Below are 55,507 nucleotides of genomic sequence, written 5' to 3'. Positions count from 1 at the left end.
GGATGGCGAGCATAACCGCCTCATTGACCACCGCACCAAGATCTGCGCCTGAGAACTTGTCTGTCCTCTTGGCAATATCATCCAGGTCGATGTCATCCGCCAGGGGCTTTTTCGAGGTGTGGATCTTCAAGATCTCCCTTCTGGCCTCCTCATCCGGTAAGCTGATCTCGATCAGCCGGTCGAACCTTCCGGGACGGAGCAGAGCGGCATCGATGATATCCGGCCGGTTGGTGGCCGCGATCACCATCACGTCGTTCAGGGACTCCAGGCCATCCAGTTCAGTCAGGATCTGAGAGATCACCCTCTCGGTGACATGAGAGTCACTGCTCATCCCTCCACGGGAGGGAGCGATGGAGTCGATCTCATCCAGGAAGACCACCGAGGGTGCAGCCTGCCTGGCCTTGCGGAACGTCTCTCTCACTGCCTTCTCCGACTCGCCCACCCACTTGCTCAGGAACTCCGGGCCTTTGATGCTGATGAAGTTGGCCTGGCTCTCCGTGGCTACCGCTTTGGCGAGCATGGTCTTGCCCGTTCCAGGCGGGCCGTAGAGCAGGATTCCTCTGGGCGGCTTGGCGTCCATGTGCTCGAAGAGCCTGGCATAGGTAAGGGGCCACTCCACAGACTCTATCAGCTGCTGCTTGACCTCAGCCAGTCCGCCGATCTCATCCCAATGCACATTGGGGGACTCGACCATCACCTCACGCATGGCCGAAGGCTCCATCTCCCGCAGGGCTGCCAGGAAGTCCTCGTTGTTGACCTCGATCTTATTGAGCGTCTCCACCGGTATGGACTCGACCTCCAGGTCGATCTCCGGCAGCACCCGGCGGATGGCGCGCATAGCCGCCTCCCTGGCCAGAGCAGCGAGATCCGCTCCCACGAATCCGTGGGTTACATCAGCGAACTTCTCCTGGTTCACGTCCTTGGCCAGGGGCATTCCTCTGGTGTGGATCTGCAGTACCTCCAGGCGCGACTGCCTGTTGGGAACCCCGATCTCAATCTCCCGGTCGAACCTTCCCGGCCTGCGCAGGGCTGGATCGATGGAGTCCGGCCGGTTGGTAGCAGCGATGACCACCACTTTTCCGCGCGTCTCCATGCCGTCCATCAGAGCCAGAAGCTGAGCTACCACCCGGCGCTCCACCTCGCCCGTTACCTCTTCTCTCTTGGGGGCGATGGAGTCGATCTCATCGATGAGGATGATCGAAGGTGCCTGCTCTTCTGCCGTCTTGAACAGCTGGCGGAGCTTCTCCTCCGACTCGCCATAGTACTTGGACATGATCTCCGGGCCGCTCAGGGTCTCGAAGTGGGCATTGGTCTCTGAGGCCAGTGCTTTTGCCAGCAGAGTCTTGCCCGTGCCAGGCGGACCATAGAGCAGAACGCCTTTGGGAGCCTCAACCCCCAGCCGCTCGAAGAGCTCAGGGTGCTTCATGGGAAGCTCAATCATCTCCCTGACCTTCTTGATCTCTGCAGAGAGGCCGCCGATGTCCTCATAGGTGACCCGCGGTCCGACCTTCTCCTCCTTGGCCGGCTTATCGGTGATATCGATCCTCGTCCGCTCGCCAATCACCGTTCCTTCCTTGGGGGGAGCGACCCGGGTGGCCATGAGCTCTATCTTTCTGCCCATCACAGAGATCTCAATTATGTCCCCACGGGTGATGACCCGCCCTTCCATATACCTCTTAAGATACTCCTCCCCGCCGGTGATCCGAAGGGGAACGGTGGGAGCGAAAAGCACAACCTCTGCGGGAGTGGCCTGAGCGATCTTCAGGGGTACTTTGTCGTCGATGCTAACTCCAGCATTTCGGCGGGTGTTTCCATCCAGGCGCACGACGCCATGGCCAGTGTCCTCAGGGTATCCAGGCCAGACCAAAGCCGCAGTCTTCTTCTTTCCCTGAATGCTGACTACATCGCCTGCCTGCCAGCCCATATCGTTCAATACCTGCGGGTCAACCCGGGCGATGCCCCTTCCCACATCAGTGGGACGGGCTTCAATTACCTTAAGCGTGATATCTCCTGCCATCAGAATCCTCCATTTCTTTTTTTGTATTCTCTTGCTTTGTCGTCACCTGAATGATTTTTATCTTTGCTGCTATTCTGATCATGTGGGGCGCTCATTCCTCTGTAAAAGGTTGATCTCCCCAGAGGGCGATTCGCCATCAATTCATCCTTTGAGGCCTGCATTCCCTGGGCCACATCAATTCTCGAATCATCATTCTTGATACCTGATATTACTAACTTCTAGTTAGTGTATAAATTGCTATTTAAACTTTTCGGCTTTGTGGACCTGGGCATCCAGTGCCCAACTGAGTGAATGGCAAATATTGGCCACTTTATCAATAAAATCGATATCATTAAAGCCAAAATAAACCGCCGTCTCACGCGAGTGAGACATTCCGCCGCGAGGAAGAAATGAGGGATAGTGAGATGGTTGGATGCAATGACCCATAGCAATGCGATCAGCGCAATCAAGCGCATCAGCTATTCTTCCACATTGCCTATCCTATCCTTTACCAGCCGATGCTTGGCAGAGGTCGCCGAAAAGAGCTGGCGGAACATCTCCGGCGATAGGGCCTCGATCACTTTTGCGCCCTCCTCAGTTATCCCTCCCCTGGTCGCCACCATCGCAATCAGATCATCAAAGCTCTCATCCTCCAAGAGAGCCGCAGTCCCAATCAGTGTCTTTTTGATCAACTGCTCAGCCAGATCTTTATCCACCCCTGCACCCCGCATAGAGGCTTCCAGGGCGAACTCCCTGAGGATGGCAGATATATACGCGGGCCCGCTGCTGGTGAGATCGGATAGCACCTCCAGCTGCTCCTCTGCCACCTCCACCGGCCAGCCAATGGACCCGAAGAGCCGAAAGACTAGAGATCTATCATCCTCTGAGGCACCGCTTCCCAGGACGAGAAGGGTGACTCCCAGTCCTTTACCGCTGGCGACGCTGGGAATGGCCCGGGCCGCCCTGGCCCGGCATAGGCTCTCCAGCTGCCGGAGGGAAAAGTCCACTGCCACCGATACGATCAGCTTTTCCGGGGTGAGCAGCTCACTAGTCTCAGCTATTACCCCTTTGAGGTCCACAGGCCGCACGCACAGGAATAGAACATCCGACCTTTCCGCCACCTTCAGGTTATCTGCAGCTCGCACTCCCAGCTTTCTTGCCAGTTTTTGGGCCTTCTCTTGGCTGCGATTGCTCACCCAGAGCTCCTCTCTATTGATCGCTCCCCTGCGAATAAATTCTTCTGCCAGCATGCTTCCCATGTGGCCGGTGCCAATGATGCCGTATGCGGTCATCTTCCGCCATCCTCCGGCCATTTTCCCCCGCCTTCCACTGAGTGGAGGAACTGATCGAGAATCCAGTTAAACTCGTCAGGCTGGTCCATCTGCAGCCAGTGTCCGGTGCCTGATATTTTTATGAAAGGAAGATCAGAAACAAGATTATGAAGGCTGTAGGGGGCATCATTCAGGTGGCTTATAACAGAGAGCTTTGGCCCTGAATAACGCTGGAGCATGGAGACCGGATCGAATAAGAGGCTATCCCTGAAGGCACCTGCAACCACGTCTTTCGGGGTGGCATACAGATCGTTCATAACCCTCTCTGCAACCACCTGGCTGGACCCAACCAGCAACGTCTGCCAGTAATCCCTGATAGTGCGCAGATAATCATCGGACTGCAGCGCAGCTAGAAACGGCTCTATTATCTCGTTGGGCAACATTCTTCCATCACCGGATGGATCGACAAGCAATAAGCCTCTGACTCTATGGGGATTCTCACCTGCATAGGCAATTGAAGCCGAGCCACCAAGGCTGTGCCCTACCAGGACGAACCGCTCCAGATCCAGGGACCGTGCCACAATACCGATATCCTTGGCCAGAGTCTCCACCCAGTAGTCGCCATCGGATGACGGATCGGACAGGCCATGCCCCCGCATGTCAAAGGCCACCGCCCTTCGCTCCTTCCGGAGGTGATCGAGCTGCATGGACCATTGGGATGCATTTCCAGCAAGGGAATGGACAAATACCACCGGCAATCCACCCCTTCCACCGTCATCGATGTTGATCCTGGCGTCCATAGCCTCTGGATAAAGAGCCATCCTAGTCATCCCTAAATGTCATGCTATGCCGGGTTTATGCGCCGCATCCTTCCCCGGTTTCATAGACCTCGCGAATCCTGTCTGCCACATCGCTCGATAGCCTCTGCCCGGCAATGGTGGAGAAGACCTCGGCATAATCAGGCTCCAGACAGCTCAGTCCTTCCATCCCCTGGAGAATCATGTCCGTGAGGTATTGCATATCATCGACTGATAGTTTTTTCAGCCTCTGCTCGAAGTCTGCCAGCCCGCGGGAGAGATGGTTCGCCAATGGAGGGAGAATGTTCATGTACTCGATCTGGTAGCCATGCCGCTCCATCTCCACGATCTCTGGTGCCAGCTTTCTCAGAATCTCTATATCGCGCTCATTCAGATCTCGGGCCATAGAGAGCCTTATGCACTGCAAAAATATATCATTATCCTCTCAAGAATATCATTATCTTATCACTAGTATCATTATGCTAGCTGGAGCCGTCTACAGATTGCGATATCCAGTCAAGATATGGCTGATAGCCGTCGATTATCGGGAGGACGATGATCTCGGGAAGCTCATAGCTGTGCAGCTCTCTGATCCTCGATATCATCTCTTTAATCCTGGTCTGCTCCGTCTTTATGATCAATAGAGCCTCGCGATCCAGGTTGAGCTTGCCCTCCCATAAATAGCAAGAATTGACACTTGAGATGTTAACGCAAGCTGCCAGATGCTCTTTTATCAGCGATTTTGCTATCATCTCGCCATTATCGGGAGAAGCGGTGCAGAGCACCACTCTGTGGCCATTACCCAGTGTTTTGTCTTGATTCCCTTTATTGCCCATAATCTGATCGTTAGCCCTGTCCCACCCATCGCTCGACATTCTCTCCGATCTCCTTCTTCCAGATAGAGGCTCTCTTTTTCAGCTCATCGATGATGTATCTGCACCCATCGAAAGCCTCAGCTCTATGAGCTGCAGTGCAGACTATGGCTACGATGCTCTCCCCTACCGCCAGCCTGCCGGTGCGGTGGGCGATCTGCACCGATGTGAGGCCGAATCGTTCAATGGCCTCAAGGCGTATCTGCTCAAGCTCGGCTTCAGCCGCCTCAGTGAACGCCTCTACCTCCATCATCTGGATGCCGTCGTCCCTGACCGTTCCCAGGAATGCGACCGTGGCACCGGAATCCTCCCTCTTCGCCCTCTGGATCATCTCCTCTATAGAGATCTCCTCTGCAGTGATCTTGAACAATTCTATTCAACCTCCTGCGACCGGCGGTAATATGGCCAGCTCATCGCCATCGTTCAGAGGAATGGAAAGATCATTCAATGGATCAATCCTCTTCCTATTGATCATTAAAAGGATATAGTCATTGGGCCCCCCAGAGCCAGAAAAGGCCTGCTCCCTGAAGGCAGGAGAGGATGCTCCAATGCTCCTCAGCAGGGAAAGAACAGTCGAGCCCTCCGGGATATTCATATCCATCTCCTTTCCCAGGATCTCTCGAAATTGGGCGAATGCCCTGACCTTTACCAGCATTTGCTGTCGATCCTCTTCCCGATGACTTTGTTCACCGTTCATTTATTTTTATAGACATCACCATAGCTGATGATAGATGTTTTTGTATCTGCCTCTGTCCTGTCCTTTTCTGAACCTTGCTTCTGACCTTCTTTCAGCGTCTTCTTGATCTTCTTCTCCTCTTTCTCCCTCAGCCGGGCGATCTCCTCAGAAGAATCTACACCCATAACGAATGTGCCGTGGCAGGGTTTGACATAGGTGAAGAGAACCTCATCCCCCCTTATCCCCAATGCCACCGGCGGCACGCCAATTATGAAATAGTCCTTGAAGATCCTGTATCCTGGCTCGACGTAGTAGACCTCCTCAGAGTTCTTCTCTATAAACTCCCGCGCCTCTTTAAATGAGGTCCTCTCCAGGTACAGCTTGTACTTCATCTGCTCAATGCAGCTCAAATGATCACCTTGTCTATCTTGCTCTTCAGAGGCCCAGGATTATGGGTCGCCTTGGCCACGATCTTCTCCGTCGGATAATCTATGCTCTCACCAAGCGCCTCTGCATTCTTGCCGAAGACGACCGCATAATGCACGGCTTTGGATATGGCGCTGAAAGTGGCCCCATATGCCATGCCGGCATCGCTGTGCATGAAAGCAAAGCAGGCGTCGAAGTCCATCTTCTTCTCCACGATCTCCTGTATGATCCAGTCCAGGTCCGCCGTCTTCTGCACATAATAGCCCTCAGGATCTGCTGTCTTGAGCAGCTTGATTGGGGCATTTGTTCCCGCCACAGTGACATCCCAGCCCTCTTTCTTTAGCTTATGGGCGAGATAGATCACAATGCTGATCTGCACCGGCACCTCCGGGCAGCCCATCACCAACAGCGCCTTCTTGCCTTCGGTCATACGCTCATCCCTTGATCTTGATAATCCTGATTCGATTCAGATATCCTCAGTCGAGCTTAATAGATTATTCCATGCGGCGGGACTGCTGCTCTCAATCCCCTAGATGGATCCGCATTCCATGCAGCTCATGCTCTTCTCACAGGAAACCTCCTCCAGGGTGGAAGAGAGACCGTCCCAGAGGAGAAGGCGGTTTTTCAGAAGCTCGCCTCTGCCAAGGGCGAACTTTATGGCTTCATTAACCTGAATGGAGCCGATGACCCCGCAGGTCGAGCCCAGGGCAGGAGACTCCTGTGCCGGCGGAGCGCGGGGAAAGATGCAGCGCAGACAGGCAGTCCTCCCTGGCAATATTGTCGTTGCCTGCCCCTGAAATCCGCTGATGGCGCCGTGAAAGAGGGGAATCCTTCTCTCTAAAGCGGCATGGTTCAGCAGATACCTGGCCGGAAAGTTGTCCATTGCGTCCATGATCATGTCACAGCCCTGCACCAGTGCATTGATGTTCTCCGCGGAGATTTTCTCCTGCAGGGCTTCGATCTCTCCCTCCGGGTTGATATCGCTCAGAGTCTCCAGAGCTGACTGGGCCTTGCTCCGGCCCAGGTCCAGGCTGCCATGAAGGATCTGTCGGTTGAGGTTGCTCAGGTCAACTGAATCACAGTCCGCTATGCGAATCCTGCCAAAGCCCGAGGCCGCCATGTATAATGAGATGACAGAGCCCAGACCACCTGCTCCTGCTATGAAGACTCTCTTTTTCTTCAGCCTCTCCTGGCCCTCCTCAGCAAAGAGGCGGATCTGACGGGAGTACCTCTCCCTTTCGGCATCGCTCAGCATCTGATCACCCGGATTGGAATTGCACTGATCTATTAAGGATTTTGCAGAGGATTTAATGGGGATTTGATCTATCCGCCATGCACTATTCTAAATATCTTCAACTCATCTGAGCCGCCAGCAGTCTCCTCTTCCGCCACTATTCTGCCGTTCAAAGTCACTATTACTTCCTCAGAGTTTATCTTCAGCTCCTTTAATATTTCCTCAATGAGACGGTCTTTCGCTGCCAATTCCACTCTGCTCCCATCCGGCATATAGATCTGCATTTCCACTCCACTTCCACCCTCGGGGCGCATGGCTCAATTCCCCTCATCGGGCGGCATCTATTCCTGCTTTGTATTCTGCTTGAGCCCTTCTGGTGCAAATGGCTTCTGGTAGAATAGATATGATGTCCCGAGATTTTTACGAAAACATTCTTAACCCATTCCTGCCTAAATCGATGCCCAGAAGGCAGGGTTAAGATGAGAGAGGTATTGCTGGAATCCCGAGAAGACAGAGCGCAGTTTTATCTGCCGGACAGGTGCATCGGCTGCGGAACCTGCGTTCAGGTCTGCCCCAAAGGGGAGCTGATCATTGGATCGGTTGGAGCTGTGGTCCGCGGCCTGATCGACAAGGACTTCATTGAGAAGAGAATGAGCGGGGCCTGTGCCTTCTGTGCGCTATGCTCCCGGGTCTGTCCCACTGGCGCCCTGGAGTTCAGAAAGAATGGCATTGCAGAGATGGATAATTCCTATCTCAGCGTCGCGATCAAGTCCACCGTCGTCGACAGCGAGAAGTGCGTTCACTGCGGCCTGTGCTGCGATGTCTGCCCCCAGGCCTGCATTGAGCTAGAGGACAGGCATCTGGCAGAGGACGGCAGCCTCAAGGTCGGCGGCCGGACGATAATTGACCTGGAGCGCTGTGTGCATTGCGGCTGGTGCGCCTCGGTCTGCCCGACGGGGGCTATATCCTTTGAAAAACCCTTCGCCGGGACCTTCAGCCGTGACGATAACGTCTGCCAGGCCTGCAAGACATGCGTTCACACCTGTCCTGCCAATGCCCTGTTCAACCGGGAATGGAAGGCGGGGGAGAGGGGAGAGAAGGTCAGCCACCGGCCTGATGCCTGCATATACTGCGGAGCATGTGCCCAGGCCTGTCCGGTGCGAGCGATTGTGGTTTCCAAGACCGCTATCATCCCGGAGATGAAGGGCAAAGGAGCCTTTGAGAAGAAGCTCGCCCTTCCTCTTCCCAGGCCCACTCTCACCTCTTGCCTGGAGACGGATGAGATTGCGTGTTTGGGCTGCGGAAACTGCGTCATCGCCTGCCCGGTCAATGCCCTTTCCGATCCATATCTTGCCGCCGGCCATCTGAACGAGCTGGAAATAAAACCCCTCCTGGAGGTCAGAGATGGCACAGTCAAGGTGGTCGATCAGGAAGTCTGCGGCTCATGCGCCACCTGCAGCATGATCTGCCCGGCAGATGCGATCCGGTTGGTTCCCAGAGAGGTGGTCTGATGGCAGCAAATTCTACCAAGACGATGATCATCAAGAATGGATATCTCTTCGATCCTCTGAATGCAATTGATGGAGAGGTAAAAGACATTTTCATAAGAGAGGGCAAGGTGGTCTCCTCCCTCTCCGGCCCGGAGGCTAAAGATGCCACAGTAATCGATGCCCGGGGAAAGACAGTTATGCCTGGAGGGGTTGACGCCCATTCCCATGTGGCAGGAACCAAGGTCAACGCCGGCCGGCTCATGCGCCCCGAGGATCACTACAAATCCGTCCGCAAGAAGACGGATATCACCCACTCGGGCAGCGGCTACACCGTCCCATCCGTATACAAGCAAGGGTACGACTATGCTGCTATGGGCTATACCACCGTCTTCGAGGCGGCCATGCCACCACTGGAGGCCCGCCATACCCATGAGGAGATGAGGGCCACCCCCATCCTGGATATGGGCGCCTACATGGTCTTTGGCAACAACTGGTTTGTCATGCGCTACCTGAAGGATGGCGACATCGAGAAGGCAGCGGCCTATGTGGCCTGGATGATGAGAACTCACAAGGCCTACGGCATAAAATGCGTCAATCCCGCGGGGGTTGAGAACTGGGGCTGGGCCAAGAACGTGAAAGGCTTGGATGAGCCCAACATCCATTTCGAGGTCACCTCCAGGGAGATCATCCGGGGCCTGGCTGAGGTCAACGAATTGCTGGGCCTTCCCATGTCACTTCACCTGCATGCCAACAACCTGGGCCATCCTGGCAACTGGGAGACAGCCCGAGATTCGCTGATGATCACCTCCTCTCTGGAACCGAACAGCAAGACGGAATTGGAATGGGCCCAGACACGTGAGAGCGCCAAAAGAAAACAGACCGTCTACCTGGCTCATGCTCAGTTCAACAGCTATGGAGGATCTTCATGGAGGGACTTCTGCTCCGGCGCTCCCGATCTGGCCAAATACATCAACCAGACGGAGAACGTGGTCATAGACAGCGGCTCAGTCCCCTTTGGCCCGGCTACCACCATGACCGGCGACGGCCCGGCCCAGCATGACCTCTACATGTTGACCGGCCAGAAGTGGTCCAACTGCGACATAGAGATGGAATGCGGCTCCGGAGTCCTCTCCTTGATGTACCTCAAGAGCAGCCCGGTCCATGCCACCATGTGGGCCATAGGCCTGGAGGTGCTCCTGCTGATCGATGATCCCTGGAAGACGATCATGACCACCGACCATCCCAACGGAGGCCTGTTCAGCCAGTATCCTCAGGTGATCGCCTGGCTCATGTCCAGGAAAGCTAGGGACGATACCGCCAAGGAGTGCCACAAATGGGCTTATGATAAGTCCAGCCTGGGCGGGGTGGACCGGGAGATGAGCCTTTATGATATTGCCATCCTCACCAGAGCCAACTCTGCCCGAACCATAGGCATGGCCCACCGCAAAGGCCACCTGGGAGTGGGCGCAGACGGCGATGTGACCATCTATGATATCGATCCTGGGGATCTGAATGTCAACGATCCATCGTATATCGTCTCCCGGTTCAGTCGGCCTGATCTCACCATTAAGGATGGCCAGATCGTCGCCCGGAAGGGAGAGATCGTCTATGTGCCCGAGGGCCGGAGATATTACTGCCAGCCCCATATGGACGAAGATGTGGAAAAAGAGATGATGAGGGATGTTCGGGACTGGTTCAAATACTATACAGTTGGCTTTGCCAACTATCCCGTCCCCGATAAGTACCTGAAAAACCCGGTCCCAATACCGGTCAACATGCCCATGGAGGCAGTGGTGAGGAGGTAGGAAGATGGCAGAAATAAAGCTCGTTCCCAGGGGCAAGATTGGCATTACTGTAGAGGCTGAGGTCATCCGTCCCGACCTTTTTGCCGGAAAGACAAAAGAGCAGATAGAGGAGCTTTTGGTCTGGCAAGGACCTAAAGAGCTGCCCTTGAGCCAGTTCTTTGAGGTGGATATTCAGGGGAATGGCTCTCCAGAGGAGACGAAGATCATAATCGATGGGGATGTATCCCGGGTAAAGCGCATCGGCCAGGGGATGAACTCCGGCATGATCGAGATTTTGGGACCGGCGGGAATGTACACCGGAGCAGAGATGACAGGGGGCAAGATCCTGGTCCGAGGCGATGCCGGCTCCTGGTCAGGCATGGAATTGAAAGGAGGCCTGCTGCAGATATCCGGGAACGCGGGAGATCATGTGGGCTCTGCTTACCGAGGCAGCTGGCGGGGGATGACCGGCGGCCAGATCATAATCCAGGGAGATGCGAGGAGCCAGCTGGGCGGCGGCCTGGCGGGAGGATCGATAACTGTGGAGGGCAACGTTGAGAACTTCTGCGCCATCCGCCAGGCAGGAGGCCTGCTAATCATCAAGGGCAATGCGGTTCGAGGTCTGGGAGCGGAGATGAGCGGTGGCACGGTGGTGATTTTAGGGGAGGTGAAGAACTTCTCCCCAGGCTTTGTCCATCAGGGAATCGAGATCAATCCCAAGATCGGCGAGATCGAGCTGGAGGGGAGGTTTGCTCGTTTCATGGGCGACTATGCCGTCGGCAAGAATCCCAAGGGGATGCTTTACTCCAGAATGGCCCAGGAGGTGGGAGAATGACGGGAGTGTTTCTGCTGAACACCGGCAGCACAATCGAGGAGGGCAGACTGGCCAAAGGGGGAAGCAAGCTCACCGATGACTATACCCGGGAATGCGCCGTCTGCGAGATGAACCTGGCGGACTTCCTGGCCATGGGTTCACCTGATAGAGTTAAAGTAACCAGCAGGGACGGCCACTCGGTTGTAGTTTATGCTTATGGAGCGGAGAAGCTCTCTTCTGGCCAGGTCTTCATGCCCAGAGCCATCTGGTCCAATGTGGTGGTGGACCCGGAGACCTTCTCTTCCGGCTCACCCCTTTACAAGGGCTCGCCGGTGAAAGTTGAGCCCTCAAATGATATGGTCCTCTCGGCGGAGGAGCTAACAGCAAAGCTATACAAGCTGCAAAAGCGGGGTTAGATGATGGTAACAAAAAATATTGTCTGTCCAGTCTGCGGGGCCTCCTGTGATGATATTCAGGTGGAGCTGGAGGGTCAGGGTCTTACGGTCAGGAATGCCTGCAAGATGGGCAATGCCAAGTTCCAGGAGGTCGTAAGCCCTCACAGAATTAAGGAGCCGCTTGTAAGAGTGGATGGAGATCTGAGACGGGCGAGCTGGGATGAGGCCATTGAGATGACAGCGAGGATCCTGGCAAACTCGGAGCGTCCCCTGCTTTTCATGGGCAGCGAGACCTCTACTGAGGCAATGGAGGTGGGAATCCATATGGCAGAGTTCCTGGGGGGCATAGCCGACTCGAACTCCACCGTCTGTCACGGGCCCACCACCATGGGCATTCAGGAGGCTGGACGGGTGGGGGCTACCGCCGGACAGAGCAAGTCGAGGGCGGACCTGACGGTCTACTGGGGCTCCAATCCCCTGGAGTCCATGCCCAGGCACATGTCCCGTTATGCCGTCTATCCCCGGGGCTACTGGACCCAAAGGGGGAGGTTTGACCGGACGGTCATCTGCGTCGACCCCAGGAGAAGCATCACCGCTGAGAATGCGGACCTGCACATTCAGCTCAATCCCAATACCGACTATGAGCTGCTCAGTGCCCTTCTCACCCTCCTGCACGGCAAAAGGCCGCACCAAACGGTTGAAGAGGTGACGGGCGTCTCCATCTCCGAGATGGAAAGGATGCTGGAGATGATGAAGAGCTGCAACTACGGGGCCATTTATGTGGGCCTGGGCATCGCTTCCTCATACGGAAAGCACCGCAATGCAGAGCTGGCCTTCAACCTGGTAAAGGAGCTGAACAGCCACACCAAGTTCGTGATCGGGGCGCTCAGAGGGCACTGCAATGTGGCCGGATTCAACCAGATAGCATCATATCTTTACGGTTTCCCCTTCGGTCTGGATTTCGCTCGCGGCTATCCCCGCTACAATCCGGGAGAGTACACAGCAGTGGATGTCCTCAGGGATCGGGATGTAGATGCCGCTTTCATCCTATCGGCGGATCTGGTCTCCCACTTTCCCGCTGCGTGCTCGGAGTATCTGGCCCAAATTCCCGTGGCCTGCATAGATATCGCTCCCTGTCCGACCACCATGATCTCTGATGTGGTCCTGCCGGGAGTGATCGATGCCATGGAGTGCGACGGCACCTTCTACCGTCTGGACGATGTGCCCATCTACTTCCAGCCGTTCACCAGCTCGCCCTTCTCCTTTACAGAGAGCAATGTCGATACCATGAACCAGATATTCAAGCGGGTGAAAAGGATAAAGGGAAAGTAAAGGGGGTCGAGAGATCGGAATGGACTGAGGTTGGGGAAAAAATGATCGTATCCCCTTTTCCTCATTCCTATGAGCGAATTTTTGCATTGTAATGCCAATTGTTTTAAATAATCTGATAGCCTAATGAAAAAGGAGGAGGTGAAGGCGGCATGTGTACTGTCGGTGGCGGACCGGACATAGGCGAGGTTGAGACTCTGGTTGCCAAGGATTATGAGTGCCTGGACTGCAATAACAAGTTCCAGGGCATGGGAAGAAGGCCCATGTGCCCTTCCTGCAAGTCAAGGAATGTAAAGGCAGTCTGAACTGGAATCCGAATCCATACAAGTCCATTGGAAGTCTATTGGTTCATTCATAGGTCATGCATATACTCTTGAATGAGGAAGAGATCGCCTATATCGAGGGCGAGAATGGCACCATAGCTATGGCTAAGACCAAAGGGCACTTTTTCTATCTGGAGACGGAGCAAAAGGAGATCGTTCTATTCACTGAGCCAGAGGAATTGATGGTAGCCTCTTCCTTTGGCCGGGGAGAGAAGATCAGGCGGGGTCTGCATTGCACCCTCTTTCAGCTCAGGGAGTTGGAAGCGCCCTTGATCGTCCTCCCCAAGGGCCATCCTGCCTCCCCCCGGCTGAAGACGGTGGTATCCATAGGCCCCTCCACCCGTCTGAGCTGCATGATTCTGCCGGGAACCCATCCCGAGCAGAATGTGCTCTGCGGATCGGAGGAGTTTCACGGCCTGGAGATCATCGCCGAATCAGGAGGAGCAGAGGTCAGGGGCTGGCCGGCGGGCGGGCAGATAGCATCGGTGACGGTGGAAAGGTTCTAGACCGATGAAATGCATGGATTTTCTGCCGGCAGCAAGAATGCTGGCTGCTGAAAGACTATAGCTGAACTGGCATTGGATGCTGGATTACTTGAATGGGGATATAGGGAAAGCAGAGGCGAATTGGTGATGGCAGAGATAAGAGAGGACAGTCTGGTCAGGTACATGGGCACCGGCACCATTGGAAAGGTAAAGGTGCTGAAGACAGAGGATGATGGAACCGTCTGGGCCTATCTGGATAGCACTGGGCTCTACTACAAGCTTGATACACTGGAGCTTATTGAGAAGCCACCGGAGAGAAAGGAGCTTGAGGGCATGACGCTCGAGCAGATCCAGGAGAGGTTCAAGCAGACGCAAGAGATGATGGATGCTGCCAAGATGCAGGATGAAAACCTGGAGACTGGCGGATAAGTCAGCCTTTTGGGATAGATGAGTCACCGGCGGAAGGGTGGGCGAAAAGCCCGGCAAGGATTGACCCCATCCGCCCGGAATAGGCTTGGGTTTTGGCTGTGCGTAATAATGTGGCATGTCAAGAATAGTTGAGGCTATTGGGAAGCTAGAGGCAATTCTAGACGGCAATGTATGCTTTTCTCGAAGAGAAGGGCTCCAGGAAGTTCTCAATCTACTTAAGGAAGAACAAGCATCCTCTAAGGGCTTCCATATTGAGAAAATGATCCCCCCATCCAGCAAGAGAATCGGGGTGGTAGTACACGGTCCGGAGATAATAGACTCAGGCGGAGCTGTGCAGCTGATAAATCACCTGAAGCAGATGGGAAGGGTGAACGCCGTTCTGGGAGGGACCATGGGCAGGGTGGCGGTCATTGATGCGGATCTGGAGGGGGTCATAACCATCAACACCAGAAGGCGGCCGAGCATTTCCATCCGGGATATGGCAGCGGATTCGGATATTGTCATCATTCTCAACCAGGCCAAGAGCCGGGAGACCGGCCTGGCCTTCGGGACAATGGTGGCAAGGCTTGCCGGAATCGATAAACCCCTGATCCAGATCGATTGCGGCGGGAGGTTTGTGGCCGATCTCACCCTCAGCCATTTCGCTTCAGATTCTGAAGACATCAATGAAGAGGGTCTGGCAGTCGCCGCCAGGCTGGCAGCAGATCTGGGGCTGGATCTGCTGCGGCCCAGGCCCAGGGATTGCACCCTGATCCAAGGGGATACTGTACGGCGCATTATGACCGGGGTGATTCCCGGAGAGCTGATATCCGTTAACGGTACGGTCATCGGCCGGGCAATCGGAGCAGAGGTGGAGATCAAGGCCAAAGGGGGAAAGATAATTGACCTGAAAGGAGCCGAGCCGAAAATGCACGGCCTGGAAAAGCTGCATCGGGTAGATCTGGAAAAGGCTATCATCCGCAGCGGCTCCATCAGGCGGAGCACTGTCAGGCCAAGGATAGGAGAGAATCGGGGAGAGGGTGCAGCATTCATCGACCATTGTGCAGAAGATGCCTTCGAGGCGGCAGGAGGAGCAGCCGTGGCCCTGACGGTGGGAGACGACACCACGGCCATTGCCGGCGATATTCTCGCCCGCCTGGGAATTGCTGTGGTCGGGATCGTGGACGGGGACATCGATCGCCTCGCCGGGAGCCTGACCATCTTGCCGGGCAGCATCATCATCAGGGTTCGGCCGGGCTACGATGATATCGTGGGAGGGCGGGCAAGAGAAGAGATCTTCCGGGGTGAGGATAGGATCTCTATCAGCGCCCCTGATCTGGCGGATAGGGTGAAAGAATTGGCGGGCGAGCTTCTTTTAGAGAGAAAAGAGATCAGATCCGATCTCGCTTGATCGCCTGCAGCTCCTGGTAGAAGGTGGCGGCAGTAGCGGTATCACCCAGGCCCACGGTGATGCGCGGCTCTCTAGCCAGAAGGGAAGGCATCAAGGATACCACCAGCCCATCTCTTTTGTGAAAAGCTCCCCGTCCCACTCCTGCAGCCTCTGCCCCCAGTCGACAGAATTCCCTTTGGGCCTCCAGACCCCTGGGATTGACCTCATTTGGCGGCATTCCCTTTGCCGAGCCGGTAGCAGCCAGAGCGGCCGCAGCATCTGCGCCTTTTTGCAGAGAGAGAAGCTCTTCTTTTGCAGTGATCTTTCCCTCTTCCATAATGCTCAGAATGTAGTCTCTGGTATGGACTGAGACCCTGAAGATGCCCAGATGTTCTCTCAGTCCCGCCGCTTTTTGCATCCTCTCCTGCCACTGGCTCATTTTTGGCCTGGCGGTCGATAAAACAGTCGATAAAACAGTCGATGAACCAATCGCGGAATATTCTGCTGTCGCCGTCTCCAGCTCATCCTCGTTCAGGCCCAGGCTGTCTGCCTTTTCGAGGAGCCGGAGAAAGTGCCTGGCGATCCCCGGGCTTTGAAATGAGCCCATCTCCACATGGATGTAGATATTGGGGTTCGCCTCTTTCCAGCTCCTGATCTGCTCGATCCTGGGGGGGAAGATCTCTCGGTACCGGTCCAGGGGAGCGAGGTGAAAGCCGGATAGTATGGCACCTTCGATTTCCTGGATATGATCCTGACAGTAGGCGTCGAAGTCCTGGTTCGATACCATTCTGGTGTTCACCGGATCGTAGGTGGCTATGAAGCGATTGTCTTTGGCTGCAGATATCGGCCCTTGAGGTGAGGGGATGCGATCGCTTTCTTTGAACTGGAAGACGAAATGCAGCACCTCTGAGCTTAGATCCGGCCTTTCCGCCGCCAGGGATGGCTCGATAAGGCGTCCAGAGACTGGAATTCCCACACCGGGATGAAGTAGCGCTCCCAGCCTGGGTTCGAGGGCTGGTGCATTCAGAATCGGCCTGGCCCCCAGTTCGGCCAGTAGGTTGGCCATGATTCCGGCGTTACCCCCCAGGCGGAAGCTCCAGGGAAAGGAGGCCTCAATCTCTTCTGCCAGCTGCAGGCTCTCGACCAGGATCTCCGCACCCGATCCCTGCTGGATGCAGTATAGGAGTGAGGATATGAGATCCTCCCGGCTCCTGATCGATCCCTTCATCTCGCTTTTTATCCCTGAAGGATCGGCTGATTGGATGAAACGGGATATCCTCTCTTCACCGAGGTCGTATAACGCATCGAGATTTACCGGGTAGGCGCAGATGATTTTCATACCGGGAATCACCATTGAGATTTGCCTTTATAATTATCCTTTGAGGCACAATTCTGCTGCTTTTAGTTCCACATCCCAAACCGTATATATCTGTGCATACATACACAGATGCATGGCATCCAAGACCATTTCCATTAGAGACGATGTATATAAACTGCTTAAAGATGCAAAGAGAGAAGAAGAGAGCTTTAGCGATGCAATAGAAAGGTTGCTCAAGAAGGATAAAGTCAATCTATCTGAATACTTTGGAGCTCTTAAGGAAGATCCGATTTTAGACCGGCTGGAAGCAGATTCTAAGAGGATAAGAGAGATGGCGAGGTCGAGAGTTTGATCGTCCTGGATACCAGCGCTCTTATTGACCTGTTTCGAGGTGGCGAGGAGGTTAAAGGTGTGATAGGTGGTGATGTCACAACTACTATAATAAATTATTATGAAATATTTGTTGGCATAAGACGTTATAGATCAAAAACTGAGGAGAAATTCTTTCGAAGATTCTTTTCCGATATTAGAATATTGGATTTTAATTTAACCGCTGCGGAAAGGTCGAGCGAGATCATGGCCAGGCTCATGGATCTGGGGATTTCCATCAATGCCTTCGATATACTCATCTCCGGCATTGCAGTGGCAAGCGGTGGTGAGACCTTGATGACGAAGGATAGAGATTTCCTGTCCATTGCCAAAGTGACTGAGCTGAACATTAAGGTTTACTGAAGAACGATTATCACCCGTCCTCGAGCACGATCCAGTACAGGCCGCAAGGCTTATATTCGACTTATGTCGTATCTACGTTGAATGCCGTAATAGCGGCAGAGAAGGTAGAGGAGTGGGGGCTTCTCTCTCTTCCTTTTCAAGCCATCGTGTCAGGCTATATCATGGCACTCATTTCTTATACATCCTCATTCATCTCCCGTTCATGATCGCCTCAGTCGAGTGCTCTGCTGTATCCGGCGAGGTCTATGCCCCTCCCTCGAAGAGCTACACCCACCGCGCTATTCTGATCACCTCTCTTGGCCCGGGAGGGAGAGTCCTGCGGCCGTTGCTCTCTGCCGATACCCTGGCCACGATATCTGCCAGCGAGGCCTTCGGGGCCAAGATAGGGAAAGAAGAGAAAAAGGACGACCTCTTTATAGATGGGGTGGGAGATCTGCCCCAGACCCCAGAGAATGTGATAGACGTGCTGAACTCAGGCACCACGCTGCGCTTCTGCTCGGCGGTGGCAGCGCTCACCGATGGGGCAGTGCTGACAGGTGACTCCTCCATTCGCACCCGGCCCAATGGACCGTTGCTTGACTCCCTCAGAGAGCTGGGAGCGGATGCCTTCTCCATTAAGAATAACGGCAAAGCCCCCCTGGTCATCAGAGGGAAGATGTTGGGCGGCACAGCGCACCTGCAAGGTGGGCTGAGCAGCCAGTTTCTCTCTGCTCTCTTCATTGCCTCTCCCCTGGCGGAAAGGGAGACGAGGATTCGGATTGTGGGAGAGCTGAAGTCCCGCCCCTATGCAGAGATCACACTGGATATGCTCCATGATGCAGGGATAACGATAGAGGAAGGGGAGCAGGAGTTCATTGTACCTGGAGGCCAGAGCTTCGACCTGGAAAGGTATACCATCCCTGGCGACTTCTCCTCTGCCTCTTACCCCCTGGCCGCCGCTGCGGTCACCGGATCGGAGGTGATGGTGAAAGGGATCCTGCCCTCCAGACAGGGGGATTCGGCCATCATCGATATCCTGACCCTCATGGGGGCCCAGGTTTCCTGGAACAGGGAATCAGGGGATCTGAGGATCAAAGGAGGAGAGCTGGAGGGAATAGAGATCGATGCTGGCAGAACGCCGGATCTGGTTCCTACCATCGCCGTCCTGGGTGCAGTGGCAAAGGGCACGACGACGGTTGTGAATGCGGAGCACGTCCGCCACAAGGAGACGGACAGGCTTCATGCCATGGCCGTCGAGCTGACGAAGATGGGGGCGAAGGTCAAAGAGCGGCCGGACGGCCTGGAGATCACGGGCGGAAAGCTGCACGGGGCGAGCGTTCACGGCTATCACGACCACAGGATCGTCATGGCGCTGACAGTGGCGGGCCTTGTGGCCGGTGAGACGAGGATCGATACCGCTGAGGCAGTGGATGTGAGCTATCCGGGATTCTTCAGGGAGATGGAGAGGCTGGGGGCAAGGGTGAGGGTGGAGTGAGAATATTGAAAGCTTTCAAAGAATCTCGGCCACGAATCTCTCTGTGATTCCATCTACCTCAAAGCATCCCGACCAAAAGCCTCGAATTTTTTTCACACCTTCATCTTCTCCCGCACTGGTGCCAGGATCTCGATCATGCACTCTGCGCAAGACTTTTTCAGGTCCATGGGATGCATGGCCCCGCTGACAAAATCCGCCTCCAGCTGCTCATAGCTGGCATAATGCACATCACCGCCGAACTTCTCCGGCCTGCTGATGGTCATCCCCACTTCCATCCGGGGGAAGACGTGATACTTGCATATTGCCAGCACCGGATTGTTCTCTACCACTTTTGCCGGGCAGAAGGCGCTCTTGATCTTTTTCTCCACATCTTGAGCCGGCTCGTCCACCGCGATATTATTCCCCTTAGAGGAGGACATCTTCTCCCCGTTCAGTCCTGGAATCAGGGGCGTATGCAGACATACGGGCGCGGGCAGTCCCAGGCGGGGCAGCTCCTCGCGGGCCAGCATGTGGATCTTCCGCTGGTCTATGCCTCCCACCGCCAGATCGATCTTCAGGTCGGCGATGTCGACCGCCTGCATCAGGGGATATATCATCTGAGAAACCATGGGGTTCTCTGCATTCCGGCTGACCTCGTCCATGCTGCGCCTGGCCCGGTTGAGAGAGGTATTTCTGGCCATCTGCAGGATCTTGAGCATGAAATCCGGCTGGAGCTGATAATCTGTGCCATAGACGAACTCCGTCCTCTCCGGGTCGAGGCCCAAAGCCATAAAGCAGTCCCGGTTGTAGTCGGCGATCTGGCGCACCTCCTCAAGAGTTCCCTTCTCATTGAGAAAGGCATGCAGATCGGCTAAAAGAACGACCACATCGAAGCCCGCCCTCTGCAGGTCGAGAAGCTTGTTGGCGGTCAGCATGTGGCCCAAATGGACCTTGCCGCTGGTCTCATAGCCCACATAAGCCCGCGGGCGGCTGGGCTTCTCCAGCAGTCCTTTCAATTCATCTACGGTCACGATCTCTTCTGTATTCCTCATCACCAGCTCGAGCTTGTCCAAATCAAATTCACCAGCCCAGGAAAGGAATAAGGATGTATAATGCTTTTGGTTCTGAGGTTGAGCTTGGGAAAAATGATTAATACTAATTCCGACGATGACCTTTCATGCCAAGGCGGATGTACAAACTTCAGCAGCCATCAATGAGCCGCGAGAAGAATCTAGTGCTGATACTGCTGGCCGTCATAGTGGCCCTAATCCTCTGGAACAGCTTCTGGTCTCTGGCTAAATTAGCACTCTTCATAGCGATAGTCTACATGATCTATTACGCTCTGAAGCGGTATTTCTAAATTAATCAGCCTTTTTTGCCTTTCTCCTGCCATAGAGCTCTTGCCTTTTCCAGATCCTCTCTGGTATTGAGGTTGAAAAAAGAGAGAAGCTCGGGGTCCATCGGCAGCAGAAGCTCTTTTGAGACCCGATTGACGACCAGCTCCTGCAGGGGAACATGAATCCTTCTCTCCCCGCTCTCCAAAGCCCTCTGGCAAGATGCTTGCATCTTCTCCCTCTCATAGACGGAATGGAGGGGCTCGAAATATCCATTAGGCTGCACAGGAACAGCCGCCTCATAGCCCCTTCCTGGGTCCGCCAGCTCAAAAAGCCTCTGGATTACCATCCCGTTCAGAAAAGGAAGATCGCATGCTGCCGCAAAGGCGAACCTGCCCCTGGCCATCCCCAATCCCGCTTCAAGCCCCGCCACCGGCCCGAATCCGCTGACTCTGTCCCAGGTGAAATGAATCCGGACTCGATCTGAATGGGTCTGATCCAAGAGAGTTCTGTCCGATACGATCTCTGCTAGCCTCTTCGCATGCTTTTGATCTCTGGCCACCACCACAAGCTCATCGGCAGCAGAGAGGAGAGTCTTGGCCATCCAGCAGATGAGCGGCCTTCCACCAAACTCCAAGAGCGCCTTCTCCACACCCAGGCGATGGCTGTTTCCTCCTGCCAGGATTATAGCGGATCGCATAGCTTCCAGCCATTCTCCTGGCAGTCCTCCTCCAGGGCTTTCTCCAGAGCCTTTTGGGGGTTGGAGAGCATCCTCTCGCTCTTCAATATCACATGCTCCTGGCTGACAGAAGCCGTTCTCTCTGCTGCCTCCTGGAAGATCTTCCGGATCAGAGCCTCATCCACCCGGCCGTCGGCCTGAACGACAATAGATACAGCAATCTGCTGGGTGAACCGATTTCCATAAATGATGCATCCCATAGCTCCGCGATCTCGGATCCTGACCTCCTTCCCGGTGATGTCGACCTGCAGCTGGCTCCCAGGGGCGAGGTAGATCCTTCTGCGCCTCTCCAGCTGGGGGGTGATCTCTGTTACCTCCCCCACCAAAAGGTCGCCCCGCCTCCAGACCTTGTCCCTGCCGTCTGTTACCTGCAGAATGGCCCCAATCTCCATAGCTTTGGCCAAAAGAGCCTCATCATCCGAGATCCGGCCACAATAGAGCTCCTCCTCGAGCTCGGGCCAGCTGCCCAGGAAGGTGATGGAACGCCTGTCGCCTCCTATCACCGCTTCCTTGCTCTTAGTCAGGGCGACTACCAGGGACATCTTCTGATCCTTTCCTAAGCCTTTTCTCTATGCCCATTATTTTTGATCCTATTCCGTTACTGTTGGTCCTTTGTCTGATCCTCTGTGGCATTCAGGGTCTGCCGAAGGAGCATGGCCACGGTGAGCGGCCCAACCCCGCCTGGAACCGGTGTTATCGCTCCCGCGATCTGGGATACCTCCTCATAGTCCACATCTCCCACCGTCTTGTCTCCTACCCGGTTTATGCCCACATCAAAAATATAGGCTCCAGGCCGGACCATCTCCTTTTTGATGAGGCCTGGAACTCCGGCGGCCACCACCAGTATATCTGCATCGCGAGTGTGCTCGGCCAGGTCGCGGGTAAAGACATGGCATACCTGCACCGTAGCATTGCGGTTGAGCATCATGGCCGCCAGGGGCTTGCCCACCACATTGCTGTGGCCGACAATGACAACCTCCGTCCCCTCCAGCTTCTTATCAAGCCTCTCTAAGGCATAGATGATCCCCAGAGGAGTGCAGGGCACCAGCCTCTCCGCTCCCAAAAGCAATGCCCCCATATTCCGGGGATGAAATCCATCCACATCCTTCTCGGGGAGAATGCTCATCATCGCCCTCTGAGGATTCAGTCCCCCAGGGAGGGGCAGCTGAAGCAGTATGCCGTTGATATCCTCCCGAAGGTTAAGCTCCTCTATTTTGGCGATGATCTCCTCTTCTGTGCTGCTTTCCGGCAAAAGCACGTTCTCGGATCTTATTCCTGCCCGGGAGCAGGCGGAGTGCTTGAGACGGATGTACATCTGCGAGGCCGGGTTCTCTCCCACTAAAACTGTAGCCAGGCCGGGAACTATAGCCTTATTAGCAAGCTTTTTCGCCCTCTCGAGCGTCTCCGCCTCCACCTCACCGGCAAGAGCCTTTCCATCTATTATAGTTGTCAGTTCGATCACACCATATCTGGATACAGGGGGAACTGGTCGCAGAGGGCCTTGGCCTCAGAGCGAACCCTAGCTATGGTCTTCTCATTGTTGATGTCGCGGAGCACCATGGTGATCATATCGGCGATCTGGGCCATCTGCTTCTCTTGCATGCCTCTGGTGGTCATGGCCGGGGTGCCAATCCGAATGCCGCTGGTGACGAATGGCGTGGCCGGGTCGAAGGGTATCATGTTCTTGTTCAGGGTGATTCCCGCTCTCTCTAAAGTCTCATCAGCCACCTTTCCGGTGATCCCCTCTTTCAGCAGCTTGACCAGGAGCAAATGGTTATCCGTCCCACCGCTGACCAGATCGAAGTCGTTCTTCAGCAGACGCTCAGCCAAAGCCCGGGCATTCCTGATCACCTGGAACTGATATTCCTTGAACTCCGGGGTCAAGGCCTCCTTGAATGCCACCGCTTTTGCTGCTATGGAGTTCATGAACGGCCCCCCCTGGGTCCCGGGAAAAACAGAGCGGTCAATGGCCGATGCAAGCTCCTCTTTGCAGAGGATTATTGCACCCCTCGGTCCCCGCAGGGTCTTATGAGTGGTGGTGGTGACGATATCCGCATAGGGCACGGGAGAGGGATGAGCGCCCACCGCACACATGCCGGCGATATGGGCGATATCCGCCATAACCAGAGCCCCCACATCATCGGCGATCTCCCTCACCGCCTTGAAGTCGATGGTCCGGGGATAGCTGGATGCGCCCACCACAATGAGCTGGGGGCGGGACTTTCGGGCGATGTCTGCCATCTCGGAGTAGTCGAGCATCTCCGTCTCTCGGGAGACATTATAAGGGACGATCTTGTACATCTTGCCTGAGAAGTTGACCGGACTGCCGTGGGAGAGGTGGCCGCCGTGAGCGAGGTTCATGCCCATGATGGTATCGCCCGCGTTGAGTACGGCGAAGTAGGCAGCCATGTTGGCCTGGGTGCCGCTATGGGGCTGGACGTTAACATGCTCTGCGCCAAAGAGCTTAATGCAGCGCTCTCTTGCCAGATTCTCGGCCAGGTCCACGCAGCCTGTGCCGCGATAGTAGCGTTTGCCGGGATAGCCTTCGGCATACTTATTGGTCATGACACAGCTCTGCGCCTCCATGACCGCTCTACTGGTGAAGTTCTCTGATGCAATCAGGATGATATTATTTCGCTGCCTCTCCAGCTCAGACTGGATCGCGGCTGCGATTTCGGGATCTACAATATCTAGGGATTTCAAATCGAATCACCGGTGCTAATTAGCGAGATGGGTGGTGTTTACTGAGGAGGGCAAAATAGATTATGGTATGAGCCCGAGATATGAAGCTCTGGCACTGGCACCATAACTCTTTTATTGCCTCCTGCAAAGGTAATCTGGATGCTTATAAGAGCGAGGACTATCGCTGACTACCAATTTGGCAGGGGCTCGGGCAGTGCCCTCTTTCCCGATGGCACGACATACAGCCTCTCCAAGACTCGCCGGCTGAGATATCTCTACTGGGAAGAGGAGAGGGTGGCCACTGTCCGAGCAAGGGACAACCTCCTGACCCTGAGCATGATCGGCGCAAAGAGGCTGCATGATCTGTTCTGCAGCCCTAGGCTTCGAGTGGTGGCCTCGGATGATGCTGCGCCATTCATCGCCAAAGGTGGCAATCTATTCGCCAGGCACGTCATTGCCGTCGACCCGGAGATTCGATCCGGTGAGGAGGTTTTGGTTGTTGACTCGCAGGATCGGCTTTTAGCCACGGGCACAGCCGTCCTCGCGCCTGAGGAGATGATGCAGATTAAAAGGGGGCTGGCGGTCCAGGCGAGAAAGGCGGCAGAGAATTGATTTTCACTGCACTTTTATCTGGGCTGATCTGCTGCCGGAGATGCTGCAATAGGCCGTTGCCTTAAGGATGTCTCCTGCAGTGGCATTAATCTGATAGTAATAGCTGAAGGTGTTGGCAGCAGTCTGGTTAGCGTATTCTTTTCTCAGGACATCATCGCCATTTTTCTGCACTACAACCTCCCGGACGTAGTGGCTGGGATTTGTTGAGGTATGGGTTACGGTCGCATTCAATGTCTGATTCGTATTATCATAAGCGAGGAGGACCTGGGAAGGAGAGTGAGCGAGGACTGGAATTGACAGAATGAGAAGCAGCATGATTGCAGCGAGACATTTGATTGCTGGGGTCAGGAAAGGCGACACATCTCTGTTCGTGTCTATAGATATCTTATCATTATTGGACATATCAAAAACACCTATTAACAAATGCTGTCAATCTTATTAAAAGCTTATCTGGAATAAGGCATGTGATGAGTTTCATGATGGCATTATTTATGATCGAAAGCATGATGGGCATGCAACAAATAGCGATCTGGCGGAATTGATCCGGCTTGGGGCAGGAATGCCAGAGCGGAGGGTATAAGCGAGGGAATTATAGAGAAACGGCAAAATGGTCGCTGCAAATTATTTTATCGCCCTCTTGATCCTGATCACGGGCATTTTTTGCACCTTCTTTTCCAAAACTGCATCCTCGATGGTGAATGGATTGAATCCATACAGAAATGCCCAGACTCCACTGCTCTTCAATATCTGCCGGATGGCATAGGCAGCCTCTTTTGGATCGCTCACCTCTTCTGCAATTCCTTTCAGAGTGCCGCTTGGCAGGAGAACCTCTACATCAGGATTCGCCAGAACATTCAGATACCATTGGCCCTTTAGATGCTTGCCCTGGTAGCAGTAAATGCTCTCGCCGATCAGAGCGTGGTACACAGGGGTGAAGCGAGTCTTCCCGGTCTTCCTGCCTCTCGTTTTGATGACCATGATATTGCCTATAATGGGATTTGAAATGTATTTGCCAAGGTTCCTCTGAAAAGCGGGCACAATTATATAGCTATTGAATATTCTGAATAAAGCTCTTTGAATTGATTTAAGCATGCACACCTGGCTTTCGACAGCAAAATTAATATAGGTTGTGCTGAGACTGAATAACATGTCGAAGCTCAGCAGTTCCATTTTTAGTAGGGAGCACGGCAGCGATGCGTCCTTAGATGCATCTATAAGTAAACCGGGACTGTAAGACCCAATCCTGTTTGATCTGGGTTGGGTGTTGAATGTTCGATCGCTGCATAGCGTTATCGAATTGGATGGAATAGACTTATAAAAACAACCTGAATTGGAAGGATGGGCCGCATAAGAGATTGCCGGTCTCTTAATGATATTGGCCGCGTTGGAGTCCCTGCTTCTCCATCGATGGAGAATCGAATATTCTGACGGATTGAAGGCTAAAAGCGCGGCGTCAAATCCTTTCGGGAAGTAGAAAATGATCGGAAGAGATGAAATAAGCAAAAACTATAGGCCTAATGAGCATTATGAGTTCTCTGGAATTGGGGCCAGGCTGTTTGGCCCTAAAGCAGGCTACGTGAGAGCTCAGGCAGACAGCATCCGGCAAGCAGATGAGATCTTATTCGCACTGGCCTTGACTGTATTGATATTTGGATCCGTCCTCTCCATGGATATAATGGCCAGAATGGGGGCATTCCAATGAAGAGATACTTTAGGGACCTTTATGATGTCCTTGTCAACCAGAATTATGGATCGAAAAATACCCATCTGGTTGAGATATTCCTCAGCCTGGGAGCATTCATCGGCATAGGTCTTGCGGCTGTTATGCTAAGGGCTGGATGGTAGGACGGGAAAAATGGAAGCAAATGGCCGGAAAAAAGCATCATACTCGCTGCTGTTTCAGAAGAATAAGCTGATGGCCGAGCGCCGCTTTCTGCTGATGAAGCTGGCGGAATGCGCCAATCAGATTAAAAAAATAGATGAGCAGCTCAAATCGATTTGAAGCAAATCATCCCTGGAAAATGATAGCAGGCGGGATTTGATCCTGCATATCCGGCTGGCTATTACCAGTCAGGGTAATAAAACCTCTTCCAGCGGCCTTCTGGGCGTGTGCTTGCTCGGCTCTGCATAACCCATGCGGATGAGCAGCTGAGGATATTTCACCTTCAATATCCTTGCCATATCCTCCCTAAGCTCGGGAATGGCTATGGGCTGGCTGAATAGATCAAACCTGACATCCATCTCCGTGGCCTTAAGAAACAGGATCTCAAAGAGGAATCCTGCTTTAAGCCAGGTCATCATATCGTCCTGATCGGTTGATAGAACTCCTACCGCTGGCGAGGCCTTCATATAAGCGGTCTCAACCCTCGCCCGGGATGTAGACATATCAAAGGTCCCGAAGACGAATGCTCCGAAGTAGGACTGGAAATCCGAATAGCCAAACGAATAGCCTGGCAGACCGTCCTTTTCTCCTCCCGTATTGGACCTCACCCAGCTTGCCAGCTCCTTTCTGAAGGCTTTATTCCCCAGCTGGATCTTATGAGACTGGGCGAGGATCTCGGACATCGCCGACTTGCCGGCTTCATCGATCAGGATATTCAGATCAAATCCATCCCTTTTCACGCAGGCCTTCAATTCCCTGAGCTTTGCATCCTCTATTGCTCTCTTCTCAAACTCCTTTCTGTTTGTATGACGTCTGGTTATCTGACTGAACAGATCGGGAAGCTTTTTTTTGCCGGCCGATCCTTTCAGCTTTATAGCCGCGGTCCTCTCGCCTGAAGGGCCATCAGGAAGGCATGAAACATCATATCCAAAGCCGAAGTGTTCCGCTGCCATGAGGATATTAGCCAGAAGGCAGCCGTGGCTGAGATAAAGAGTCCTGTTGGAGGGGTCAACGTTGGGCAAAGCACGGTCAAAGTCCGCAATTACTGATACCTCGTTTCCATCAATTGCCAGCTTCCAGGGCTGAGTGTTGGGCCCGGATGGAGCTAAAACAGCATACTTGAGCAGGCCCTTTATCTGATCGCAGAGGTCGCCATTCACGGGGAAGTCCTCTTCTCTAACGTTCCAGGCTGCTAATACATCGGTCACTTAAGCCATCTCCTTGTTTTTCTTAACTAATATCGCTCTTTTAAACATGCATTCCGAATCCAAGTTTCCCATGGAAAACCAAAAAAAATCAAATGCAAGAGGCTAGCTATCCACCTCCATCAGATGACCTTTTCTGGTCGGGCTTGTTCACAGAAATATCTTCAAGCGCTCGCAAGAGAGCCTTCTTCCGGCTACTATCGCTCATTCCATAAAAGGCATCTACAATTGCAGCTACCTTATCCGTCAGATGCTCATCCTTCAAAGAAGGTTCATGGCAGGACTCATTTCGACCTTTTTTCCTCTTTCTGCAATCAACCTCTTGATAGAACTCCTGGTTGATCAGAAGATGATAAATCAGACAGATGAGTTTCCTGGCTACGGCAACGATTGCCACATTGTGCTCCTTCTTTTTGCTCAGCCTCTTGTAGAATCTGGACAGCCCTGTATTTTTCATATTAGCTATTGTCTGGGCAGCCTCGACAAGTACAACTCGGATATACTTGGAACCGCGCTTTGTGATCCCGCATTTCCTCTTTTTGCCGGCAGATTCATTTTCTCCAGGATTGAGGCCACACCATTTCGCCAGCTGTTCAGGGGTCTGAAAATCTCTGTAATTTCCGATCTCTGACAGGATGACCGAACCTGAGATAAATGCGATTCCAGGAATGGACATAACGATAGCCAGATCCTTGCTCTTATTTTGAATCTTTTTCAGAATGTTTAGGCTTGTCTTCTCTATTTTGGATTCGACATTGTCCATGATTTCAAGAGAATCGCTGATCAGCATTCGATTTGTCTCGCTCAGTTCATTGGCAAGTGCTGATCTGATCTCGTCTTGCTTTTTCCTGATCTTTCCGGAGGGTATGCCTTTCAGGATCTCTTCGACGGGCTTGTCTTCAGCCAGACCTCTTATGATATGTGTTCCTGATTTGCAGAATATGTCGTCCATAGAAGAGCTGAGTTTAATGCCGTTTGATGAGAGATATTTGTGTATCCGATTCTTGAACTGAGTTCGTGTCTTGACATATCCTGACCTGGCTCGCGTTAGGTTCCTGAGCTCTCGGTCTTCATCGGAAAAAACCCGAGATCTCTTGATTTGATTATTCAAGCACAGAGTTGCAATACGCTTTGAATCTTTTGAATCTGATTTATCGTTTGGAATGGACTTTATCTGCAGCGGATTGGCAACAATGGTATCTATGGTTCGGCTCAGAACATCATAAATCGGGATCCAATAGACTCCTGTAGCTTCAAATGCAACCTGTTCGCATTTGTTGTCTGCAAGCCAGTTTCTGAATCTATCAAGCTCGGATTTTGTTGTCCCAAAATTCTCTCGAATCGACGGCACTTCGTCGCCAGTTATTGTGGCAACGATCAGATCTTTATGGACATCTGCACCGCAAACTCTTTCTCTTCGTTTTTTCATATATGTCTCTGCCTGATATGGGCAGATGATCATTCCCTTATATGGGATAATTTCCCATACGCGTTCTATGACGCAGTCCCGTATTCGAGGGATATTGGCTGGTTTCAATCGCGGGATCAAGCGTCCCATAAACTTGTCAGCCTTCACTGCCCATATCAGACTTAACATGGACGGATTAAAATATCTGGTTTTCCATCCGTCACGTGTGAGCCCCTGCCTGGGCTCATGGGCGTTTCAATTATGCTTCGGAATATGGGCAGCTTAGTTTAACTAGATTTCGAGATTGTTATCTGGTTAGAGAATATAATATGCCATGCGGCGCAAGACCCGGCCGGCAGCAAGATAAGACCGGCAGCTATAGTGAATAAAAGAAGAGAAAGATCATCATACTTGAAGGAGAGATCATCATACAGCAGAGAAGTCATCATCAAGGAGATGGAGGATATGGACAATGCCAGTAAATCCTAAGAGAGCCAGAGTGCTGGTCTGGGCTAAAGAGAGAAAAGGTGCTGTATTTTACTGGATGAGCAGAGAGCAGCGGGTGGCTGATAACTGGCCTTTGCTATTTGCTCAGGAACTGGCCATAAGAGAAAAGTCTCCCCTGGCGGTGCTCTTCTGCATCTCGCCCCAGTTCCTGGAGGCAACAAGCTCTCAATATAAGTTCATGCTTAAAGGGCTGGAAGAGGTGGAGACTGATCTTGCTGAATTGAATATCCCACTCTATCTGCTCTCTGGAGATCCAGCAAAAGAGATCCCGCAGTTTCTCCAATCTCATGAAGCAGGAATCCTGGTCTCGGACTTCTCTCCTCTGCGAATAAAGATGATCTGGCAAAGATCAATAGCTAAAGAGGTCAATATTCCATGCTATGAGGTTGATGGCCACAACATCGTCCCCTGCTGGCAGGCTTCTCTAAAGCAGGAGTGGGCGGCATACAGCTTCCGGCCGAAGATCCACCGTCTCCTGGATGAGTACTTGACGGACTTTCCTGCGCTCAAAGCTCACCCCTTCCCCTGGCCGGAGGCAGTGGACAACGATTGGAGGGGAGCAGAGATGGCGATCAGAGCGGATCATATCTCCGATATGAGTTGGGCACAGCCTGGGGAGAGGGCGGCGAAGAAGCATCTGAATGAGTTCATCGATCAGGGGCTTGTTCTCTATGACTCTGATCGGAACAATCCAGTGAAAAACGGCCAGTCAGGCCTCTCATTCTACCTTCATTTCGGCCAGATATCCGCTCAGAGGGTGGCCCTGATGGCGCTGTCTGGCATGACCGATTCCAGCCCGTTCCTGGAGGAGCTGGTGGTGCGACGCGAGCTGGCAGATAACTTCTGCTACTATAATCCTCACTACGACTCTGTGCAGGGCTTTCCCAACTGGGCGCAGGAGACCTTAAGGCAGCATGAGAACGATCCGCGCGAATACCTGTACAGCATCAAGGAGCTGGAGGAAGCAAAGACCAATGACGAATTATGGAATGCGGCCCAGACGGAGATGGTCTGCCGGGGGAAGATGCACGGATACATGAGGATGTACTGGGCGAAGAAGATCTTGGAGTGGACTTCTTCTCCTGCAGAGGCCATGGATATTGCCATATACCTTAACAATAGATACGAGCTGGACGGAAGGGACCCCAACGGATATACTGGGATCGCCTGGTCTATTGGGGGAGTGCACGATCGTGCCTGGAAGGAGAGGCCGATCTTCGGCAAGGTGCGCTACATGAGCTACAATGGAGCAAAAACCAAGTTCGATATCAAGGCCTACATCGAGAAGATCAATTCATTTTGATCCATCCGAGTGCTTCAAACCAGAGATATTTCCCATTTTAACACCAACCAGCTTCCAGACGCTGTTGCGACCCTCGGTGAGCAATGCCTCTACAGGTTCATCTGGAGAATGCCCCAGGGCTGATAGCACATTGGAGGAGAGGTTTTTCTTCTGGATCAGCTCCACAAACCTCTCTCTCACAAGGGACTTGGTTTCAGGGTCCTCTACCTCCACCAGCCTTCCGGGCAGGGCGACGAATGAAAAGCTGGAGAGGTCCGGGCTGTATCTCTCAACCTCCACTGTAACCGCGGGATTCTTCCTGAAGTGAAGGACTTTCTTGCCATATTTTGTGGACAGGAAATACATGAACTTGCCATCGAATACGTACAGGAACGGGGCTACATGGGGATGGCTCTCCCCATTAAAGGCTATGCGACAGATAAACTCCTCTTCTATCAGCCGGTCGTACTCCTGCTTTTTCATCGAGGGCATTTTAAAAATCATAAAGAGCCTTTTCTCAATTTACTGAGTTCATTGCTTTATTGTATCTTTCGTGTATCATTTTTCAAGATATAAATCCCTGCCGCAACAACAGGCCAATCGGCAATTGGACAATTACGAATAGGGTGGTAATCGATTGGCTTGCTACTATAGCGCAGCCCTCTAATGACGCTGACCGATAGAGCAATTAATCACTTGAGCGATTGGTATGAGCATAAATATTCAAAGCAAATGGAGGTCATGCCTATCGATAGCACATCGCTTTATCCGGTCATTTATCTAATTGGCTTTGCAGCACTGCATAGCTTTCTTGCCAGCTTGCCCGCCAAAAGGATTGCAAAGGCTCATTTCGGCTCTAAGGTCGACCCCTGGTATCCGATCTTTTTCTCTGCGGTGGCTGCTATCACCATTCTCCCTCTGGCTGTGATTCTGTTCTTCTTTCCCGGCCAGTTGATCTATATCCTGCCCAGTCCATGGATCTGGCTGGCATTTGCCGCCCAGATTGTGGTTGGACTGGCTTCTTTGAGGGCTTTTCTGGATGCCCCACACCGTTTCCTGATACGCGCTCAGCTTGGCGAAGGGCACAGCTCGGGCGAATTTGCCCTGGGAATTCGAGGGATATATTGCTGGATTCGCGATCCATTTCTTCTCTCTGGCTTTCTGCTCATATGGCTCACCCCCTTCATGACTGAGAACCTATTGCTGGTATATCTCCTGACTACGGCTTATCTTTTCATGGGATCAGTTCACTGGGAGAGCAGGCTCATCAAACAGTTTGGCCAGGAATATATTAATTACCAAAAAGAGGTTCGAAGAATGATTCCTACCCTTAAAAAAAGATGGAAGGGATGCAAAAGCCTGGATAGATAAGATCTAGAGTCTGCAAAAATCCAGACGGTTATAATTTTTATTCCAGTTAACAATCATATTCAACATCTTTAAATAATCATAAGTGCAATATAGATACTAATCAAATCAAGGGTAGGTGAAAGAATGGCGGGAAAAATTGATGAGTATAAAAAGCTCTTCCGAGAAGCCACTGTTGCTGACCAGATGAAGCTCTTCAAACTCCACATCGCTATATATCTGGTAGTGAACATAATTTGGCTGATATTGAACATGATGGGCTATATAAAAATTGATCCTGCCCTGGCAATGTGGTACTCGCCAGTCGGATGGGGCATCCTGGTGATTGTGCACTACTGGTTCTACATCCGGGGAGCAGAAAACCTGTGCATGCTCAGAGAAGAGATGGTGGAGGCCAAGATAGGATAAGCCCCTGGAAGTGCTCAATCGAGTAAAGCAATGGGATTATAGCTGCAATTAATCCCTCTATTTTTGTATTGATTAATTCCTCCAACATCCACCCGAATCGATAAATTCATAACGTTCCTCGTATGCATAAGATTAGCTACCAGAGGTGTACCCAATTGAAGATAATCGGTCTTGCCGATCCTGAAGTAGAATCAAGTCTCCGCGGGGCGGGCATAGGCATGTCCGTCGATGAAGCGCGTTCCATCGCCCAGGTTCTGGGCCGCGATCCAACCCTCACCGAGCTATTCTGCTACGATGCCATGTGGTCGGAGCATTGCTCTTACAAGAGCTCCCGCGCCACTTTAAAGGAATTCCTGCCCTCAGATGCCCCCAATGTAGTAATGGGCCCGGTCGAGGACTCGGGAATAGTGGCCATAGATGACAAATGGTGCGTGGTCATATCCCATGAGAGCCACAACCATCCCAGTCAGATCCTGCCAAATGAGGGGGCAGCAACGGGCATCGGGGGAATCGTCCGCGATGTGAACTGCATGGGGGCAACTGTGGTTGCCACCGCGGACCCTCTGCGCTTCGGAGATCCTTTCGGCCCCAAGGCAAACAAGGTTCGCTGGGTGGCAGAGGGGGTGGTGGACGGAATCTGGCAGTACGGCAATGCCCTGGGCGTGCCGAACATAGCCGGGGATGTGGTCTTTAGTGAGAGCTTCGACGATAACTGCCTGGTGAACGTGGTATCCCTGGGAATAGTCCGGCGCGACCAGATTATCCGATCCCGCGCTCCTCCGCTGGCGGGGGAGAAAGGCTACGACGTTATCCTGGTGGGAAAGCCCACGGACGCAAGCGGGTTGGGCGGGGTCACCTTTGCCTCTGAAGCCCTGCGAGAGGAGGACGAGGAGACCAACCGGGGAGCAGTGCAGATCCCGGATCCTTTCCTGAAGAACGTCCTCTTCAAGGCGAACAGCGATCTATTCCGCATGGTGCGGGAGTCGGGAATCGAGATCGGGTTCAAAGACCTTGGAGGCGGGGGCTTCACCTGTGCCACATCGGAGATGGGGGCTGCTGGAGGCTTTGGCATGGAGATCGACCTGGACGAGATGCACAAAGCTGCAGACTTTCCTCCCGAAGTGCTGAGCATAGCCGAGACCCAGGAGCGTTTCTTGATCATCGCCCCTGAAGAGCTGAGAGAGAAGATCCTGAATATCTACAATGAGGACTGGGATCTGCCCAACGTCTACGAGGGAGCAAGGGCGAGCGTTGTGGGCAAGATCAATACCGGCGACAGGTTTGTCGTCCGGCATAAGGGAGAGACGGTATGCGATGTGCCCATCCAGCACCTCACAGCGGGCATCCGCTACCAAAGGGCTGAATCCGAGAGGGTCTATAGCGAATCTGAGCCCGAATCCCGAGAGCCTGAGGACTACAATGAGGTTCTGCTCAGGATCCTGAATTCGCCGAACATCGCCTCCCGGGAGCATATCTACCGATACTACGATACCGAGGTCATGGGCAATGCGGTGATCAGGCCGGGCGAGGCGGATGCAGGGCTCATCGCCCCCGTGCGGGGGGAGAAGTTCGGCGTGGCACTGGCCGTGGACTCCAATCCCTTTTACGGCCGGATCAGCCCCTATTGGGGGGGAGCGACCTCAGTGGCTGAGGCGATGAGAAATGTGGCTGCCATAGGCGCGACGCCAGCCACTCTCACCGACTGCCTGAACTACGGCAATCCGGAGAAGCCCGAGGCCTTCTGGGAGTTTAGGGAAGGGGTGAAGGGATTGGCCGAGTCCTGCAAGAACCTCTGGCTGAAGGATTATAAGGATGAGAGAATTCCCGTACCCATAGTCTCAGGGAATGTGAGCTTCTACAATGAGTCTCCCCAGGGTTCTGTGGACCCCTCGCCCGTGATCGCCTGTGTGGGAATCATAAGGGATTTCGACAAAGCGATCACTATGGATCTGAAGGCGGCTGGCGAGGAGCTTTATCTTATCGGCCCCAGGTTCGATGAGCTGGGAGGCTCGGAGTATTATCAGACCATCCTTGGGGTCATGGGAGCAAATGTCCCTCGGGTTCGATTTGACCTGGAGAGGAGCATGATCTATGCCGTCATCGATGCCATTGATGAGGGCTTGATTGCTGCAGCCCATGACATATCCAACGGCGGGCTGGCGGCGACGGCAATGGAGATGGCCGTAACCCGGCCAGCTAAGTTCGGCCTGGAGCTGGACCTGGATGGGGTGGTGTGCGGCGACTTGGATCTGAGAACCGATAAACTGCTTTTCTCAGAGTCTTCGGGATTCCTTCTGGAAGCGAAAGCAGGAAAGGAGAAGAGGCTGGAGGAGCTACTGAAAAGCTACGACCTCCTGCCGGCAAAGATCGGCAGAGTGACGGCGAAAAGAAGGATCAGGATAACCAGAAAGGGGGAGACGGTGGCCGACCTGGACCTGGATCTGGCGAGGAATGCATGGACCCGTGGCCTCGCGGAGGCGATGAGATGAAGATCGCAGTGATGCAGTTCCCCGGGACGAACTGCGAGTTCGAAACCCTGGTGGCAGTCAAAGAGGTGGGCATGGAGGGCGAGATCTTCCGCTGGAACCGGCCAGAGGAGGAGCTGTCCGGCTTTGATGGATTCATCATTCCGGGAGGATTCTCCTATCAGGATAGGGTTAGGGCGGGAGCCGTCGCCTCCAAGGAGCCGGTCTTAAAGGCCCTGAATGAGGAGGCGGCATTAGGTAAGCCGATTCTGGGAATCTGCAATGGCTTTCAGATCCTGGTCGAGGCTGGCCTGTTGCCTGGTCTGGTCCCTGGCACGGGAAAGGTACAGATGGCTCTGGCCCAGAATGTGATGGTCTCTGAAGGGGAGATCGTCCGCCGGGGCTACTATTGCGACTGGGTGTACCTGCGGCACGATGCCTCATCCAGAAGGTGCAGCGGCTCGTACCAGATTGAGATGGGCGCTCTCCTGAAGATACCGATAGCCCATGGAGAAGGAAACCTGGTAACTGCATCGCCTGGCCTGATCAAGAAGCTCAATGATCAGGAGCAGGTGGTCTTCCGCTACTGCGACCGCAACGGCCGGGTGATAGACGAGTTCCCTGTGAATGTTAACGGCAGCACAGAGAGCATTGCTGCCATCTGCAATCCAGAAGGAAACGTCCTGGGAATGATGCCCCATCCGGAGAGGGCGTTCTTTGCCTGGCAGCTTCCCTCCTTCGATCCGAGAAAGCACAGGCCCAATGAGCCGGGTCCTGGAAGGAGGATCTTTGAGTCGATGAAGCGCTACATAGAGGTGGAGTCATGTTGATCAATCTGCGCGTCTGGCTGAAGATACCGGATGCAGAAGCGGCCACGGTGAAGAACACCCTTGTCCGGCGACTGAGCTATGGAAAGGTTTTAGAGGATGTGAAAAAGGAGCGGCTCATTTCCATCCAGGTCGATTCCGGGGATCCTGAGGAACTGGCCAGGGCTTTTGCCCGGGAGCTGGTCAATGAGAACAAAGAGAGCCATAAGATCCTGATTGACCGGCTGGAGTTCGAGGAGGGCTATGTGCCGGTTAAGGTTGCCCTGCATATAGAGGATGGCGAGGCAATTGCCATCAGGGACAGGCTCAGAAAGAGGTTAGGCTACCAGAATGTGGTGGACGTGAAGAAGGCGACCGTCTGGAAGCTGTACTTCAGGCTCCTCCGGCCGGAGGCGGAGATCACTGCCCGGGAGATTGCAGAAAAGCTGCTCATAAATCCGCATAAGGACAGCTATGAGATAATGCTGTGAAACAATAATGCGAGGATTTGGTTGGGGGCAGGAGATGATCTGGTCTCCATCACCTTTTATTGATCATCGATCATGACCTTCAATTCATCTTCATCTCACTCAGCTGCTCTCCACTTTCATCTCCCAGCCCAGCCGTTCCCGGATGATCAAGTAGCTCATCTCCGGCGATATGGCCCCTGCCTCAGTGCAGATCAGGTCGATGTACTGATGGGGGGTGACATCGAAGGCGGGGTTGCGCACCCTGACGTGTTTGTATTTGGAGATATCGGCCAGTACTTCTGTGGCCTCACGCTCCTCGATGGTGACCAGCTCCCCTAAAATCGTCTCCGGGCTGAACTTATAGGTCTCGGCAGCCACCATGAAGCTGGTCCTGGCCTCGCGGGCGCACAGGGCGATCTGGGCGGTGCCGATCTTATTGACCAGGGTGCCGTTGGCGGTTATCACATCCGCTCCCACCACCACCAGGTCCACGTCGTTCATAACGCTCCGCACCGCCGAGTCCACGATCAGCTCCGTCTCTATGCCCATCTGGTCGAGCATGCCGATGGTGGTGATTCCCTGGAATCTGGGGCGGGATTCGGTGGCTATCACCTTGATATTCTTTCCGGATTTATGGGCAGCACTGATCACGGAGATGGCGGCATTTGAGTTGCAGTGGGTGAGGACAGTATCCCCTTCTCTGATCCTCTTACTGCCGATCTGGCCGATCTTCTCCACCGCTTTCTGGGAGTTCTCGATGAAGCGATCTGCATTGGTGGCTATGGCCTGGCGGGCGCCATCGATGTCATCTGCCTTATACTTCATCACCATTCTTATGGCATTGGAGAGGGAGACTGCCGTGGGCCTGGTCTTGAGGAGCAGGTCTGCGGCAACCGCGGTCTTCTGGTTGAAGTCCTCGAAGCTCTCCGCCTGGACGGCCAGAGCATATTCCTTCAGAGAGGCAGCTGCGGCAGTGGCAATTCTCCCTGCACCTCTGATCTCCATGCTGCTGATCTTCTCTGCAGTCTCCGTAACCCGATCTATTGGCTTCATTCGGGGTTGTTTTCGCCTGCTAGAGTTAAATCTATTTCCTGCCCTGAGAAGAACAATAACTATAACTTTGCATCTCTTTAATTGTCCTCGGTTGACAAACGATGGATACAACAGACTTCGATATCATAAAAGCAATTGCCAGCCTCAAGGTGCCCTATCCCAAAGCGGATAGGATTCTCTCCATGGCAAATATAGATCCAGAGGAGCTCGGCGCGCGACTGGGAGGACTGGAGATGCAAGGGTTTGTCAAGACCCTGAGCGAAGCAGATATGGAGGGCTCCAGTCTCCCTAACGGCATAACTGCCGCAGGGCTGACAAGTCTTGGTAAGAGGGCTTTATCAGGGCCGAGATGGTAGGGCAATTACAGCCCAAATGACATTATGGACCGGTCGATCTTTGCCGCCGGGTTGGGAGGCAGGATCGCTTCTGCGGTCTCCTGCGGCATTTTGCTGGTAGCAGCGCAGCAATCACAGCTTGCCCTTGAGAAGCTGGTAGACGAAGTAGACCAGGAGGATGAATACTGCCACTCCTGCCAGGTACCAGATGGCTCTCCAGATGGCGATGACGATTATGACTGCCAGGGCCAGAATGATCAGGTTCTTGATGGTATTGTCGTTTGCCATGTCCATCCAATATGCCGTGTTATGATATAGCTGTTTCGAGGGAAATGGCAAGAGACTGCCAGGCCTGTGACTTCGGATAAAACTGCACCTCTTCTTCAGGCACAAAAGCTATACAGCATGAAAATAGGCTTATCCGCATGAAAAATACTGATCCATACGACCAAAATGCGGGTAGTTGGACTGGAACTGATCCATTTTCTACAGGACCGAGCGGGCATGAAACAGATCCATTTGAGCCTGATATTCCTAATCAGTGGGTAAATAAGGGACATGAGCTTGTTAAAAAAGGGTCCTATAAAGATGCAATCAATTGCTACAATGAGGCCCTAAAGCTAAATCCCAACTTGCCGAGAGCTTGGTGTTCAAAAGGCTATGCCCTTATTAAATTGAAGAAGTACAAAGAATCTCATGCATGTCTGGATGAGGCTTTGCGAATCAATCCAAGACATGTCTCCTGCTGGACCATAAAGGGCTGGGCATTTAATTGCCAGAATAAGCACAAGGATGCCTTGGTATATCTGGATAGAGCCATTGAACTAGATCCTCATTATGTAGATGCATGGTACCAGAAGCATCTGGCACTCAATGATCTTAATCGTAAAGCAGAAGCGGATGTGGCCCTCGCCAAAGCCAGAGAATTAGGCTTTAAAGGCTAATATTCATTTTCCCAGGTCGCAATGCTCTTCATTTGAGAGGCTAATTCATTTTGCCATCCCAGCTCTTTCTTATGCTTCTGGCAGCCAGCATTGCTGTGGAAAAACAGGACTGCAAGTTGTATCCTCCTGTATCGCCATCCACATCGAGCACCTCTCCTGCCAGATATAACCCCTTTACCAGTCTTGATTGCATCGTCTTGGGATTGACCTCTCTCCAGTCCACTCCTCCCCTTGTGACCATGGCTGCTTCAAAGCCATCCGGCCTTGATACGGTCAGCGGCAGGCCGACCAGGATATCTACCAGATGCATTCGTTCCCTTCTTCTCAGTTGAGAGAGGCCGAGATCTGGATCGATCCCACAGATCTCAATAATTCGCCCAATCAGCCTGTATGGCAGAGGGACGGAGCAGGGGATACTGGATAGGAGCGACTTTACCGTGCGGCTACCCTCCTTTCCAGATAACTCCAGAATCCATCCCTCCAGAGCTGCACGCTTCTCTTTCGGGACAAAAGAGAGCTTCAAGGTATCTTCTGGCTGGATATATCGAGACAGGTCAAGAATAGCAGGACCGGAAAGCCCTTCGTGAGTGAGCAGAATGTCGCCCTGCCCCTCCCTGGTCTTCTTGAGATTATTTAAAGAAATTTTTATATTCTCAAAGGATATACCTGCTAGATCATGAAATGGATAGTCTTTTATGATAACTGGGGTCAGAGCTGGCCCGATCTCTGTCACCCTGTGGCCGAGGGAGCGAGCGAATCTATAGCCGTCTCCAGAGGAACCTGTGGCAGGATAGGAGCATCCGCCGGTGGCAATGACCAGAATGGAGGATCGATAACTAAAGCCGTCACCCAAGAGAGCGAATCCGTCCTCTATTCTGTTGACAGTCCTGACATCCTTCCGGCATTGGATTTCAATATCAGCCTTCTTGCAGTCCTCGATCAGGATGTCGAGCACATCCTTTGACCTGCGGGTCTGGGGAAATATCTTGCCACTGGGCTCGCTTGCCATTTCGAGCCCTTTTGCCTTAAAGTAATAGATGAGATCCTGGTTTGTGAAGCCCATGATGGCCGGCCGAAGAAATCGGCCATGCTCTCCGTAGTGATTGAGGAAGTTGCGGATTTCTCCCTCATGGGTTATGTTGCATTGGCCGGAGCCGGATAGGAGAAGCTTCCTTCCGGGGGATCCTTTCTTTTCAAGGATGAGGATACGCCTGTTATCTCTTCGATGATCATCATTTCTGGCGTTCTGCCGGCAGTTTATGGCGCAAAATAGGCCTGCGGGACCTGCGCCTATGACGATCAGATCATATCTCCTGCCAGGGCAATCATCAAGAAGCCCTTTCTGCTCCAATTCACTCTGGTCTTCAACTTCTTGCCGCATGAATACAGCCCGCATCAATGTCATTCTCTCATTGAATTCCTGTCTGTGGCAGGGATCAAGAAGGAGAAAAGCTTAACCCAGAAGGCTTGGCAAACGGAATTTAAATAAAAAATTTTAGATTATATCAATGCACCTTCAAATCGATTCCCTCGATCCTCCCTCGCATCCCTTCGGAGTGCACCACCGCTCCCGAGTGCACCTTCTGCATCATGTAGTGCTCGGACAGAAATCGCACCGTCTCCCCCACCTCCGGCCTCCTGCCCCGGCAGACAGTTCCCTCAAAGGCCAAAACCAGGCATAGATCTGGCTAACTCGTTATCAAATCCGCCAGCTCCGAATAGCCCTTGCCAGAATCCACGCCATTGGTTATCAGGGAAAAAATAAAATAAGTAGGCTCTACCTGATTCGTTCACTTACCCCGTCTCAGGCATGTCTTCACAATAACAATCTCGTCCAGTCCATACACAATAAGGATTCCGCAAACAATCTCTTTCTTCACAAGAACAAGATGATCTTGTCCATTGGCAGCCATCTTCTATACATGCATCGGTTGGAGTGAGACAACGCCCGGATCTTCTTGAATAAGTAAGACCTTCGCAGCAATTATATGATTCATCAGTCTCCATCCCATCTTTAGCGCAGCATAAATTCGCCTTTGCATCTCCTGAGCAACAGACATCCTCGGAAGATCCAGATGGTATTCTTTCTCCAACCTCAATACAATCACATATGCCAAAAACGCAACTCCCGGAACAGCAACTGAGAGGATCTGAAGAGCAATCTGAAAAGGCGGGTTTACAGCTACTGAATTGATCTCCTGACACGGTTATGTATTGGGGACCGGAGCCCAGATTAAATGGCTCTGAATAAGTAGCAATAAGACCTTTTTCGATATCCATAGTGCCTTCCTCAATGGCTATCGCCTTTAAAGGTTCTCTAATTCCAAGCGCCTTCATTTCTGGGATCTTATCAGGATCCAGAATGATGACAAATTTCAAGGCCACCTTCTTTGTTCTCCGATCTAAAGTTCCATTGAAAGCCTTGATATCGAAGTTACTTCCATCCAATGCAATTCGATTAGATCTAATAATCTTCTGTGGACTACCTGGTGGCAATGGTAGATTAAAAGGATAGATCTCCAGACGTATATCTGTAAGTTTAACATTAAGCTTATCTGGATTAGCTGTTGGCTCAAACAATAATGTCATATTTCCGAAGCCTTTGATGTATACATCTCTTGCATTCCTCTGCTCTATAGTAGCGCCTATTTTCATAATGAAATTCTGAGTTATTGGGGGGGTCATACTTGTTACTGGTCCTCGCATGCAATTCGTGCCGAAATCCACAGCCTCAGAGCGAGAGTTCTCATCGTCATCGTAGATCCTATCATCTATGGCTTCACAAAACACTATCGTTGAAGATATAACTATTAAAAATAAAAAACAATTTATGTAATATTTTTGACTCAGAATGCCCATCATATCACCATTAATAATTATGGTACTGATTAGATATATAACTATTTTGCCATGTTGGAAGTTGATTTGCCGTATAAACCCACATTCAGTTAGTTCGAGCTAAAAATTAAGGCCGTCCTTTACTATTATTGCAGACGGATTAGAAGCTATGCAAAGAATCATTATTTTGTCAAGTTGCATCGACTCTATTTCTTAGGCTTCCTTGCGGGAGGCTCTCTATCTACCACACCTTCAAATCAATCCCTTCTATCCTCAACCTCTCCCCCTCCGAGTGCACCACCACTCCCGAGTGCACCTTCTGCATCATGCAGTGCTCGGGCAGAAATCGCACCGTCTCCCCCACCTCCGGCCTCCTGCCCCGGCATATTGTGCCCTCGAAGGCCAAAACCAGGCATATGCCAATGTCCTCGGGCGCAGGCAATCCCAGGAGCAGATGAACCGGCCCGATCAGATGGACGGTAACGACGCCCTGGCTGGATTTGAGCACTTTGGCAAAATGAGTGATGGGACAGCCCAGCGGCCGGTAGCGGAAGATGTCGCCCTCCTCAAGCCGGGCCTCGGGATTGAAGGGATGCAGGTCCTCCCGGCAGGATGGCTCCCCTGGAAGGGGTGATAGAGAGAAGTCAGCCATAAGACCATCCAAAACGCCTACTATCTCCTCTGTCCTCTCCGAAGAGCCGAGGAGGCCGGCAATCTCCTCCGCCCTGCCACTGAACCTCTCCTGCTTGAGGATGGGACACCTCACAAGGCCTGCCACATCCACCAGCTTTCCGGCAAACTCCCGGCAACTGGAAAATCCGCACTCCCCGCAGTTGTACCCCGGCAGGAGCTTCTCAATCCGCTTCACGATCCTCCAAACCTCATCAACCTCATCATTCGCCGGTGTACTCCATGAATCCATCCAGATGACGGAGCATTCCCCTGTGGTGCTCCTTGGAGACGCGCAACTCGCCGGTACATAAGGTGCAGATGGCTAAAGGAGGATTATGCCGCAAGGTCATCACTCCCGAGATCTCCGGCCAGCTCAAGATCAGCTCGGCGAATTCAGAGGAGCCCTTGCCGGTCAGGCCGTTTGCCTCGATGATCCGGCAACCGGGATTTGCTTCCAGGATGCGCTCTCTGAAGACCTCCCTCTCCGCCTGGGAGACGAGGTCGCCCTTGGTCATGACCGCAGCATCGGCGGTAGTGAGGAGCGGCCCCACCTTCAGCGGACTGTTGGGGCCGGTGGTGACATCGATCACGCAGATGGCCAGAGCTTGATCCGGATAAGGAGCGCAGCGCAAGCAGAGGCCGGCAGTCTCGTTTAGCAGGATTCCCGCCCCCTGCTCCTTTGCCCAGCCGAGCATCTCATCCACATTGTAGATGGCATAGTGATCGGGACACATATCCTTTGACAGGCCCACGGCTACGGGCAGGCCGAGCCTTTTGAAGCGGAGGTCGTCCTCGGTCCACATGCAGTCGATCTTCACCAGAGCAGGAGCAGCTCCTGCCTTGATCAGATCCTTTACCGCATGCATGAGAACTGATGTCTTGCCCGATCCCGGCGTCCCCGCCACCACCACCATCTTCAAGCTACTACCTCGCCCTGACGGATGGTCTCACGCAGGCCGGTGAGCCAGCCGTCTACCCTCTCGATATCCAGAAAGATCCTCTGCTCCTCGTTACTGGTGCTGATGACCTTGGTCATGCCCCCGTTTTTCATCACAATCCTGCGGGTGGCCATCAGGGCCAGCATAGGATCGTGAGTTACCACCACCACTATCTTTCCCTCGCCGGAAAGGAGGCGCAATGCCTCCTGCTTTTTTATTCCCGCGTTCTCGATCTCGTCTATCAATACTATTGGCGAGTCGCTGATAACAGCAATGTCCGCCACCATCAGGGCCCGGGATTGGCCGCCGCTGAGAATGGTGAGCTGAAACTCGGGGCTTATGGGCTCACCGGTCAGGGTATTGGCCAGCTCGATGACTTTGTCCGCCTGATTAGGATCTTTGCCCCGAGACTTGGCATGCATCCGCAGGAATTCTCCCACCTGCATGTCCGCCAGGAAGTGCATATTCTGGGAGAGCTGGGCGACCAGCTTCTTTCTCGGGTCATAACGCTGCTCGTTTTTCGGCACCTGGCCATTGATCAGAATGCTGCGCCCAGTGGGGGTATCTCCTAGAGCAAACTGCTCTATATCGGAGATAAGAGTGCTCTTGCCTGAGCCCGTGGGCCCTACGATTCCTATTATCTCTCCCCGGGAGATCTCTATCTCATGGACAAGATCCTGGTGGCCGCACTTGTCCACTCCACCCTGAACGGTGAGCGTCAAGGGCTGACTGTTGGTCTTATCGCGGACCGCTGCCTGGCTCATTGCAGTGCCCATCGGCTTATCAGCTATATCAGCTATATCAGCTATATCAGCTATCTTTATCCGGCTCATTGTATTGCTAATAGTCTGGCTCACGATCCTTCCTCCAGAAATAGGGCTGCATCCTCCCAAGAGGAGACTGCAACATCCGGCTGCAGCATATGGCGGGAATGATCCTCTTTCATCCTTGCCATGCCGCCGCCGGTTATATTGAGAAGTATGATATCCTTTGAGGAGACGCTCTTCGCTTCTATCGCCTTTTGCAGCGCGGCCACAGCAACGGCAGGGGCATTGAGAATATCTATCTCCTCAGACTGCTCGAATAGGTCCCTGGCTTTGCTGGCCTCTCTGTCTGTGATTCCGTAAACCATGCCCTCCGTGGCCTTCAGGGCGTCTCTGACTCCGCCGGGCATGTCCAATGGAGGCTTGCGATTGAACAGGACATCATCGAACATCTCCTCCTGGTACGGCTCGGGCTCCAGAGCTTTCCAGGCATAGTAGATGGGGGCATTGGGTATATTCTGGGCCAGATGCAGCCTGGGCAAAGGAAGTTCCGGGTGGAACCGGCCATCGTTTTTCAGCCGCAGGCTGGCCTCCCAGGCGGATATGCCTCCAGTGCCGCTTCCCACCGCCTGGAAATAGTGATCGGGCGTGCGTCCAATTGTTACCGCTGCATCCAGCATCACCGTTCCCATTCCATCCCGGCGGGCGATATTCCTCGCCCCTCCCTCGGGGGTGAAACCCTTTCGGGATTGCACCTTCTCTGCCATCTGAATGGCATCAAGGTAATCGCCTTTGACTGCGATCAGAGTTATTCTCCCTGGTGGTACAATCGTCCACATTCTTTCCAGAGCTTTTTCCGGAACAAATAAGACCAGCTCCTGGCCAGTCAGAGATGCTATATGGGCAAATGCGCGGGCGGTGTTTCCTGCTGAGGCCACCACCAGTGATGACCTTTCCCCCTTATCCAGGAGCATCTGCATGGTTGGCGCAGCTTCCAGGTCCTTGAAGCTACAGGTGGGCAAACTTGCATGCTTCTCCGGCCAGTAGCCATTGAAGCTGATATAAAGGTTCTCTAGATCCAGCTCCCTTGCCAGCCCCTGGCTTTTGTAGGTCACCGACCTTCCGGTTGCTTTCTCAATAATCCCCTTGACAGGAAGCCAGTCAATGAATCGCCAGATACCGGGAAGGTCCTTTATCTCCAGCTGTCTGGATTTGTACTCCGCGCGCAACAGCGAGCTATCATGAGGGCAGCTAAGTGAATATGGAGGCCGAACCGATCCATCGCTCACGCATCTGAGCAGATATTCTCCCATGAGAGATACCTTAACCAAAGGGAATATAACATTTTCTATTTGCGACCAAATTTTATCCTTTTTGTACAAGAATTATATCCGGCGAGCACGTTTAGGTTATATCCCAAAAGTACAAATATTAGCTGTTGCATACCCAATAGTATGCCAAATGTGGAAAGGGTTATGAGATCTGCCTTCCAGTCGGATGAGAGCCTGCGTGACACCTTAAAAGAGGTTATCGGGGAGCTGGGGCTCTCTGCGCGTGAGTTCTCCCGGATCTCTGAGATACCCCAGAGCACTCTTTATAAGATCCTTTCCGGCCACCGGGAGCCGAATATCACCACTTTGCGCCAGATTGTGAAGACCATCCGCCAGATGGAGGGCTCGGGAGGGGACTTCATCGCCATCATTGCCGCCCGGCCGGTCCTGGACAAGATCAGCGAGAAGAAGATGAAGATAGGAGACCGATTGCTGACATTGAGAGAGTATTCGGCAACCAACATCGAGGAGGCCATAATTGCCGCGGTGAGGGCGGAGAGGGATGGAGCCTCGGCTCTGGTCTGCGCTCCTATCGTCAGCCCTACGGTGGAAAAGCTGCTCACCATTCCTGTAGCTACCATAATACCGCAAGAGAGCGTCGTCCGGGCGATTGAGGTTGCCGCCAGGAAGATCGAATAGGATAGGATGGATTGAAATGAAAAATATCCCTGCTGTAGCGGCAATATTGATCACTTCACTGCTGTTTTTCCTTGCAGTCACTTGCAGCTCCCAGAATGCACCTGAATTCCAGAGCGTGAGCGGCGAATTTGCCAGGGACTGGATTGAGAGCTTCAAGGCCGAGAATCCTCAGCCAGTTCAGAAAAGCAACGTTAGCACAGGCGAGAACAACAGCAGCAATCTTTGGAACTGGGGAGGTGCCCCCCGAGGGAGCAGGATAGAGGACGGCAATTTGATTGCCGATCCCAACTATATTCAGGGCAAGCTGAACCTCAGCGAATGGCTGGATGATGCTTATACCGATCCAGATACCGGATTGCCTTTGTTGGAATATATGGATCCATTCACCGGCAAGAAGACCTACACCTACCTGAATCCAGACACCCAGCATCCTATATTCACCTACTACAGCTATCAGGATGATAAAACGGGAAGGACGGCATATTCCTATATCGATCCCCTGACAGGGAAAGCAGTCAATTCCGATGAGCCGCCCATGGATATATTGTATGACCTGATCTCCGGCCTGGCAGATCGAACAATAACCAGCCAGAGCGAGCCGTGGATTAGTTTATAGGTGATTGTGATAAGGCAGAAATCGAGAAGTTAAAACTCAATGTTACTGAATACTGCAAAAATCCACACTTACTGGTTTGATCGTCTTTCGAATGCTGCTGCAACTCATCATCGCCCTGAGCCGTTATGCTCGAGGCTCCACTTTAATAGAGATTTCACCGAATCTTTATCTAGTGGTTTATCATGTTCGTGCATATCTGTTAAGCCTCCTGCATAGGAGAAAAGGGTTTTGGAGAATTCAAATTTCCATTTCTAGTCTTTCCACAGGTTCGGGATGAATAAGAGCATCACCGGCAGGATTTCCATTCTCCCGATGTACATACAGAAGATCGCAATCATTTTTCCCACAGGAGTGACTTGGGAAAAATCCAAAGCCACTACACCAAGCCCTGGCCCTACGCTGGCCATGCAGGTGGCCACAGCCGATATTGCAGATAAAAGATCGAAATTTTGATTTCCAGATTCAGTTATCGTCAATAACAGGGAGCAGGCAAAAAAGATAATCAGATATATTATCGTGAAGAACAAAACAGATATCAATACCCCCTCAGAAACTGAAATATCATTGAGCTTTATGGGAATAACTGCCTTTGGATGGAGCATCTTCATCAACTCTCGGCGAGCATACTTCTTTATCAAGAGCACCCGAAGAACTTTAATGCCGCCTGCGGTTGCTCCAGCGCATCCGCCAATCAACATTAGCATAATAATAACCATATTGGCCGCTGAAGACCAGTGGGCATAGTCGAAAGTATTTGTGAATCCCGTAGTGGTTCCTACTGACACTACATGGAATCCAGCAAGGCGAATTCTATGCAGGACGCCTCCATCTACACCGCCCCATAGAACAATCAGTGCTGTGGCCGTGGCTTGAAGAAATAAATATAATCGGAATTCAGGATCCTTGAAATAACATAAAAAATCGTTTTTATATATAAATTGATAATGCAAAATGAAGTTGGTCGCCCCTACAATCATGAATATTATTAAAATTGCTTCGATCAATACGCTGTCGTAAGCAACTATACCTGCGGATAACGGCGAAAATCCTGCGGTTGATATAGTAGTAAAAGAGGTGCAAAGCGAATCGTACAAGGACATTCCAGCGGACCAGAGCAAAATCGTCTGTAGAGCTACGAAACCCAGATATATACCCCAAAAGATCTTGGCCGTGCTCCTCACTCTGGGAGTCAAGGCTTCCCGACTAGTATCAACATAGTAGAGCTGCCTGCCTGCTACCCCAAGATGGGGCAGGATAGCAATGAAAAGCAGGATGATGCTCATGCCGCCTAACAACTGAGTAAAAGCCCTCCAAAAGAGCAAGCCATAAAAAGTGCTCTCGACGTAATTATTGAAACCCGAATCGGATGTCGATATCTTCCCAATTCCTGATAATAGCACTTCAGGAGATTTGAATAGAGTAAGTATCAAATTGTGGGCAAGACTATTATCTGCCGCTGTCGAGTTAATGATCCAGTATCCATGCGAATCCGATTCAGTTAGAATAGTGGCACCTGTAGTTGTGAATCCAGACATGGTTTCGAAGAGCGAATCGGTTTCATCCAATCCAAGAAATATGAATGGTAATGATCCGAAGATCGTTGCCAAGAGCCAGGCGAGAGCCACAATTACAAAAGCCTCTTTGTTTGTCACCTCTCCTTTCTCGCCAATGCGTCTGATTATTAGGCCTGCTGAAATTGTGATAAAGGAAGAAAGACCGAAAGCCATTACTCCGGCGGGCTCTTTATAAATTGCAGCTACAATTCCCGGTATCAACATCAAGGACCCTAAGAGCACCAGCATGAGGCCTAGAATGTCCAGCACTACACGGATCTTCATTGAGGAATGCAGTTTCCTACTTTGCCATATTTAAGCTCGATCGTTGCGTTCAGCTGGAGTAAAAGATATGGCTAAGACAGCCTCGACGCGCGTCTCCGACCAATCTGGGCACAAAATTACTGAACGATGGGTAGACCAGTCCATCCGCTTTGCCAGCTCATAGACGTTTAAGCTGGGTGCCTCGCTGATCTTTTCGCAGAGGTCCCACTCATCGTCCTCGGCTTTTGCCGTCCTGACCAGGGTGGCTTTTTGTAGAGAGCTTTTGGCCGATGCCGAATGATAGGTGCCGGAAAAAGAGTTGGCTGGGATTATCTCAAGCATTGGCCTCAGCCAAGCCGAAGATGATCCAATCCAGGATCAATTTGCTGACTGCAGGAACGCAACCGCCCTGTCTGTGAAGTCGGTGAAGAGCCCATCCACTCCGTATACAAAGTAGAACTGGTTCAGCTCTTCGGTGAAGTCCGAATATTTCTCAGGCAGGCTGTCGGCGCGCATCGTCCAGGTGTGGACCTGGAGACCATCGTCGTGGGCCCACTGAACCAGCTCGGGGTTGGCCTCGATGTACATCTTATACGGGCCAACGCCATCGGCAAAGGTGGCGATCTCCTTCAAGCCTTCCTGAGTTACCGTCAGCTTCTCCGGCCTGAAGACCGGAGCTTGCCTCCTGGTTATATCGAGGCTTCGGGGCATACTGACTGATGCCCACTGCACCGTAATGCAGTAAATTAGGAGTGTCTTGGAAACAGTTTCTCCCAAGATAGGAGATATCACTATGAGCATAAATACGTTGTGAGTTGGTGGAGGTGACAGGCGCAATTCCTCTCCGGCCTGAAGACCGGAGTTCCCTTGCGCCATTTCTATGGAGCTGTAATTCTCACCGGTATCGATGTTGTTTCCGGTGTCCACCAGCTGTACCAAAGGAAGGGCGGGATTTATGCAGGACCTTGAAAGAGAAGGGGCCTTAGGACCCGTATTTAATCATATCATTACAGCTGTTCCATGATTTCTTTTGCAAATTGGACTGCCCCTCTGCCGGAAACGGTGATAACGACGTTGTTTCTGACGGCAATTGCATAAGAATCATCGATGGTAAAAGCAATATCTCCTAGATCGTTGTGCCTATTGATTCCGGGATTTTGAATAAATGCCAGCCTTCTTATCAAAACCAAATAGGCCTTTTGCTCATCAGCGGCTTTGTGGATATCCACTCTGTATTTATTCCCATCCCGGATCGCCGAATAAACCTTCTGCTCCCCATAGTCCTCCTCAAGCTCGAACTGGTCTATTCCCGGAATTTTTTTGAAATCTGGGAAAGCATTTTCAACAGAAAGTCCGGGCTTCTTGGGCAAAGGATTTTCATCCAATCCAAACCGCTTTTTTACAATATCAAAGTATTCATGATATCCGTTACCTTCCATGTACATAGCCTCTTTTGCTATTGTTATTGTTGTAGTGGTGGCTATGCCAGCTACCGGTATAGGGCACGAGAGCCAACTGCAGAGGGATCTATCTTCTACAAGCCTTTCCCTGTAATATGGCCTGTTATAGGGGGTGGTCACTGGAACATTCACATAAAGGTCTTCGGTTTCGGAAAAAGTATAATTTATCGGAAGCATTGGCTTTTTAGTATATGTATTTGATTCACTCTTTCCAGGATACGATCCCTCATCCAGCTTCAGGCAGGCGTCAAAAACTGAGGATTGCTTGGATCTGACGGCACTTCCTATAACGGCTACCTGATGATAAGAGAATCCGCCTTTATCAAATATTTTTAGCTCACCATTCTCCATCCTCGCGATGAGTCTATTCGTAAAGCTACATAGTACTTCTGATACTTCATCATTCAGAGTAAGTGAAAGAGTTTTAGCATCTTGAGATAAATAAATGGTCTTGCCGTCGTTGCTTTTGGAAATTATTGCTGTGGATATCCAATCAATATGATGTCTCTCTTTAAGATACTTCCTGAGTCGATCATCATGAATTCCTGGTACATTCGTCCAGCTAAACACAAAGAACTCAAAGGGAAACTTCCAGACTGTATAGCCTATGGCCTGAATCTGATTGCAGGCAAAACCCGATAGCCCCGTCATGATACCCATAGTGCAGTCAATTCCCGATGCGACAGCTTCCGTTGCCACAATATTTGCACAATCGGTGCAATTCAAGACTTTTGCAGAAGTGCCCATTCTGTCCTTCAGGTATTTTTGCAGCTTGATCATTTGTAAATCCGTAGTGTAGTATGAAGCGCCACCGCCGTCAACGTCATATTTAAAGGCTCTATTGTTGTTGAGCTCCAGCGTATAGGCACGAACATGCTCTAAATCGTTAGGCAGACCGGATTTGGGATTAGACTTATATGCACTACAACAAACATCAAGAAGGTCGGTCCATATGTATCCGATCTCTCCTTCATCGTATGGTTGGCTGGTGCAGATCCACGGAGACAGCGGCCTGGCGATAACCGTATAGATGTTCTGGGATGAATTAATTAAAAAGGTTTCATCCGTGCCTCTTACAAAAGTCCACTCCCAGTTGGCTCCAAAGTTCTTTACCTTGTTCTGCGATGCGTCTTTCAGTTTTGCGGCGTCAATATTAATGGTGATGTTCTTTGTATCTCCGGCATTTATTGTGAACTCGTCGGAAGTCAAATCACCAATAATCGGGGTGCTTTCTTTTGCCTTGATTCTTCCGGATAGACTGCTTCCACCTTCACAATAAACGGCTCCTCGCTGTTTCATGTGGGTAAATTGAATTTGAGTTTCCCTGTCCTGATATAAATAATAGTAATGAAATTTTTTGTTGATCTGAAACCTCTGGCGCTATCCTTTGCAGCCTGAATCAGACTATTTGTTCCTTCCAGGATACCATTATCGATTTTTGTTTTAATATAATTAGTCACGCCATTCCAGTGATTCTTTATCATTTTAGCGCATTCGATCACAGGATCGAGTCTGCTATGCGTAGCCCAATAATACCAGCGTTTGAGGTAGTCCTCGGCGGATTTCCGATATTCATAGCTCCAAAAGTCGCGAAGGGCTAATTTAATATTATAAGCTCTCATCGTTTTTAATCGGATGCTTTTTAGTGGCGTTAGCATCTTATTCTGATTGGCTGTGAGGTTCTCGGGATTTTTGAGCCAGATATATCTTGTTCTTTTCAGCAAAGCATTGTGTGATTGTTCCTCACGTCTGACTTTATCAACAGCTTCATTCATCAATTTCATAACATGGAATTTATCAAACGTTATCGATGCATTAGGAAAACTATTCTCTATACCAGATATAAAAGCTGGCGACATATCGCAGCAGAAATTTTCAATATTTTCGCTAGATCCGTTATGCTGCTCTAGATCATCTTTAAACGATCCGATAGTTGAGGCATCTTTTCCTTCGCATACATGGATAACTCTCGACTCATCTAGATCTATAAATACTGAAACATATTTATGTCCTTTAGCTCTTGATGTCTCATCAACTCCGATTGATTTGACCATTGAAAAGTCCTCATTGGATCTAGCTTCTGCGACATAATGTTGCAGGACTCTCCATATCCGAGTATCATGTTCATCAATCATTTCAGCAATAGCAGTAACAGTCATGTATTGAGCCATAAGGACTATCAGAGAATCCATAAGCAAGGTGAAACCGCTACCTTTTCTTGCCCAGGGAACCTTTGACTGCTTCACTCCGCAGTCTTCACAGATCGTGCGAGGGACACGACAGTGGATATAGGTTTTAAACTGAAAGAAGTTCAAATGTCGCCAGGTTCTTTCGATAGTATCATGCACGCTGCAACCTGGATTGCCGCATTTCGCACAAGGAAATTTGCTGCCTGGTTCGAAGTCAACGTGTATATCAAGTTGCTTTCCTTCGGCACTGAAATCTATCGTCTTGATGTACCAAGGATCTTCAAGATTCAATGCTATCTTAAATAGGGCTTCCTGGGAGATTGACACGGCTAATTTTCTAGCATGAGTTGCTATAAAGACTTAACCAGCTACCCACAGAGAATAGCGAGGAGCCCAATAAACTTCTGCTATTAAATTTATTTTAGTCAGATCAGCGGGGACAAAAACTCCGGTAATTTCTATTTTCCCGGAGGGATTCTTCACAGCTCTAACCGGCACGGTTGTTGCCGAGTCTTTTCTGCAATTCAGACTACCGATTGTGCTGTCTCCGTCGCTGTTGAACCGCAGGGATTTGATCCTGATATCCGATTTAACGGGTTCAGGACGATCATAAAATATAGTAAAAAGAACCACGGCGGCTGTCACGAAAACGCCTATTGCTGCAACGGCCGCCACGAAGGTGCCGCTGCCAGAAACAGATCCTGCAGCGCCTGCACCCATTGCTGCAGCTCCTCCACCGACCGCGCCGTTAAACCCGTTGTGAGGAATCCTAGGCACCCTTCGGTTTTGAATATTGCCGCGATGCCTCAGCAATGGCTGCATTTCAACTTCTACATTTTCCGGATTGGGCTGACGCAAATTGACGCGGGCAGCCGCCCGTCTTCTCACCAGACCGGTGGTGCCGGTTCGGGCCAGATCTGGATCCATGCCGACCATGTTGCTATCATGTTGCTGAGCAAGACCTAATACATCATTGATAATGGTATCAACGTATGTGCAGTAATAATTGATCTTCCATTGATCTTCCTGACTCAGCCTGCTCCAAAGAGGATCTATTTCCGTTGGATAAAAGTACTGAATCCCCTTAGGCGAGTTTGTAGGATTGGTCGATTCAGCCAAGACGTACTGAAAATCGCCATGTGCCCAGATAGGCTCATCATAAGCAAGCTCCGATGGAGTTGCGGAATTGAGACTCATGGACGAGATCAAGTCCTTGTCAAATATGAAAGGCGGATTGTCTACATAGCCTTCTATCCTTGTTGAATCCAGTGCCTTTTCGAACTCGGCTATATAATCGATATAACCTGAAAAACCCTTCTTATAATCCATATATCCATCATCGTAGCCTGTGCCAATGAGAGCGTTTGCGTCGCCTTTCAGATTGATGGAGGAGATGCTCATTTCGCCCGCATTGGCACCATCGATATACAGTGTGATTTTTCCCGACAACAGTGTAATCGCAAAGTCAAACCATCGGTTTGCTCTAACCTCTTTTAAGGATATCAGCTCGCCGCTTGCTGCCTTGAACACCAGCCTGTAATTGTAGTCCTCTTGTCTTCTAAGTAAAACTGTATATCCATCAGTAGCGCTCCGGCTAGTGTAGATCACCATCTCGTCGTTTGAGGTAAACAGCGGATATACCTTGCCCAGGACTGTAAACTCATCATAATTTTTACTCACTTTGTTTTTTAGTTGGGCGCATCCCATGCCGGAGAAGCTTGAGCAGGCCACCAAGTTAACAACCCAGGTGCCTTCGCCAACCAGAGAAATGGCCAGCTTATTTTTGCTTTTATCAATCGGCTGATTATCTGAAAACACAAGCCATGCTACGCAGGAATCTCCGCCTGCAAGCTCATTGAGATTATCCGACAGAATTTGTTCGTCTGCCAAAATCTCTGAAAACACTCTTATTGTACAGATGTAACCCGATATTCCTCTCCCGATGCAGAGAGGGTCCTGCGATCTTGCCGAGACGCCAATTTTGTCGGTCTCAAAAATCTTGTAACCCTGTAAAAAAAGCGATATCTTGCTACCGTTATAGGTGACTGTACTTTCCAAGTTTCTCCTAATTTTTTATTATTCATAACATATTCAACATTAAATTTTTAATCCTAGACCCTTAAGCACATGAAGTAGTCCGCCTTTCGGCACAGGCAAATTAAAATATATCATAATGTATTCAAATGTTTCTCCGAGTGCCTGCATTTTTACTTGATCGATCATCTCGCCCATTGTTCTTGGATTTGAGCCGTCTTTTGCTGGTGGATTGTCCATTTCCCAGAAGAGAATTGCAGCCCATACTGAAAAGACAAGTTGGATAAATCTCTCAATAGTGTTTTTATCCCGTAATTGATAATCTTTGAATCCCAATTTTTGATTTATTTCTCGGTGGGCTGTTTCGATATCCCACCTATCCTCATAGATAGATATGACTTCTTTCGGAGAAAGGGATTTATCGGTGCTTATGATATACTTTGTTACTCCGTCTCTTTTTCTTTTGGAGATAACAAGTTTGACCTCTCCGATGCGATCAATTATGACATTCTTTTCAAATGTGTAATAGGTCTTTTTCTTTCCTCGGACATTGATAATTGTCTTGGTAAAATGCTTTTCATCAATTTGGTTTGCCATTTCCCTAACTTGGAAATTCATGATGTTATTTATCCCAACTTTTCTATCGGATTTGATTTGGCAAACTACGCTGTGCCCTAAATTTATGCATTTATTAATTAATTCTTCGGATGACCACCAGCTATCGAAAACTATACAGAGGTTCATTCCTTTTGGGACCTTCAATGGTTCAATTATCTCATCAAAGGCAATTTCCAGCTTTGTCTTGAAATTCACACATTCGTCGCTATTCTTGAAGTACATCTTAGCTTTATGGGGGATGAATAATCCCTTTGACTGGATAACAGATGTAACAAAATTGTTACCCCAAATGTAGGATTCTTTACTATGATCGTAAAATCTACCTACACCATCCGTTTGGATTCCATTCTTTTCTTTATATGTGTCATCAATTATTAATAGTATTTTATCATTACTTTTTAAACATAATTTATCGATGAAAAGATCTACTTTGCGCTGCGCAACCTCATTCTCATCCCAATTAGCATCGCTTAAAAACCAATTATACGAAGAACGTGATTTTTTACCTTTACTGCAATCCGCCATAGTATCACATAGGTTGGCAACGGTCTTGGATTTATCACATACGCTCAGCGCCCCGCATAGGTCGCGAAATGAGCAATAGCTCGGTTTGGTAAAGAGGTCCTCAAAATTATTCAAGAACGGCTCTAATTGTAATGGTGCCTTTACTATTTTGATCATTCTACTCCCATGCGAGTAAAATCAATCCAAGTATAAAAACTTTAAATTTTAAGATCACGTTTAAGATTTAAAATAATCAGTGTATATTATAAATAAAGCGAAAAGTTGGAAAGTACAGTAGGTGAGCGCAATAAAATAAAAGTTTCCGGATAGGAGCGTTACTATATCTTCAGGCACAATAAAATTGCAGAATCCCGGTGCATTCAGAAATATCTGA

General features: G+C 51.4%; 65 protein-coding genes (2 of these 65 cut by a window edge). 26 read left to right on the top strand and 39 right to left on the bottom strand.

What is annotated here, in order from left to right:
- The 11 genes from MCON_RS01075 to MCON_RS01025 form a co-directional block, all read right to left on the bottom strand.
- Positions 1–2,017, bottom strand: partial view of a CDC48 family AAA ATPase gene (locus MCON_RS01075; RefSeq protein WP_013718209.1) — the 5' portion only. The gene continues 155 nt to the left of window position 1, outside the view; the window shows 2,017 of its 2,172 coding nt (coding positions 1–2,017); the start codon lies at positions 2,015–2,017; its stop codon lies beyond the left edge, outside the window.
- 458 nt (positions 2,018–2,475) lie between these two features.
- Positions 2,476–3,309: a pyrroline-5-carboxylate reductase family protein gene (locus tag MCON_RS01070; protein WP_083804635.1), complete on the bottom strand. Its 834-nt coding sequence runs from the start codon at positions 3,307–3,309 to the stop codon at positions 2,476–2,478.
- Entirely contained in the window at positions 3,285–4,097 is an 813-nt protein-coding gene (locus MCON_RS01065; RefSeq protein WP_202795814.1) for an alpha/beta fold hydrolase, read from the bottom strand. The genes MCON_RS01070 and MCON_RS01065 overlap by 25 nt, the downstream gene beginning before the upstream one ends.
- A 25-nt stretch (positions 4,098–4,122) precedes the next feature.
- A complete protein-coding gene (locus MCON_RS01060; protein ID WP_013718206.1) occupies positions 4,123–4,470 on the bottom strand; it encodes a hypothetical protein in 348 nt (115 codons plus the stop codon).
- Between the two features lie 76 nt (positions 4,471–4,546).
- On the bottom strand, positions 4,547–4,939 hold the full coding sequence (gene cutA, locus MCON_RS01055) for a divalent-cation tolerance protein CutA (RefSeq protein WP_232844314.1): 393 nt from the start codon (positions 4,937–4,939) through the stop codon (positions 4,547–4,549).
- Positions 4,911–5,306: a molybdenum cofactor biosynthesis protein MoaE gene (locus MCON_RS01050; protein ID WP_013718204.1), complete on the bottom strand. Its 396-nt coding sequence runs from the start codon at positions 5,304–5,306 to the stop codon at positions 4,911–4,913. The genes cutA and MCON_RS01050 overlap by 29 nt, the downstream gene beginning before the upstream one ends.
- Positions 5,307–5,312: 6 nt before the next feature.
- On the bottom strand, positions 5,313–5,591 hold the full coding sequence (locus MCON_RS01045; protein WP_013718203.1) for a MoaD/ThiS family protein: 279 nt from the start codon (positions 5,589–5,591) through the stop codon (positions 5,313–5,315).
- Between the two features lie 38 nt (positions 5,592–5,629).
- The gene (locus MCON_RS01040; protein WP_083804633.1) at positions 5,630–6,022 is read right to left on the bottom strand and encodes a DUF1894 domain-containing protein; all 393 of its coding nucleotides are present in this window, start codon (positions 6,020–6,022) and stop codon (positions 5,630–5,632) included.
- Positions 6,019–6,468, bottom strand: a complete 450-nt coding sequence (locus MCON_RS01035; RefSeq protein ID WP_048131630.1) for a DUF1890 domain-containing protein — start codon at positions 6,466–6,468, stop codon at positions 6,019–6,021. The genes MCON_RS01040 and MCON_RS01035 overlap by 4 nt, the downstream gene beginning before the upstream one ends.
- A gap of 99 nt (positions 6,469–6,567) precedes the next feature.
- Entirely contained in the window at positions 6,568–7,293 is a 726-nt protein-coding gene (locus tag MCON_RS01030) for a HesA/MoeB/ThiF family protein (protein WP_013718200.1), read from the bottom strand.
- A 68-nt stretch (positions 7,294–7,361) separates the two neighbouring features.
- A complete protein-coding gene (locus tag MCON_RS01025) occupies positions 7,362–7,556 on the bottom strand; it encodes a MoaD/ThiS family protein (RefSeq protein ID WP_232844398.1) in 195 nt (64 codons plus the stop codon).
- A gap of 132 nt (positions 7,557–7,688) precedes the next feature.
- On the opposite strand from MCON_RS01025, the gene MCON_RS01020 reads away from it, so the two are divergent.
- From MCON_RS01020 to MCON_RS00985, 9 genes are all read left to right on the top strand, one after another.
- On the top strand, positions 7,689–8,783 hold the full coding sequence (locus tag MCON_RS01020; RefSeq protein WP_269798886.1) for a 4Fe-4S binding protein: 1,095 nt from the start codon (positions 7,689–7,691) through the stop codon (positions 8,781–8,783).
- Positions 8,783–10,567, top strand: coding sequence for a formylmethanofuran dehydrogenase subunit A (locus MCON_RS01015; RefSeq protein ID WP_013718197.1), 1,785 nt, complete (start codon positions 8,783–8,785; stop codon positions 10,565–10,567). Before MCON_RS01020 ends, MCON_RS01015 begins: the two co-directional genes overlap by 1 nt.
- A gap of 4 nt (positions 10,568–10,571) precedes the next feature.
- Complete coding sequence (locus MCON_RS01010) at positions 10,572–11,381, top strand: formylmethanofuran dehydrogenase subunit C (RefSeq protein ID WP_013718196.1); 810 nt, start codon at positions 10,572–10,574, stop codon at positions 11,379–11,381.
- Positions 11,378–11,776, top strand: a complete 399-nt coding sequence (locus MCON_RS01005; RefSeq protein ID WP_013718195.1) for a molybdopterin dinucleotide binding domain-containing protein — start codon at positions 11,378–11,380, stop codon at positions 11,774–11,776. Before MCON_RS01010 ends, MCON_RS01005 begins: the two co-directional genes overlap by 4 nt.
- A gap of 3 nt (positions 11,777–11,779) precedes the next feature.
- Entirely contained in the window at positions 11,780–13,087 is a 1,308-nt protein-coding gene (locus tag MCON_RS01000) for a formylmethanofuran dehydrogenase subunit B (RefSeq protein ID WP_048132741.1), read from the top strand.
- Between the two features lie 149 nt (positions 13,088–13,236).
- On the top strand, positions 13,237–13,389 hold the full coding sequence (locus tag MCON_RS16470; protein ID WP_013718193.1) for a hypothetical protein: 153 nt from the start codon (positions 13,237–13,239) through the stop codon (positions 13,387–13,389).
- 68 nt (positions 13,390–13,457) lie between these two features.
- Positions 13,458–13,913 carry a hypothetical protein gene (locus MCON_RS00995; RefSeq protein ID WP_232844313.1) on the top strand — a complete coding sequence of 152 codons (456 nt, stop codon included), beginning with the start codon at positions 13,458–13,460 and terminating at the stop codon, positions 13,911–13,913.
- 126 nt (positions 13,914–14,039) lie between these two features.
- Positions 14,040–14,321: a DUF2098 domain-containing protein gene (locus tag MCON_RS00990; protein ID WP_013718191.1), complete on the top strand. Its 282-nt coding sequence runs from the start codon at positions 14,040–14,042 to the stop codon at positions 14,319–14,321.
- A gap of 259 nt (positions 14,322–14,580) precedes the next feature.
- Entirely contained in the window at positions 14,581–15,711 is a 1,131-nt protein-coding gene (locus MCON_RS00985; protein WP_013718190.1) for a DUF2117 domain-containing protein, read from the top strand.
- Here the strand turns inward: MCON_RS00985 and MCON_RS00980 are convergent.
- Positions 15,692–17,029, bottom strand: a complete 1,338-nt coding sequence (locus MCON_RS00980) for an ADP-dependent glucokinase/phosphofructokinase (protein WP_048131622.1) — start codon at positions 17,027–17,029, stop codon at positions 15,692–15,694. The genes MCON_RS00985 and MCON_RS00980 overlap by 20 nt on opposite strands.
- A 112-nt stretch (positions 17,030–17,141) precedes the next feature.
- Between MCON_RS00980 and MCON_RS00975 the strand changes: the two genes are divergently transcribed.
- The 3 genes from MCON_RS00975 (at position 17,142) to aroA (ending at position 19,214) form a co-directional block, all read left to right on the top strand.
- A complete protein-coding gene (locus MCON_RS00975) occupies positions 17,142–17,360 on the top strand; it encodes an antitoxin VapB family protein (RefSeq protein WP_013718188.1) in 219 nt (72 codons plus the stop codon).
- Positions 17,357–17,740, top strand: a complete 384-nt coding sequence (locus tag MCON_RS00970; RefSeq protein WP_013718187.1) for a type II toxin-antitoxin system VapC family toxin — start codon at positions 17,357–17,359, stop codon at positions 17,738–17,740. Before MCON_RS00975 ends, MCON_RS00970 begins: the two co-directional genes overlap by 4 nt.
- Before the next feature lie 202 nt (positions 17,741–17,942).
- Positions 17,943–19,214, top strand: a complete 1,272-nt coding sequence (gene aroA, locus MCON_RS00965; RefSeq protein ID WP_013718186.1) for a 3-phosphoshikimate 1-carboxyvinyltransferase — start codon at positions 17,943–17,945, stop codon at positions 19,212–19,214.
- A 92-nt stretch (positions 19,215–19,306) separates the two neighbouring features.
- Here aroA and MCON_RS00960 read toward each other — a convergent pair whose 3' ends face one another.
- Positions 19,307–20,266, bottom strand: coding sequence for a tyrosine--tRNA ligase (locus MCON_RS00960; RefSeq protein ID WP_013718185.1), 960 nt, complete (start codon positions 20,264–20,266; stop codon positions 19,307–19,309).
- A 104-nt stretch (positions 20,267–20,370) separates the two neighbouring features.
- On the opposite strand from MCON_RS00960, the gene MCON_RS15900 reads away from it, so the two are divergent.
- The gene (locus MCON_RS15900; RefSeq protein ID WP_157863605.1) at positions 20,371–20,553 is read left to right on the top strand and encodes a hypothetical protein; all 183 of its coding nucleotides are present in this window, start codon (positions 20,371–20,373) and stop codon (positions 20,551–20,553) included.
- A 5-nt stretch (positions 20,554–20,558) separates the two neighbouring features.
- Here the strand turns inward: MCON_RS15900 and MCON_RS00955 are convergent, their stop codons facing one another.
- From MCON_RS00955 to MCON_RS00940, 4 genes are read right to left on the bottom strand one after another with little or no spacing between them, the layout of a single operon-like run.
- On the bottom strand, positions 20,559–21,227 hold the full coding sequence (locus MCON_RS00955) for a molybdenum cofactor guanylyltransferase (protein ID WP_013718184.1): 669 nt from the start codon (positions 21,225–21,227) through the stop codon (positions 20,559–20,561).
- A complete protein-coding gene (locus MCON_RS00950) occupies positions 21,212–21,808 on the bottom strand; it encodes a DUF2121 domain-containing protein (RefSeq protein WP_013718183.1) in 597 nt (198 codons plus the stop codon). Before MCON_RS00950 ends, MCON_RS00955 begins: the two co-directional genes overlap by 16 nt.
- A 56-nt stretch (positions 21,809–21,864) precedes the next feature.
- A complete protein-coding gene (locus MCON_RS00945) occupies positions 21,865–22,728 on the bottom strand; it encodes a bifunctional methylenetetrahydrofolate dehydrogenase/methenyltetrahydrofolate cyclohydrolase (protein ID WP_013718182.1) in 864 nt (287 codons plus the stop codon).
- Positions 22,725–23,969 (bottom strand): serine hydroxymethyltransferase, encoded by a 1,245-nt coding sequence (locus MCON_RS00940; protein WP_013718181.1) that lies wholly within the window; start codon positions 23,967–23,969, stop codon positions 22,725–22,727. Before MCON_RS00940 ends, MCON_RS00945 begins: the two co-directional genes overlap by 4 nt.
- Before the next feature lie 138 nt (positions 23,970–24,107).
- Between MCON_RS00940 and MCON_RS00935 the strand changes: the two genes are divergently transcribed.
- Entirely contained in the window at positions 24,108–24,560 is a 453-nt protein-coding gene (locus tag MCON_RS00935) for a PUA domain-containing protein (protein ID WP_013718180.1), read from the top strand.
- A 3-nt stretch (positions 24,561–24,563) separates the two neighbouring features.
- Here MCON_RS00935 and MCON_RS00930 read toward each other — a convergent pair whose 3' ends face one another.
- Both MCON_RS00930 and MCON_RS00925 read right to left on the bottom strand, forming a co-directional pair.
- A complete protein-coding gene (locus MCON_RS00930) occupies positions 24,564–24,962 on the bottom strand; it encodes a hypothetical protein (protein WP_048131620.1) in 399 nt (132 codons plus the stop codon).
- A 219-nt stretch (positions 24,963–25,181) separates the two neighbouring features.
- The gene (locus tag MCON_RS00925) at positions 25,182–25,652 is read right to left on the bottom strand and encodes a nitroreductase/quinone reductase family protein (RefSeq protein WP_013718178.1); all 471 of its coding nucleotides are present in this window, start codon (positions 25,650–25,652) and stop codon (positions 25,182–25,184) included.
- Between the two features lie 385 nt (positions 25,653–26,037).
- Between MCON_RS00925 and MCON_RS00920 the strand changes: the two genes are divergently transcribed.
- Both MCON_RS00920 and MCON_RS15895 read left to right on the top strand, forming a co-directional pair.
- Positions 26,038–26,262: a hypothetical protein gene (locus MCON_RS00920; RefSeq protein ID WP_013718177.1), complete on the top strand. Its 225-nt coding sequence runs from the start codon at positions 26,038–26,040 to the stop codon at positions 26,260–26,262.
- Positions 26,259–26,405, top strand: a complete 147-nt coding sequence (locus MCON_RS15895) for a hypothetical protein (RefSeq protein WP_013718176.1) — start codon at positions 26,259–26,261, stop codon at positions 26,403–26,405. The genes MCON_RS00920 and MCON_RS15895 overlap by 4 nt, the downstream gene beginning before the upstream one ends.
- A 225-nt stretch (positions 26,406–26,630) precedes the next feature.
- Here the strand turns inward: MCON_RS15895 and MCON_RS00915 are convergent, their stop codons facing one another.
- Positions 26,631–27,650, bottom strand: coding sequence for an Acg family FMN-binding oxidoreductase (locus MCON_RS00915; RefSeq protein WP_013718174.1), 1,020 nt, complete (start codon positions 27,648–27,650; stop codon positions 26,631–26,633).
- A gap of 106 nt (positions 27,651–27,756) precedes the next feature.
- Complete coding sequence (locus MCON_RS00910) at positions 27,757–29,109, bottom strand: IS110 family RNA-guided transposase (RefSeq protein ID WP_048131613.1); 1,353 nt, start codon at positions 29,107–29,109, stop codon at positions 27,757–27,759.
- 418 nt (positions 29,110–29,527) lie between these two features.
- Here MCON_RS00910 and MCON_RS00905 point away from each other — a divergent pair, with 418 nt between their 5' ends.
- The gene (locus tag MCON_RS00905; protein ID WP_013718172.1) at positions 29,528–30,865 is read left to right on the top strand and encodes a deoxyribodipyrimidine photo-lyase; all 1,338 of its coding nucleotides are present in this window, start codon (positions 29,528–29,530) and stop codon (positions 30,863–30,865) included.
- Here MCON_RS00905 and MCON_RS00900 read toward each other — a convergent pair.
- On the bottom strand, positions 30,857–31,327 hold the full coding sequence (locus MCON_RS00900) for a pyridoxamine 5'-phosphate oxidase family protein (RefSeq protein WP_232844310.1): 471 nt from the start codon (positions 31,325–31,327) through the stop codon (positions 30,857–30,859). The genes MCON_RS00905 and MCON_RS00900 overlap by 9 nt on opposite strands.
- Before the next feature lie 258 nt (positions 31,328–31,585).
- Here MCON_RS00900 and MCON_RS00895 point away from each other — a divergent pair, with 258 nt between their 5' ends.
- The 5 genes from MCON_RS00895 to MCON_RS00875 all read left to right on the top strand — a co-directional run bounded on the left by MCON_RS00895 (position 31,586) and on the right by MCON_RS00875 (position 36,382).
- On the top strand, positions 31,586–32,215 hold the full coding sequence (locus tag MCON_RS00895; protein ID WP_048132738.1) for a methyltransferase family protein: 630 nt from the start codon (positions 31,586–31,588) through the stop codon (positions 32,213–32,215).
- Between the two features lie 123 nt (positions 32,216–32,338).
- Positions 32,339–32,620: a 2TM domain-containing protein gene (locus MCON_RS00890; protein WP_013718169.1), complete on the top strand. Its 282-nt coding sequence runs from the start codon at positions 32,339–32,341 to the stop codon at positions 32,618–32,620.
- Between the two features lie 155 nt (positions 32,621–32,775).
- The gene (purL, locus tag MCON_RS00885; protein WP_013718168.1) at positions 32,776–35,109 is read left to right on the top strand and encodes a phosphoribosylformylglycinamidine synthase subunit PurL; all 2,334 of its coding nucleotides are present in this window, start codon (positions 32,776–32,778) and stop codon (positions 35,107–35,109) included.
- Entirely contained in the window at positions 35,106–35,915 is an 810-nt protein-coding gene (gene purQ, locus MCON_RS00880) for a phosphoribosylformylglycinamidine synthase I (RefSeq protein ID WP_013718167.1), read from the top strand. Before purL ends, purQ begins: the two co-directional genes overlap by 4 nt.
- Complete coding sequence (locus MCON_RS00875; protein WP_013718166.1) at positions 35,909–36,382, top strand: phosphoribosylformylglycinamidine synthase subunit PurS; 474 nt, start codon at positions 35,909–35,911, stop codon at positions 36,380–36,382. The genes purQ and MCON_RS00875 overlap by 7 nt, the downstream gene beginning before the upstream one ends.
- Positions 36,383–36,481: 99 nt before the next feature.
- Here MCON_RS00875 and MCON_RS00870 read toward each other — a convergent pair whose 3' ends face one another.
- A complete protein-coding gene (locus MCON_RS00870) occupies positions 36,482–37,414 on the bottom strand; it encodes a ribose 1,5-bisphosphate isomerase (protein ID WP_013718165.1) in 933 nt (310 codons plus the stop codon).
- Between the two features lie 101 nt (positions 37,415–37,515).
- On the opposite strand from MCON_RS00870, the gene MCON_RS00865 reads away from it, so the two are divergent.
- A complete protein-coding gene (locus MCON_RS00865; protein ID WP_048131610.1) occupies positions 37,516–37,770 on the top strand; it encodes a hypothetical protein in 255 nt (84 codons plus the stop codon).
- Between the two features lie 111 nt (positions 37,771–37,881).
- Here the strand turns inward: MCON_RS00865 and MCON_RS15890 are convergent, their stop codons facing one another.
- Positions 37,882–38,037: a hypothetical protein gene (locus tag MCON_RS15890; protein ID WP_157863604.1), complete on the bottom strand. Its 156-nt coding sequence runs from the start codon at positions 38,035–38,037 to the stop codon at positions 37,882–37,884.
- A 137-nt stretch (positions 38,038–38,174) separates the two neighbouring features.
- On the opposite strand from MCON_RS15890, the gene MCON_RS15010 reads away from it, so the two are divergent.
- The gene (locus MCON_RS15010) at positions 38,175–38,693 is read left to right on the top strand and encodes a tetratricopeptide repeat protein (RefSeq protein ID WP_013718164.1); all 519 of its coding nucleotides are present in this window, start codon (positions 38,175–38,177) and stop codon (positions 38,691–38,693) included.
- Between the two features lie 40 nt (positions 38,694–38,733).
- On the opposite strand, the gene MCON_RS00855 is transcribed toward MCON_RS15010, so the two are convergent.
- The 7 genes from MCON_RS00855 to MCON_RS00830 form a co-directional block, all read right to left on the bottom strand.
- Positions 38,734–40,098 (bottom strand): BaiN/RdsA family NAD(P)/FAD-dependent oxidoreductase, encoded by a 1,365-nt coding sequence (locus MCON_RS00855; RefSeq protein WP_232844309.1) that lies wholly within the window; start codon positions 40,096–40,098, stop codon positions 38,734–38,736.
- A 100-nt stretch (positions 40,099–40,198) separates the two neighbouring features.
- Complete coding sequence (locus MCON_RS15445; protein WP_013718162.1) at positions 40,199–40,363, bottom strand: hypothetical protein; 165 nt, start codon at positions 40,361–40,363, stop codon at positions 40,199–40,201.
- A 124-nt stretch (positions 40,364–40,487) separates the two neighbouring features.
- Complete coding sequence (locus tag MCON_RS15885) at positions 40,488–41,555, bottom strand: hypothetical protein (RefSeq protein WP_013718161.1); 1,068 nt, start codon at positions 41,553–41,555, stop codon at positions 40,488–40,490.
- 217 nt (positions 41,556–41,772) lie between these two features.
- Positions 41,773–42,453 carry a (Fe-S)-binding protein gene (locus MCON_RS00845; RefSeq protein WP_013718160.1) on the bottom strand — a complete coding sequence of 227 codons (681 nt, stop codon included), beginning with the start codon at positions 42,451–42,453 and terminating at the stop codon, positions 41,773–41,775.
- Complete coding sequence (locus MCON_RS00840; protein ID WP_013718159.1) at positions 42,425–43,123, bottom strand: GTP-binding protein; 699 nt, start codon at positions 43,121–43,123, stop codon at positions 42,425–42,427. The genes MCON_RS00845 and MCON_RS00840 overlap by 29 nt, the downstream gene beginning before the upstream one ends.
- Positions 43,120–43,905, bottom strand: a complete 786-nt coding sequence (locus tag MCON_RS00835) for an ATP-binding cassette domain-containing protein (protein WP_048132734.1) — start codon at positions 43,903–43,905, stop codon at positions 43,120–43,122. Before MCON_RS00835 ends, MCON_RS00840 begins: the two co-directional genes overlap by 4 nt.
- An 89-nt stretch (positions 43,906–43,994) precedes the next feature.
- On the bottom strand, positions 43,995–45,218 hold the full coding sequence (locus MCON_RS00830; RefSeq protein ID WP_013718157.1) for a cysteate synthase: 1,224 nt from the start codon (positions 45,216–45,218) through the stop codon (positions 43,995–43,997).
- A gap of 141 nt (positions 45,219–45,359) precedes the next feature.
- Here MCON_RS00830 and MCON_RS00825 point away from each other — a divergent pair, with 141 nt between their 5' ends.
- Both MCON_RS00825 and MCON_RS00820 read left to right on the top strand, forming a co-directional pair.
- The gene (locus MCON_RS00825; protein ID WP_013718156.1) at positions 45,360–45,875 is read left to right on the top strand and encodes a helix-turn-helix domain-containing protein; all 516 of its coding nucleotides are present in this window, start codon (positions 45,360–45,362) and stop codon (positions 45,873–45,875) included.
- Positions 45,876–45,891: 16 nt separating this feature from the next.
- A complete protein-coding gene (locus MCON_RS00820; protein ID WP_013718155.1) occupies positions 45,892–46,491 on the top strand; it encodes a hypothetical protein in 600 nt (199 codons plus the stop codon).
- A 251-nt stretch (positions 46,492–46,742) separates the two neighbouring features.
- On the opposite strand, the gene MCON_RS00815 is transcribed toward MCON_RS00820, so the two are convergent.
- The 8 genes from MCON_RS00815 to MCON_RS00780 all read right to left on the bottom strand — a co-directional run.
- Complete coding sequence (locus MCON_RS00815) at positions 46,743–48,329, bottom strand: TrkH family potassium uptake protein (RefSeq protein ID WP_048131607.1); 1,587 nt, start codon at positions 48,327–48,329, stop codon at positions 46,743–46,745.
- A gap of 30 nt (positions 48,330–48,359) precedes the next feature.
- Positions 48,360–48,650, bottom strand: a complete 291-nt coding sequence (locus tag MCON_RS00810) for a P-loop NTPase family protein (RefSeq protein WP_013718153.1) — start codon at positions 48,648–48,650, stop codon at positions 48,360–48,362.
- Positions 48,651–48,686: 36 nt separating this feature from the next.
- Positions 48,687–49,019, bottom strand: a complete 333-nt coding sequence (locus MCON_RS15880; RefSeq protein ID WP_013718152.1) for a glycerophosphodiester phosphodiesterase family protein — start codon at positions 49,017–49,019, stop codon at positions 48,687–48,689.
- Positions 49,020–49,315: 296 nt separating this feature from the next.
- A complete protein-coding gene (locus MCON_RS00800; protein WP_013718151.1) occupies positions 49,316–51,067 on the bottom strand; it encodes a hypothetical protein in 1,752 nt (583 codons plus the stop codon).
- The gene (locus tag MCON_RS00795; RefSeq protein WP_013718150.1) at positions 51,064–52,284 is read right to left on the bottom strand and encodes an ISL3 family transposase; all 1,221 of its coding nucleotides are present in this window, start codon (positions 52,282–52,284) and stop codon (positions 51,064–51,066) included. The genes MCON_RS00800 and MCON_RS00795 overlap by 4 nt, the downstream gene beginning before the upstream one ends.
- Positions 52,285–52,317: 33 nt before the next feature.
- Positions 52,318–53,847, bottom strand: coding sequence for a LamG-like jellyroll fold domain-containing protein (locus tag MCON_RS00790; RefSeq protein ID WP_157863603.1), 1,530 nt, complete (start codon positions 53,845–53,847; stop codon positions 52,318–52,320).
- A gap of 207 nt (positions 53,848–54,054) precedes the next feature.
- On the bottom strand, positions 54,055–55,290 hold the full coding sequence (locus tag MCON_RS00785; protein WP_013718148.1) for an IS701 family transposase: 1,236 nt from the start codon (positions 55,288–55,290) through the stop codon (positions 54,055–54,057).
- A gap of 60 nt (positions 55,291–55,350) precedes the next feature.
- Positions 55,351–55,507: the 3' portion of a hypothetical protein gene (locus tag MCON_RS00780; protein ID WP_048131602.1), read on the bottom strand. The gene runs 227 nt beyond the window's last position; 157 of the gene's 384 nt are visible here — the last part of the coding sequence; the start codon falls outside the window, past its right edge; it ends in the stop codon at positions 55,351–55,353.

Source organism: Methanothrix soehngenii GP6 (assembly GCF_000204415.1).
In the GTDB taxonomy this organism is placed as follows: Archaea; Halobacteriota; Methanosarcinia; order Methanotrichales; family Methanotrichaceae; genus Methanothrix; species Methanothrix soehngenii.
This window is presented reverse-complemented; position numbering and strand designations above follow the sequence as displayed.

What these genes read in the sequence shown, in the direction of transcription:
- MCON_RS01070 (WP_083804635.1), bottom strand. Translation starts at nt 3,309, where the DNA reads ATGGCCGGAGGATGGCGGAAGATGACCGCATACGGCATCATTGGCACC.
- MCON_RS01065 (WP_202795814.1), bottom strand. Translation starts at nt 4,097, where the DNA reads ATGACTAGGATGGCTCTTTATCCAGAGGCTATGGACGCCAGGATCAAC.
- MCON_RS01060 (WP_013718206.1), bottom strand. Translation starts at nt 4,470, where the DNA reads ATGGCCCGAGATCTGAATGAGCGCGATATAGAGATTCTGAGAAAGCTG.
- cutA (WP_232844314.1), bottom strand. Translation starts at nt 4,939, where the DNA reads ATGTCGAGCGATGGGTGGGACAGGGCTAACGATCAGATTATGGGCAAT.
- MCON_RS01045 (WP_013718203.1), bottom strand. Translation starts at nt 5,591, where the DNA reads ATGCTGGTAAAGGTCAGGGCATTCGCCCAATTTCGAGAGATCCTGGGA.
- MCON_RS01035 (WP_048131630.1), bottom strand. Translation starts at nt 6,468, where the DNA reads ATGACCGAAGGCAAGAAGGCGCTGTTGGTGATGGGCTGCCCGGAGGTG.
- MCON_RS01030 (WP_013718200.1), bottom strand. Translation starts at nt 7,293, where the DNA reads ATGCTGAGCGATGCCGAAAGGGAGAGGTACTCCCGTCAGATCCGCCTC.
- MCON_RS01025 (WP_232844398.1), bottom strand. Translation starts at nt 7,556, where the DNA reads ATGCAGATCTATATGCCGGATGGGAGCAGAGTGGAATTGGCAGCGAAA.
- MCON_RS01015 (WP_013718197.1), top strand. Translation starts at nt 8,783, where the DNA reads ATGGCAGCAAATTCTACCAAGACGATGATCATCAAGAATGGATATCTC.
- MCON_RS01010 (WP_013718196.1), top strand. Translation starts at nt 10,572, where the DNA reads ATGGCAGAAATAAAGCTCGTTCCCAGGGGCAAGATTGGCATTACTGTA.
- MCON_RS01005 (WP_013718195.1), top strand. Translation starts at nt 11,378, where the DNA reads ATGACGGGAGTGTTTCTGCTGAACACCGGCAGCACAATCGAGGAGGGC.
- MCON_RS01000 (WP_048132741.1), top strand. Translation starts at nt 11,780, where the DNA reads ATGGTAACAAAAAATATTGTCTGTCCAGTCTGCGGGGCCTCCTGTGAT.
- MCON_RS16470 (WP_013718193.1), top strand. Translation starts at nt 13,237, where the DNA reads ATGTGTACTGTCGGTGGCGGACCGGACATAGGCGAGGTTGAGACTCTG.
- MCON_RS00990 (WP_013718191.1), top strand. Translation starts at nt 14,040, where the DNA reads ATGGCAGAGATAAGAGAGGACAGTCTGGTCAGGTACATGGGCACCGGC.
- MCON_RS00985 (WP_013718190.1), top strand. Translation starts at nt 14,581, where the DNA reads ATGATCCCCCCATCCAGCAAGAGAATCGGGGTGGTAGTACACGGTCCG.
- MCON_RS00980 (WP_048131622.1), bottom strand. Translation starts at nt 17,029, where the DNA reads ATGAAAATCATCTGCGCCTACCCGGTAAATCTCGATGCGTTATACGAC.
- MCON_RS00975 (WP_013718188.1), top strand. Translation starts at nt 17,142, where the DNA reads ATGGCATCCAAGACCATTTCCATTAGAGACGATGTATATAAACTGCTT.
- aroA (WP_013718186.1), top strand. Translation starts at nt 17,943, where the DNA reads ATGATCGCCTCAGTCGAGTGCTCTGCTGTATCCGGCGAGGTCTATGCC.
- MCON_RS15900 (WP_157863605.1), top strand. Translation starts at nt 20,371, where the DNA reads ATGCCAAGGCGGATGTACAAACTTCAGCAGCCATCAATGAGCCGCGAG.
- MCON_RS00955 (WP_013718184.1), bottom strand. Translation starts at nt 21,227, where the DNA reads ATGCGATCCGCTATAATCCTGGCAGGAGGAAACAGCCATCGCCTGGGT.
- MCON_RS00950 (WP_013718183.1), bottom strand. Translation starts at nt 21,808, where the DNA reads ATGTCCCTGGTAGTCGCCCTGACTAAGAGCAAGGAAGCGGTGATAGGA.
- MCON_RS00935 (WP_013718180.1), top strand. Translation starts at nt 24,108, where the DNA reads ATGCTTATAAGAGCGAGGACTATCGCTGACTACCAATTTGGCAGGGGC.
- MCON_RS00930 (WP_048131620.1), bottom strand. Translation starts at nt 24,962, where the DNA reads ATGTCCAATAATGATAAGATATCTATAGACACGAACAGAGATGTGTCG.
- MCON_RS00925 (WP_013718178.1), bottom strand. Translation starts at nt 25,652, where the DNA reads ATGCTTAAATCAATTCAAAGAGCTTTATTCAGAATATTCAATAGCTAT.
- MCON_RS00920 (WP_013718177.1), top strand. Translation starts at nt 26,038, where the DNA reads ATGATCGGAAGAGATGAAATAAGCAAAAACTATAGGCCTAATGAGCAT.
- MCON_RS15895 (WP_013718176.1), top strand. Translation starts at nt 26,259, where the DNA reads ATGAAGAGATACTTTAGGGACCTTTATGATGTCCTTGTCAACCAGAAT.
- MCON_RS00910 (WP_048131613.1), bottom strand. Translation starts at nt 29,109, where the DNA reads ATGATCATCTGCCCATATCAGGCAGAGACATATATGAAAAAACGAAGA.
- MCON_RS00905 (WP_013718172.1), top strand. Translation starts at nt 29,528, where the DNA reads ATGCCAGTAAATCCTAAGAGAGCCAGAGTGCTGGTCTGGGCTAAAGAG.
- MCON_RS00900 (WP_232844310.1), bottom strand. Translation starts at nt 31,327, where the DNA reads ATGAAAAAGCAGGAGTACGACCGGCTGATAGAAGAGGAGTTTATCTGT.
- MCON_RS00895 (WP_048132738.1), top strand. Translation starts at nt 31,586, where the DNA reads ATGCCTATCGATAGCACATCGCTTTATCCGGTCATTTATCTAATTGGC.
- MCON_RS00890 (WP_013718169.1), top strand. Translation starts at nt 32,339, where the DNA reads ATGGCGGGAAAAATTGATGAGTATAAAAAGCTCTTCCGAGAAGCCACT.
- purQ (WP_013718167.1), top strand. Translation starts at nt 35,106, where the DNA reads ATGAAGATCGCAGTGATGCAGTTCCCCGGGACGAACTGCGAGTTCGAA.
- MCON_RS00875 (WP_013718166.1), top strand. Translation starts at nt 35,909, where the DNA reads ATGTTGATCAATCTGCGCGTCTGGCTGAAGATACCGGATGCAGAAGCG.
- MCON_RS00870 (WP_013718165.1), bottom strand. Translation starts at nt 37,414, where the DNA reads ATGAAGCCAATAGATCGGGTTACGGAGACTGCAGAGAAGATCAGCAGC.
- MCON_RS00865 (WP_048131610.1), top strand. Translation starts at nt 37,516, where the DNA reads ATGGATACAACAGACTTCGATATCATAAAAGCAATTGCCAGCCTCAAG.
- MCON_RS15890 (WP_157863604.1), bottom strand. Translation starts at nt 38,037, where the DNA reads ATGGCAAACGACAATACCATCAAGAACCTGATCATTCTGGCCCTGGCA.
- MCON_RS15010 (WP_013718164.1), top strand. Translation starts at nt 38,175, where the DNA reads ATGAAAAATACTGATCCATACGACCAAAATGCGGGTAGTTGGACTGGA.
- MCON_RS00855 (WP_232844309.1), bottom strand. Translation starts at nt 40,098, where the DNA reads ATGACATTGATGCGGGCTGTATTCATGCGGCAAGAAGTTGAAGACCAG.
- MCON_RS15885 (WP_013718161.1), bottom strand. Translation starts at nt 41,555, where the DNA reads ATGATGGGCATTCTGAGTCAAAAATATTACATAAATTGTTTTTTATTT.
- MCON_RS00845 (WP_013718160.1), bottom strand. Translation starts at nt 42,453, where the DNA reads ATGGATTCATGGAGTACACCGGCGAATGATGAGGTTGATGAGGTTTGG.
- MCON_RS00835 (WP_048132734.1), bottom strand. Translation starts at nt 43,905, where the DNA reads ATGAGCCAGGCAGCGGTCCGCGATAAGACCAACAGTCAGCCCTTGACG.
- MCON_RS00830 (WP_013718157.1), bottom strand. Translation starts at nt 45,218, where the DNA reads ATGGGAGAATATCTGCTCAGATGCGTGAGCGATGGATCGGTTCGGCCT.
- MCON_RS00825 (WP_013718156.1), top strand. Translation starts at nt 45,360, where the DNA reads ATGCCAAATGTGGAAAGGGTTATGAGATCTGCCTTCCAGTCGGATGAG.
- MCON_RS00820 (WP_013718155.1), top strand. Translation starts at nt 45,892, where the DNA reads ATGAAAAATATCCCTGCTGTAGCGGCAATATTGATCACTTCACTGCTG.
- MCON_RS00815 (WP_048131607.1), bottom strand. Translation starts at nt 48,329, where the DNA reads ATGAAGATCCGTGTAGTGCTGGACATTCTAGGCCTCATGCTGGTGCTC.
- MCON_RS00810 (WP_013718153.1), bottom strand. Translation starts at nt 48,650, where the DNA reads ATGCTTGAGATAATCCCAGCCAACTCTTTTTCCGGCACCTATCATTCG.
- MCON_RS15880 (WP_013718152.1), bottom strand. Translation starts at nt 49,019, where the DNA reads ATGCCCCGAAGCCTCGATATAACCAGGAGGCAAGCTCCGGTCTTCAGG.
- MCON_RS00800 (WP_013718151.1), bottom strand. Translation starts at nt 51,067, where the DNA reads ATGAAACAGCGAGGAGCCGTTTATTGTGAAGGTGGAAGCAGTCTATCC.
- MCON_RS00785 (WP_013718148.1), bottom strand. Translation starts at nt 55,290, where the DNA reads ATGATCAAAATAGTAAAGGCACCATTACAATTAGAGCCGTTCTTGAAT.